This is a genomic window from Streptomyces hesseae (assembly GCF_031845785.1).
GTDB lineage: Bacteria > Actinomycetota > Actinomycetes > Streptomycetales > Streptomycetaceae > Streptomyces > Streptomyces hesseae.
This window is the reverse complement of sequence record NZ_JAVRFI010000028.1, coordinates 1-55,597: the sequence shown is the minus strand read 5'-3', so window position 1 is coordinate 55,597 and position 55,597 is coordinate 1. Positions and strand designations below refer to the sequence as shown.

General features: G+C 70.4%; 54 protein-coding genes (1 of these 54 cut by a window edge). 19 read left to right on the top strand and 35 right to left on the bottom strand.

The window, feature by feature from the left end; translation table 11 throughout:
* Both RM609_RS29785 and RM609_RS29780 read right to left on the bottom strand, forming a co-directional pair.
* Positions 1-391, bottom strand: the 5' portion of a protein-coding gene (locus RM609_RS29785) for a response regulator (protein WP_311614936.1). The gene continues 290 nt to the left of window position 1, outside the view; 391 of the gene's 681 nt are visible here — the first part of the coding sequence; its start codon is at positions 389-391; its stop codon lies off the left edge, out of view.
* A 61-nt stretch (positions 392-452) separates the two neighbouring features.
* Positions 453-1,649 (bottom strand): sensor histidine kinase, encoded by a 1,197-nt coding sequence (locus RM609_RS29780; RefSeq protein ID WP_311614934.1) that lies wholly within the window; start codon positions 1,647-1,649, stop codon positions 453-455.
* A 121-nt stretch (positions 1,650-1,770) separates the two neighbouring features.
* Between RM609_RS29780 and RM609_RS29775 the strand changes: the two genes are divergently transcribed.
* Both RM609_RS29775 and RM609_RS29770 read left to right on the top strand, forming a co-directional pair.
* Positions 1,771-2,802, top strand: a complete 1,032-nt coding sequence (locus RM609_RS29775; RefSeq protein WP_311614932.1) for an SAM-dependent methyltransferase — start codon at positions 1,771-1,773, stop codon at positions 2,800-2,802.
* Positions 2,803-2,830: 28 nt separating this feature from the next.
* A complete protein-coding gene (locus RM609_RS29770; protein ID WP_311614931.1) occupies positions 2,831-3,973 on the top strand; it encodes an NADH-quinone oxidoreductase subunit D in 1,143 nt (380 codons plus the stop codon).
* 80 nt (positions 3,974-4,053) lie between these two features.
* On the opposite strand, the gene RM609_RS29765 is transcribed toward RM609_RS29770, so the two are convergent.
* The 4 genes from RM609_RS29765 to RM609_RS29750 form a co-directional block, all read right to left on the bottom strand.
* The gene (locus RM609_RS29765; protein ID WP_311614930.1) at positions 4,054-5,130 is read right to left on the bottom strand and encodes a hypothetical protein; all 1,077 of its coding nucleotides are present in this window, start codon (positions 5,128-5,130) and stop codon (positions 4,054-4,056) included.
* A gap of 185 nt (positions 5,131-5,315) precedes the next feature.
* Positions 5,316-6,293, bottom strand: coding sequence for an ABC transporter substrate-binding protein (locus tag RM609_RS29760; RefSeq protein ID WP_311614928.1), 978 nt, complete (start codon positions 6,291-6,293; stop codon positions 5,316-5,318).
* Positions 6,294-6,340: 47 nt separating this feature from the next.
* The gene (locus RM609_RS29755) at positions 6,341-7,030 is read right to left on the bottom strand and encodes an ABC transporter permease (protein WP_311614926.1); all 690 of its coding nucleotides are present in this window, start codon (positions 7,028-7,030) and stop codon (positions 6,341-6,343) included.
* On the bottom strand, positions 7,030-7,743 hold the full coding sequence (locus tag RM609_RS29750) for an ABC transporter permease (RefSeq protein WP_311614924.1): 714 nt from the start codon (positions 7,741-7,743) through the stop codon (positions 7,030-7,032). Before RM609_RS29750 ends, RM609_RS29755 begins: the two co-directional genes overlap by 1 nt.
* Positions 7,744-7,873: 130 nt before the next feature.
* Between RM609_RS29750 and RM609_RS29745 the strand changes: the two genes are divergently transcribed.
* A complete protein-coding gene (locus RM609_RS29745; RefSeq protein ID WP_311614922.1) occupies positions 7,874-9,046 on the top strand; it encodes an ABC transporter ATP-binding protein in 1,173 nt (390 codons plus the stop codon).
* 91 nt (positions 9,047-9,137) lie between these two features.
* On the opposite strand, the gene RM609_RS29740 is transcribed toward RM609_RS29745, so the two are convergent.
* From RM609_RS29740 to RM609_RS29715, 6 genes are all read right to left on the bottom strand, one after another.
* Complete coding sequence (locus RM609_RS29740) at positions 9,138-9,608, bottom strand: DUF3180 domain-containing protein (RefSeq protein WP_311614997.1); 471 nt, start codon at positions 9,606-9,608, stop codon at positions 9,138-9,140.
* Between the two features lie 50 nt (positions 9,609-9,658).
* Entirely contained in the window at positions 9,659-10,252 is a 594-nt protein-coding gene (gene folK, locus RM609_RS29735; RefSeq protein ID WP_311614920.1) for a 2-amino-4-hydroxy-6-hydroxymethyldihydropteridine diphosphokinase, read from the bottom strand.
* Positions 10,249-10,608 (bottom strand): dihydroneopterin aldolase, encoded by a 360-nt coding sequence (folB, locus tag RM609_RS29730; protein ID WP_369016252.1) that lies wholly within the window; start codon positions 10,606-10,608, stop codon positions 10,249-10,251. Before folB ends, folK begins: the two co-directional genes overlap by 4 nt.
* Positions 10,609-10,841: 233 nt before the next feature.
* Positions 10,842-11,312 carry a nuclear transport factor 2 family protein gene (locus RM609_RS29725; RefSeq protein WP_311614916.1) on the bottom strand — a complete coding sequence of 157 codons (471 nt, stop codon included), beginning with the start codon at positions 11,310-11,312 and terminating at the stop codon, positions 10,842-10,844.
* Positions 11,309-12,193, bottom strand: coding sequence for a dihydropteroate synthase (gene folP / locus RM609_RS29720; protein WP_311614914.1), 885 nt, complete (start codon positions 12,191-12,193; stop codon positions 11,309-11,311). Before folP ends, RM609_RS29725 begins: the two co-directional genes overlap by 4 nt.
* Before the next feature lie 95 nt (positions 12,194-12,288).
* Positions 12,289-14,139 carry a phosphatidylglycerol lysyltransferase domain-containing protein gene (locus RM609_RS29715; RefSeq protein WP_311614912.1) on the bottom strand — a complete coding sequence of 617 codons (1,851 nt, stop codon included), beginning with the start codon at positions 14,137-14,139 and terminating at the stop codon, positions 12,289-12,291.
* 171 nt (positions 14,140-14,310) lie between these two features.
* Here RM609_RS29715 and RM609_RS29710 point away from each other — a divergent pair, with 171 nt between their 5' ends.
* On the top strand, positions 14,311-15,423 hold the full coding sequence (locus RM609_RS29710; RefSeq protein WP_311614910.1) for an alpha/beta hydrolase: 1,113 nt from the start codon (positions 14,311-14,313) through the stop codon (positions 15,421-15,423).
* Between the two features lie 139 nt (positions 15,424-15,562).
* Here the strand turns inward: RM609_RS29710 and folE are convergent, their stop codons facing one another.
* The 6 genes from folE to dacB form a co-directional block, all read right to left on the bottom strand.
* Positions 15,563-16,168, bottom strand: coding sequence for a GTP cyclohydrolase I FolE (folE, locus tag RM609_RS29705; protein ID WP_311614908.1), 606 nt, complete (start codon positions 16,166-16,168; stop codon positions 15,563-15,565).
* Positions 16,169-16,315: 147 nt separating this feature from the next.
* Positions 16,316-18,328: an ATP-dependent zinc metalloprotease FtsH gene (gene ftsH / locus RM609_RS29700; RefSeq protein ID WP_311614906.1), complete on the bottom strand. Its 2,013-nt coding sequence runs from the start codon at positions 18,326-18,328 to the stop codon at positions 16,316-16,318.
* A 265-nt stretch (positions 18,329-18,593) separates the two neighbouring features.
* Positions 18,594-19,133: a hypoxanthine phosphoribosyltransferase gene (hpt, locus tag RM609_RS29695; RefSeq protein ID WP_126918123.1), complete on the bottom strand. Its 540-nt coding sequence runs from the start codon at positions 19,131-19,133 to the stop codon at positions 18,594-18,596.
* Positions 19,134-19,212: 79 nt separating this feature from the next.
* Positions 19,213-20,232: a tRNA lysidine(34) synthetase TilS gene (gene tilS, locus RM609_RS29690; RefSeq protein WP_311614904.1), complete on the bottom strand. Its 1,020-nt coding sequence runs from the start codon at positions 20,230-20,232 to the stop codon at positions 19,213-19,215.
* Positions 20,233-20,443: 211 nt separating this feature from the next.
* The gene (locus RM609_RS29685) at positions 20,444-21,580 is read right to left on the bottom strand and encodes a zinc-dependent metalloprotease (protein ID WP_311614902.1); all 1,137 of its coding nucleotides are present in this window, start codon (positions 21,578-21,580) and stop codon (positions 20,444-20,446) included.
* 204 nt (positions 21,581-21,784) lie between these two features.
* Positions 21,785-23,224, bottom strand: coding sequence for a D-alanyl-D-alanine carboxypeptidase/D-alanyl-D-alanine endopeptidase (gene dacB / locus RM609_RS29680; RefSeq protein WP_311614901.1), 1,440 nt, complete (start codon positions 23,222-23,224; stop codon positions 21,785-21,787).
* Positions 23,225-23,306: 82 nt separating this feature from the next.
* Here dacB and RM609_RS29675 point away from each other — a divergent pair, with 82 nt between their 5' ends.
* Positions 23,307-23,804, top strand: coding sequence for an inorganic diphosphatase (locus RM609_RS29675; protein WP_126915332.1), 498 nt, complete (start codon positions 23,307-23,309; stop codon positions 23,802-23,804).
* A 221-nt stretch (positions 23,805-24,025) separates the two neighbouring features.
* Here the strand turns inward: RM609_RS29675 and RM609_RS29670 are convergent, their stop codons facing one another.
* A complete protein-coding gene (locus tag RM609_RS29670) occupies positions 24,026-25,651 on the bottom strand; it encodes a threonine/serine exporter family protein (RefSeq protein ID WP_438828568.1) in 1,626 nt (541 codons plus the stop codon).
* A gap of 174 nt (positions 25,652-25,825) precedes the next feature.
* Positions 25,826-27,115, bottom strand: a complete 1,290-nt coding sequence (locus tag RM609_RS29665; protein WP_311614898.1) for a DedA family protein — start codon at positions 27,113-27,115, stop codon at positions 25,826-25,828.
* A 259-nt stretch (positions 27,116-27,374) separates the two neighbouring features.
* Here RM609_RS29665 and RM609_RS29660 point away from each other — a divergent pair, with 259 nt between their 5' ends.
* Positions 27,375-27,740 carry a YbjQ family protein gene (locus RM609_RS29660; RefSeq protein ID WP_311614896.1) on the top strand — a complete coding sequence of 122 codons (366 nt, stop codon included), beginning with the start codon at positions 27,375-27,377 and terminating at the stop codon, positions 27,738-27,740.
* 76 nt (positions 27,741-27,816) lie between these two features.
* On the opposite strand, the gene RM609_RS29655 is transcribed toward RM609_RS29660, so the two are convergent.
* Positions 27,817-28,818 (bottom strand): DMT family transporter, encoded by a 1,002-nt coding sequence (locus RM609_RS29655; RefSeq protein ID WP_311614894.1) that lies wholly within the window; start codon positions 28,816-28,818, stop codon positions 27,817-27,819.
* Positions 28,819-28,898: 80 nt separating this feature from the next.
* Here RM609_RS29655 and RM609_RS29650 point away from each other — a divergent pair, with 80 nt between their 5' ends.
* The 4 genes from RM609_RS29650 to RM609_RS29635 all read left to right on the top strand — a co-directional run bounded on the left by RM609_RS29650 (position 28,899) and on the right by RM609_RS29635 (position 34,506).
* Positions 28,899-29,732, top strand: a complete 834-nt coding sequence (locus RM609_RS29650) for an AraC family transcriptional regulator (RefSeq protein WP_311614893.1) — start codon at positions 28,899-28,901, stop codon at positions 29,730-29,732.
* Between the two features lie 109 nt (positions 29,733-29,841).
* A complete protein-coding gene (locus RM609_RS29645) occupies positions 29,842-30,306 on the top strand; it encodes a thioesterase II family protein (RefSeq protein ID WP_311614892.1) in 465 nt (154 codons plus the stop codon).
* Between the two features lie 275 nt (positions 30,307-30,581).
* Positions 30,582-33,725, top strand: a complete 3,144-nt coding sequence (ileS, locus tag RM609_RS29640; protein WP_311614890.1) for an isoleucine--tRNA ligase — start codon at positions 30,582-30,584, stop codon at positions 33,723-33,725.
* A gap of 154 nt (positions 33,726-33,879) precedes the next feature.
* Positions 33,880-34,506, top strand: coding sequence for a Uma2 family endonuclease (locus RM609_RS29635; protein WP_311614888.1), 627 nt, complete (start codon positions 33,880-33,882; stop codon positions 34,504-34,506).
* Positions 34,507-34,517: 11 nt separating this feature from the next.
* Here the strand turns inward: RM609_RS29635 and RM609_RS29630 are convergent, their stop codons facing one another.
* Entirely contained in the window at positions 34,518-35,456 is a 939-nt protein-coding gene (locus RM609_RS29630) for a Rieske 2Fe-2S domain-containing protein (protein WP_311614887.1), read from the bottom strand.
* Positions 35,457-35,705: 249 nt separating this feature from the next.
* Between RM609_RS29630 and RM609_RS29625 the strand changes: the two genes are divergently transcribed.
* From RM609_RS29625 to RM609_RS29615, 3 genes are all read left to right on the top strand, one after another.
* The gene (locus RM609_RS29625; protein ID WP_311614885.1) at positions 35,706-36,512 is read left to right on the top strand and encodes a helix-turn-helix domain-containing protein; all 807 of its coding nucleotides are present in this window, start codon (positions 35,706-35,708) and stop codon (positions 36,510-36,512) included.
* Positions 36,509-36,718 carry a DUF397 domain-containing protein gene (locus RM609_RS29620; RefSeq protein ID WP_311614883.1) on the top strand — a complete coding sequence of 70 codons (210 nt, stop codon included), beginning with the start codon at positions 36,509-36,511 and terminating at the stop codon, positions 36,716-36,718. Before RM609_RS29625 ends, RM609_RS29620 begins: the two co-directional genes overlap by 4 nt.
* Before the next feature lie 229 nt (positions 36,719-36,947).
* A complete protein-coding gene (locus RM609_RS29615; RefSeq protein ID WP_311614881.1) occupies positions 36,948-37,763 on the top strand; it encodes a MarR family transcriptional regulator in 816 nt (271 codons plus the stop codon).
* Here RM609_RS29615 and RM609_RS29610 read toward each other — a convergent pair.
* From RM609_RS29610 to RM609_RS29590, 5 genes are all read right to left on the bottom strand, one after another.
* Complete coding sequence (locus tag RM609_RS29610; RefSeq protein ID WP_311614879.1) at positions 37,741-41,511, bottom strand: wHTH domain-containing protein; 3,771 nt, start codon at positions 41,509-41,511, stop codon at positions 37,741-37,743. The two genes, RM609_RS29615 and RM609_RS29610, sit on opposite strands and share 23 nt — an antisense overlap.
* Before the next feature lie 606 nt (positions 41,512-42,117).
* Complete coding sequence (locus RM609_RS29605; RefSeq protein ID WP_311614877.1) at positions 42,118-42,702, bottom strand: PadR family transcriptional regulator; 585 nt, start codon at positions 42,700-42,702, stop codon at positions 42,118-42,120.
* A 62-nt stretch (positions 42,703-42,764) separates the two neighbouring features.
* Positions 42,765-43,307 (bottom strand): DinB family protein, encoded by a 543-nt coding sequence (locus tag RM609_RS29600; protein ID WP_311614875.1) that lies wholly within the window; start codon positions 43,305-43,307, stop codon positions 42,765-42,767.
* Positions 43,308-43,411: 104 nt separating this feature from the next.
* A complete protein-coding gene (locus RM609_RS29595) occupies positions 43,412-44,923 on the bottom strand; it encodes an aldehyde dehydrogenase family protein (protein ID WP_311614874.1) in 1,512 nt (503 codons plus the stop codon).
* Between the two features lie 140 nt (positions 44,924-45,063).
* Positions 45,064-45,927 (bottom strand): Sco1979 family transcriptional regulator, encoded by an 864-nt coding sequence (locus tag RM609_RS29590; protein WP_311614872.1) that lies wholly within the window; start codon positions 45,925-45,927, stop codon positions 45,064-45,066.
* A gap of 312 nt (positions 45,928-46,239) precedes the next feature.
* Here RM609_RS29590 and RM609_RS29585 point away from each other — a divergent pair, with 312 nt between their 5' ends.
* Positions 46,240-46,776, top strand: a complete 537-nt coding sequence (locus RM609_RS29585; RefSeq protein ID WP_311614870.1) for an ATP-binding protein — start codon at positions 46,240-46,242, stop codon at positions 46,774-46,776.
* Between the two features lie 9 nt (positions 46,777-46,785).
* Here the strand turns inward: RM609_RS29585 and RM609_RS29580 are convergent, their stop codons facing one another.
* The 5 genes from RM609_RS29580 to rpmG form a co-directional block, all read right to left on the bottom strand.
* On the bottom strand, positions 46,786-47,061 hold the full coding sequence (locus RM609_RS29580; protein ID WP_438828567.1) for a DUF397 domain-containing protein: 276 nt from the start codon (positions 47,059-47,061) through the stop codon (positions 46,786-46,788).
* Positions 47,062-47,167: 106 nt separating this feature from the next.
* A complete protein-coding gene (gene rpsR / locus RM609_RS29575) occupies positions 47,168-47,467 on the bottom strand; it encodes a 30S ribosomal protein S18 (protein ID WP_311614867.1) in 300 nt (99 codons plus the stop codon).
* 38 nt (positions 47,468-47,505) lie between these two features.
* Positions 47,506-48,657 carry a CobW family GTP-binding protein gene (locus RM609_RS29570; RefSeq protein ID WP_311614866.1) on the bottom strand — a complete coding sequence of 384 codons (1,152 nt, stop codon included), beginning with the start codon at positions 48,655-48,657 and terminating at the stop codon, positions 47,506-47,508.
* A complete protein-coding gene (locus RM609_RS29565; RefSeq protein WP_311614864.1) occupies positions 48,657-48,929 on the bottom strand; it encodes a type B 50S ribosomal protein L31 in 273 nt (90 codons plus the stop codon). The genes RM609_RS29570 and RM609_RS29565 overlap by 1 nt, the downstream gene beginning before the upstream one ends.
* Before the next feature lie 6 nt (positions 48,930-48,935).
* A complete protein-coding gene (gene rpmG / locus RM609_RS29560) occupies positions 48,936-49,100 on the bottom strand; it encodes a 50S ribosomal protein L33 (protein WP_311614863.1) in 165 nt (54 codons plus the stop codon).
* 59 nt (positions 49,101-49,159) lie between these two features.
* Between rpmG and rpmB the strand changes: the two genes are divergently transcribed.
* The gene (gene rpmB, locus RM609_RS29555; RefSeq protein WP_311614862.1) at positions 49,160-49,396 is read left to right on the top strand and encodes a 50S ribosomal protein L28; all 237 of its coding nucleotides are present in this window, start codon (positions 49,160-49,162) and stop codon (positions 49,394-49,396) included.
* A complete protein-coding gene (gene rpsN, locus RM609_RS29550) occupies positions 49,396-49,701 on the top strand; it encodes a 30S ribosomal protein S14 (protein WP_311614859.1) in 306 nt (101 codons plus the stop codon). Before rpmB ends, rpsN begins: the two co-directional genes overlap by 1 nt.
* A gap of 79 nt (positions 49,702-49,780) precedes the next feature.
* On the opposite strand, the gene RM609_RS29545 is transcribed toward rpsN, so the two are convergent.
* On the bottom strand, positions 49,781-50,104 hold the full coding sequence (locus RM609_RS29545) for a UBP-type zinc finger domain-containing protein (protein ID WP_311614857.1): 324 nt from the start codon (positions 50,102-50,104) through the stop codon (positions 49,781-49,783).
* Between the two features lie 286 nt (positions 50,105-50,390).
* On the opposite strand from RM609_RS29545, the gene RM609_RS29540 reads away from it, so the two are divergent.
* From RM609_RS29540 to RM609_RS29530, 3 genes are all read left to right on the top strand, one after another.
* Positions 50,391-51,419, top strand: a complete 1,029-nt coding sequence (locus RM609_RS29540) for a rod shape-determining protein (protein ID WP_311614855.1) — start codon at positions 50,391-50,393, stop codon at positions 51,417-51,419.
* A gap of 85 nt (positions 51,420-51,504) precedes the next feature.
* On the top strand, positions 51,505-51,960 hold the full coding sequence (locus RM609_RS29535; RefSeq protein ID WP_311614854.1) for a tellurite resistance TerB family protein: 456 nt from the start codon (positions 51,505-51,507) through the stop codon (positions 51,958-51,960).
* 70 nt (positions 51,961-52,030) lie between these two features.
* Positions 52,031-53,545, top strand: coding sequence for a S8 family serine peptidase (locus RM609_RS29530; protein WP_311614851.1), 1,515 nt, complete (start codon positions 52,031-52,033; stop codon positions 53,543-53,545).
* 137 nt (positions 53,546-53,682) lie between these two features.
* Here RM609_RS29530 and RM609_RS29525 read toward each other — a convergent pair whose 3' ends face one another.
* Entirely contained in the window at positions 53,683-54,768 is a 1,086-nt protein-coding gene (locus tag RM609_RS29525; protein WP_311614849.1) for a type III polyketide synthase, read from the bottom strand.
* 276 nt (positions 54,769-55,044) lie between these two features.
* Positions 55,045-55,597, bottom strand: a 553-nt coding sequence (locus tag RM609_RS29520) for a biotin/lipoyl-containing protein (RefSeq protein WP_311614848.1), incomplete at its 5' end; no start/stop codon positions are given.

The window sequence follows — 55,597 nt, the reverse complement described above, 5'->3', positions numbered from 1 at the left end:
TGGTGCTGGGCGCGACCACCGCGTCACCGCTGTGCACCGCCCGGATCGCGCCCAGCAGCTCGGCGGGCGGCACGTCCTTGAGCATGAAGCCGCTCGCGCCGGCCTTCAGCGCGGAGAAGGCGTACTCGTCGAGGTCGAAGGTGGTGAGGATCAGCACCTTCGGCGGGTTCTCCCCCAGACAGATCCGGCGGGTGGCCTCCACGCCGTCCATGTGCGGCATACGGACGTCCATCAGGATGACGTCCACCTCGGTGCCCTCCAGCGCCTTCAGCGCCTCCACACCGTCCCCGGCCTCGGCGACGACCTCCATGTCCGGCTGGGCCGCCAGCACCATGCGGAAACCGGTACGGAGCAGTACCTGGTCGTCTACGAGGAGGACACGGATCGACATACGGGGTCCCTTTCTGAGGCGTACTACGAATCAAACCTGATGGCCTGACGGCCTGATGGTTTCAGCGGCCGGACCTGGCGGGGAGCAGCACACTGATCCGGAAGCCGCCGCCCTGCCGCGGCCCCGCGTCCAGGGTGCCGCCCACCATGCCGACACGCTCGCGCATACCGATCAGACCGTGTCCCATGCCGTCGGCGCCACCGTCCTCGTACAGCTCGTGCTGCGCGCCCCGGCCGTCGTCCTCGACCAGCAGCCCCAGGCCGTCGTCGAAATACGTCAGCCGGACGCTCGCGCCGACGTCCGGGCCGCCGTGCTTCCGGGTGTTGGTCAGCGCCTCCTGGACGATCCGGTAGGCCGTCAGCTCCACACCGCTCGGCAACGGCCGCGGCGCGCCCTCGACAGTGAACTCCACCGGCAGCCCCGCGCCCCGCACCTGCTCGACGAGCTCGCCGATCTGCTCCACGTCCGGCTGCGGCACATACGTCTCACCGCTCTCCCCGCCCTCCTCGGTGCGCAGCACGCCCAGCAGGCGGCGCATCTCGGTGAGGGCCTTGCGGCCGGTGCTGGAGATCGTTTCCAGGGCCTGTTTGGCCTGGTCCGGCGAGGCGTCCAGGACGTAGGCGGCGCCGTCGGCCTGCACCACCATCACCGACACGTTGTGCGCGACGACGTCGTGGAGTTCGCGGGCGATGCGCGCCCGTTCGGCGGTCACCGCCATCTTGGCCTGCTGCTCGCGCTCCTTCTCCAGGCGTGTGGCGCGCTCCTCCAGCTGCGCCCAGTACGCGCGGCGGGTGCGCATCGAATCGCCGAGGACCCAGGCGAGGATGAACGGGACGCTGACGAACACCGCCCCCAGGAGGGCGTTGCCCAGCCCGTTGTGCGGCGTGGGCCAGCGGGCGGCGGCGATCGGGGACGCCAGGACTCCGCCGACCAGCGCGAACCGCGACGCCCAGCGCGTATTGCCGGACGAGACCGTGTAGATGATCACCAGCATCGCGAAGTCCGAGACGTCCGGCTGGACGTCGAGGGCGACCTGGGCCACCCCCGTCGCGGCCGCCAGCAGCAGCATCTTCTCCGGCCAGCGGCGGCGCAGCGCGATCACTGTGCTGAGCGCCAGGGCCGCGGCGATCTTGAGGGCCGTCCCGCCCCGCGTACTCCCCTCGGCGCTGGACAGCACGCTGAGCCCCAGCAGCAGGACGGCCCAGAAGGTGTCCACACCGGTGGGGTGTCTGCGGAGGAAGTCGTAGAGGCGCTGCACGTCACCCAGCGTAGGCACGCCGAGTCGCCGCACGGGTCAGCCCGGCGATCGATCCGGTCGGTTTCCGTCTACTCCCCAAGGTGGAGGGCGAGTGTCCGGCAGGCCCGCTTAACGTGTGCGTATGGGAAGCGGAGCGAACGTGTCGAGCGGTGCGAGGACCTGGCGGGAGGCGACCGAGGCGGCCCTCTACGGCCCCGAGGGCTTCTACCGGAGCCCCGAGGGCCCCGCGGGTCACTTCCGTACGTCCGTCCACGCCTCCCCCCTGTACGCCGGGGCCGTCGTGGAGCTGCTGTGCCGCGTCGACGCGGCCCTGGGGCACCCGGTGGAGCTGGCGTTCGCCGACGTCGGGGCGGGGCGCGGCGAGCTGGTGGCCGGGGTGCTCGCCCGGTGCCCCGCGGAGCTCGCCGGCCGGCTGCGCCCGTACGCTGTGGAGCTCGCCGACCGCCCCGAGGAGCTCGATCCCCGGGTGAGCTGGCAAGACACCTTGCCCGAGGGGATCACGGGGCTGCTCTTCGCCAACGAGTGGCTCGACAACGTGCCGGTGGACGTCGCCGAGACGGACGGCGAGGGCACGCCCCGCCAGGTGCTCGTCCGAGACGACGGCGAGGAGCTGCTCGGCGACCCGGTCTCCGGCGAGGACGCCGACTGGCTGAAGCGCTGGTGGCCCCTGGAGGGCGCGCCGCCCGGCTCCCGCGCCGAGATCGGCCACCCGCGCGACGCCGCCTGGCGGCGGGCGGCCGGCACGCTGCGGTCCGGGCTGGCGGTGGCCGTCGACTACGCGCACGGGCGCGCCTCCCGCCCGCCCTACGGCACCCTGACCGGCTTCCGCGAGGGGCGCGAGGTGCGGCCGGTGCCGGACGGCTCCTGCGACATCACCGCGCACGTCGCGCTGGACGCGACCGCGCTGCCGGGCGGCTCGGTCGTCAGCCAGCGCGAGGCGCTACGGGCCCTGGGCGTCGACGGCGCCCGTCCGCCGCTCTCGCTCGCCTCGACCGACCCGGCCGCCTACGTACGGGCCCTAGGCGCGGCCGGCGAGGCGGCGGAGCTGACCGCCCCGGCAGGCCTGGGCGGCTTCGGCTGGCTGCTCCAGCCGGTGGGGCTCCGGCCGGAGACGCTGGGAATCGGCCCGTCGGGCGGCTCCTCCGGTGTTTGAGAAATCCGGTGTTTGAGAAACTAGCCCCATGACGGAGACGACAGTCGGAATCGGCGGCGCGGCGGAGAGCACCGACATGGTGCTCAACATCGGGCCCCAGCACCCGTCCACCCACGGTGTGCTGCGACTGCGCCTCGTCCTGGACGGCGAGCGGGTCCGGAGCGCCGAGCCGGTGATCGGCTATATGCACCGGGGCGCGGAGAAGCTGTTCGAGGCGCGCGACTACCGCCAGATCATCATGCTCGCCAACCGCCACGACTGGCTGTCGGCGTTCTCCAACGAGCTGGGCGTCGTCATCGCCGTCGAGCGGATGCTCGGCATGGAGGTCCCCGAGCGCGCGGTGTGGACGCGCACGCTGATGGCCGAGCTGAACCGGGTGCTCAACCATCTGATGTTCCTCGGCTCGTATCCGCTGGAGCTCGGCGGCATCACCCCGGTCTTCCACGCGTTCCGCGAGCGCGAGGAGCTCCAGACGGTCATGGAGGAGGTCTCCGGCGGCCGGATGCACTACATGTTCAACCGCGTCGGCGGCCTCAAGGAGGACCTGCCCGCGGGCTGGCTCGGCCGGGCCCGGCACGCGATCGCCGAGGTGCGCTCGCGGATGGACGTGTACGACCGGCTGGTCCTCGGCAACGAGATCTTCCGGGGCCGGACGCGCGGCGTCGGCGTCCTCTCGCCGGAGGCCGTCCACGCGTACGGGGTGAGCGGGCCGATCGCCCGCGCCTCCGGTGTCGACTTCGACCTGCGGCGCGACGAGCCGTACCTCGCGTACGGCGAGCTGGGCGACGTCCTGAAGGTCGTCACCCGCGAGGAGGGCGACTGCCTGGCGCGCTTCGAGTGCCTGCTGGAGCAGACCCACAACTCGCTGGACCTGGCCGACGCCTGCCTGGACCGGATGGCAGAACTGCCGCCCGGCCCGATCAACCAGCGGCTGCCCAAGGTCCTCAAGGCCCCGGAGGGCTCGACCTACGTCTGGACCGAGAATCCGCTGGGCCTCAACGGCTACTACCTCGTCTCCAAGGGCGACAAGACGCCCTGGCGACTGAAGCTCCGGTCGGCCTCGTTCAACAACATCCAGGCCCTGACCGAGCTCCTGCCGGGGACGCTGGTCGCGGACATGGTGGCGATCCTGGGGTCGCTGTTCTTCGTCGTCGGCGACATCGACAAGTAGCCGGCGCGGCGTACGTACGAGAAGGAGAGGGCCCGGGGCTTTGCCCCGGGCCCTCTCTGCTTGATGCTTGCGGCCGGCCGCTACGAGATCGCGCTGCGCAGCTCGACGACGTCGATCTGCTCGGTGTCGTCGTGCGCGGTGAGGTCGATGACCTTGCCGTCCGCGTCCTTCTCCACGCCCTTCTCCACGCCCTTCTCCGCTACGGCCGCGTCGGCGAGGGCCTCCTCGCCGATGACGTCCGCGAGGTCCTGCTCCTCGACGGCCTTGGCGGCGGGCGAGTCGGCCTTCTTCTTGCCGGCGGCGGTGCCGAAGAAGTCGAAGCCGCCCGGCTGACGGCGAGCCGCCGGCACGACCGTCCCGGCGGGCCGGGACGGTCGTGCCTTGGCCGGCGGGGTGGCCTTGGCGGCGGCAGGCCGCGCGGCGGCCTGGGGCGCGGGCGCCTGGCCGGCGGGCTTGGGGGCGTTGGCCGCTGCGGGCTGCTTGGCGGCCTGGGGTGCCTGCGGGGCCTGGGCCTGCCCTGTGGCCTTGGGGGCGTTGGTCGGCTGGGCAGCCGGTGAGGCCTGCGCCGCTGCGGGCGTCGGAGCCTTGGCCGGCTGCGCGGCCTTCGCCGCTACAGGTGCCTTCGCGGACTGGGGCGCCTTTTCGAGTGCGGGCCGGTGGTCCGGTTGTGCCCACCCGTCCCGCCCTGCGGGACGATTGCCCACAACCGGGCCGCGTGCCAGGGACTGGAGCGCGTTCGCCGCCTTGCGGTATGCCTCCGCGTTCAGCGGGGCCGGCTTGTCGGTCGCCGGGGTCTCGGCCGGCGTCGTGCCCTTCTCCAGCAGGCGGCGGCCCTCCATCGCGCTGGCCCGGCCGGTCTCGGCGGCGGCGTAGCGGCGCAGGAGGTCGGCGTGCTCGGTGCGGAGGCGGGCGAGTTCGGCGCGCTTGGCGCGGAGCTTGGACTCCAGGCCGGTGCGCAGCAGACGGGTCTCCTCGAGGTCCGTCTCCAGCTCGGCCACGCGTTCCTCGGTCTTCCACTCCTCCCGCGTACGGGCGGCGGTCAGCTGGGCGACACTCCTGCCCGCAGCGCGGTCCCAGCGGCGCATCATCACCGAGCCGACCACCGTGACCGCGGCGGCGGCGACGGCGAGGCCGCGAATGACAGCGGTTTCACTCACCACCAGCGCACCCGCGGCGCAGGCGACAGATGTCGCGGCGACCGTCAGCGGGGGAAGAAGCCGGTGGAGGGGGGCGGAATGGCGGTGGCGTCCTCGTGGCATGGCCTGAAACTTACCGTGCGTCGTGGCGAACGTGTGAGCCCACCGCCAAACTCTTCCCTTGATCTTACTTCTCCCCTACCCCGTCACTTCGTCAGAAGCTTCTTCTCCTTGAGGTACTGAGCGGCGACATCGGCGGGCTTGAGCCGCTCGGCGTCGACCTTCTTGTTGAGTTCGGTGAGATCGGCCGTGGTCAGCACCTTGTTCAACTTGCCGAGCGCATCCGCGATCTTCTGCGAACCCGCCTTCTTGGCATTCACGACGGGCAGGACGTTGTCCGCGTTCTGAAGCTTCTTGTCGTCCTCCAGGAGGACGAGTCCGAACTGGGCGAGAGTGGCGTCCGTGGTGGTGGTCAGCAGCAGTTGGTCCTTGCCGTCCTTGACCGCCTGCTTGGCCTGGGTGCTGCCGACCTCCAGCGGGTCGATACCGGCGACGTCTATGCCGTACGTCTTCTCCAGGCCCGGCCGGCAGAAGGGCCGCTGGGAGCATTCGTCGCCCGCCGCGATCCGTACCTTCTCCTTCGACTTCCCAAGCTCGGAAAGCGTCTTGAGCTGGTGTTTCTTCGCGAACTCACCGGTAACCGCGAAGGCGTTCTGGTCGACCGCCGACCCGGCGTCCAGCACCTTCAGACCGCGCGGCTCGGCGAGTTTACGGAGGGCCTTGACCGTGGCTTCCGAGTCGCCCGACGCGACCTGCGGCGCGTCCTTCCCGTTCTGCTTCTTGTTCAGGAATTCGGTGAGCGTCGCGGCATACTCCGGGACCACATCGATCTGGCCCTTCTCCAGCGCCGGCTCATACAGCTCCCGGGCGTCGACGGTCTGGATGGACGTCGAATATCCGGCGTCCTTGAGCAGCCCCGCGTATATCTCCGCGAGCACCTTCGACTCGGTGAAGGACGCCGAGCCGACGACCAGCGAATCCTTGCCCGATCCGGAGCTCCCGCCCTCCTTGGACTTCTCCAGGCTGTCGCCGCCGCACGCGGCAAGACCCGCCGTGAGGGCCGCGACGCCGGCCACCGCCAGCAGGGCGCGAGCGGTCCGCGCTCGACGCGGTGTCCTGGTCATACGAAACTCCATCCAGTCAGGCTTGAGCGTTCGTCATGCGGGGTTTGTCAGGCGGGGGCCTGTGCCGCGCGGACGCGGCCACGCAGGGGGTCCAGCCTTCGCTGGAGCAGGACGAAGACGCCCTCCACCAGCAGCGCCAGCGCCGCCACCAGGACCGCCCCGGCCACCACCTGCGCGGTGTCCGTGAGCCGGAAGCCGGCCGTGATGACCCGGCCGAGGCCGCCGCCCCCGGGGAGCGCGGCGAGCGTGGTGGTGGCCACGACCTGGACGGCGGCGGACCGCACCCCGGTCACGATCAGCGGAAAGGCCAGAGGCAGCTCGACCCGGGCCATCACCTGACCGCCCGTCATGCCCATGCCCCGGGCGGCCTCGACCATGTCCCGGTCCACACCGCGCATCCCCACATAGGCGTTGGTCAGCACCGGGGGTATCGCGAACAGGACGAGCGCGATGATGGTGGGCAAGGAGCCGTGCGTACCGAGCGGGCTCAGCAGCAACAGCACCAGCACCGCGAACGTCGGCACCGCGCGGCCCGCGTTGGAGAGGTTGACCGCGAGGGCGCCCCCCTTGCCCAGATGGCCGAGCAGCACCGCGACGGGCAGTGCGATGGCACACGCGATCAGCAGGCACGCGGTGGTAAGGAAGAGGTGCTCCCCCAGCCGGTGCCAGACGCCGTCCGTGCCGGACCAGTGCGCACCGGTCGTCAGCCAGTCCCATGTCCGTCCGATGACGTCCATCAGACCACCACCGCCTCCTCGGCCGCTCGGCGGTTCACCGCACGGCGGCCGGTCCGCGCCCAGGGCGTGAGCAGCCTCTGAGCGAACAACAGCAGGAGATCGGCGGCGACGGCCAGCGCGACGCACAGCACCGAGGCGGTGAGCACCTGCGCCTTGAAGTAGCTGCGCATCCCCTCGTAGATCAGATTGCCCAGCCCGCCGTAGCCGATGATCGCGCCCACCGTCGTGAGCGAGACGGTCGAGACCGTGGCGATCCGCAGGCCGGCCATCAGCGCGGGGACCGCCAGGGGCAGTTCCACCCCGAAGAGCAGTCGTATCGGCCCGTATCCCATGCCGCGCGCGGCCTCGCGGGCCTCCTCCGGCACGGCGGCGAGGCCGGTCAGGATGTTCCGCACGAGGATCGTCAGCGAATAGAGCACCAGGCCCGTGACCACGACGGCCGCCGACAGGCCGAACACCGGCACCAGCAGCGAGAACATGGCCAGCGAGGGCACGGTGTAGAGAATCGTGGTCGCGCCGAGCACCGGGCCCTGGAACGTCCGCCAGCGGCGCGCGAGCAGCGCCAGCGGGAAGGCGACGAGCAGCCCGATCGCCACGGACACCAGGGTGATGCCGACGTGCTGGAGCGTGGCGTCCGTCAGCTCCTGGCCGCGCGTCCGCACATACTCGCCGCAGAACCAGTCGTTGGCGATCAGGCAGTTCTGACCCGCCATCCGTGCCTCACCTCCCCCTCGGCTTTCACGGTCGGTCACTGGCGACCCTAACCCGGAGCACTGACATTCGCCTCCGACGGGGACCCGGCGGCAACATGTTCGAAGGACAGTACGGCGACAATGGGGAACCATGATCCGCTTCGAGCACGTCACCAAGCGCTACGCCGATGGCACGACCGCCGTGGACGACCTCTCCTTCGAGGTCGCGGAGGGCGAGCTGGTCACGCTCGTCGGACCGTCGGGCTGCGGCAAGACCACCACGATGAAGATGGTCAACCGGCTGATCGAGCCCACGAGCGGACGCATCCGGGTCGACGGCGAGGACATCGCCGGTGTGGACCCCGTCGAGCTGCGGCGCCGCATCGGCTATGTGATCCAGCAGGTCGGCCTCTTCCCCCACAAGACGGTCCTGGAGAACACCGCGACCGTCCCCCATCTGCTGGGCTGGCAGCGCAAGCGGGCCCGCGACCGGGCGGCCGAGCTCCTCGACCTCGTCGGGCTCGACCCGTCCGTCTACGGCGACCGCTACCCCGACCAGCTCTCCGGCGGCCAGCGCCAGCGCGTCGGGGTCGCCCGGGCGCTCGCCGCCGACCCGCCCGTCCTCCTGATGGACGAACCCTTCGGCGCGGTCGACCCGGTCGTGCGGGAACGGCTCCAGAGCGAGTTCCTACGACTCCAGTCGCAGGTGCGCAAGACGGTGCTCTTCGTGACGCACGACATCGAGGAGGCGGTCCGGCTCGGCGACCGCATCGCGGTCTACGGCCATGGAAAAATCGAACAGTTTGACGCCCCGGCGGTGGTGCTGGGCGCCCCCGCCACTCCCTACGTCGCCGACTTCGTGGGCGCGGACCGGGGTCTGAAGCGGCTGTCGGTGACGCCGATCGAGGCCGGCGACCTGGAGCAGCCGCCGGTCGTCCACCTCGACGACCGGCTGTCCGACGCACGGGCGCGGCTCACGGCGGACGACGCGCGCTGGGCCGTCGTCCTGGACGACGCGGACCGGCTGCACGGCTGGGTCTCCGCCGACGCGATCGCCTCCGGCACGGGGACGACACGGGTGCGGGAGCGGGCGCGGCGCATGGACGCGTGGCTGCCGTTGGGGGCGTCGCTGAAGCAGGCGTTCAGCACGATGCTGCAGCATGACGCGGGGTGGATCGCGGTGCTCGACGGGGATTCCGCGGATCACTTCTTGGGGGTGCTCACGCCTGCGCGGCTGCACGAGGCGCTGCGGCGCAGCATTGAGGCCGATGCGCGGGGCGCTACGCGTAGTGAGGCGCGTGTGGAGACTGTGCCCAGTGCGTGAACCGCGCCGGGTGCCCCGGTTAGGTGCGGGCCGGTGGGTCTGGTTGTGCCCACCCGTCCCGCCTTGCGGGACGATTGCCCACAACCCAGCTTCAGCTGCTCTCTTCCTCGTCCTCCGGGAGCTTGCAGACTCGTTCCATGAAGAACGCGGCCGCTATTACGCAGGCTCCTGCCAGGACGGACGCGCCCGCGTAGATCGCCTGGTCGCGGCGGGCGGGGACGTCGAGGCCGCCCATCAGGAGGAAGGCGCCCACTCCGCCGTACATGCCCCCGACCAGGGCCGCGACCAGGGCGCTGGCCTGGCCGAAGACCAGCGCTCGCGCGGCCAGCAGGGGGTCGACGCCCTTCGCGCCCGCCCGGCGCTCGCGCTGGGCACGCAGCCGGGCGCGCAGGGACAGGGCCGTGGCGAAGAGGACCACCGCGATGACGCCCAGCACGATGGGCGCCGCCACCGGCACGCTGGGCAGCGTGCCGAAGGAGTCCCACAGGCGGGCGGCGGCCCATGAGAGGACCCCGGCCACGACGAAGAGGCCCGCCAGCACCCCGATCCGAAGTTGCTTCACCGAGCTGTCGCCCCTCTTAGTCATGCGGAAAAACTACGTAGGCCCAACGGCTACTCGGGCAGCCGCAGTTCCAGGTCGGCGCGCGGCTCCACGCCCTCACGGCCGATACCGGCCAGCAGCTCGCTCACCGAACCATGGCCCGGGACCACGGCCTCGGGGTCCACGTCGTACCACGGGGCGAGCACGAAGGCACGCTCGTGGGCGCGCGGATGCGGCAGTGTCAGCACCGGGTCGTCGGAGATGACGTCCTGGTACGTGACGATGTCGACGTCGAGCGTACGGGGGCCCCAGCGCTCGTCCCGCACCCGCTCGAAGGCCTCCTCGATCGCGTGACCGCGCTCCAGCAGGGAGTCCGGCGGGAGCGTGGTCTTCACCAGCACCACCGCGTTGAAATACGTCGGCTGGGCGCCCGGCTCGACGCCCCAGGGCTCCGTCTCGTAGACCGGGGAGACGGCTTTGACGCGCAGACCGGGGGTGTCCTCCAGCGCGTCGATCGCGCCCTGGAGGGTCTCCAGGCGGTTGCCCAGATTGCTGCCGATGGAGATCACGGCGCGCTTGGGATTGCTCAGGGTCACATCGGCCGCGTCCACCCGCTCCACCACGGAGGCGGGCACCGGCTGCACGGTCGGGTCGCTGCTGCTCATACTCGGCTCCGGGTGATAGTGATCGTCACATCGTCGAAAGGAACGGTGATGGGGGCGTCCGGCTTGTGCACGACGACCTCGACCTCCCGCACCGCCTCGTGCTTGAGGCACTGCTGGGCGATCCGCTCGGCGAGGGTCTCGATGAGGTCGACGGGCTCGCCCTGGACGACGTCCACGACCTCCTCGGCCACGATGCCGTAGTGCACGGTCTTCGTGAGGTCGTCGTCGGCCGCGGCGGGCCGGGTGTCCAGGCTCAGCACCAGGTCCACGATGAAGGTCTGGCCTTCCTCGCGTTCCTTGGGGAACACCCCGTGGTGGCCGCGAGCCTTCAAGCCGCGCAGCGCGACACGATCCACACGAATCACTCCTGCTGGTTGTCGGTAAGGGCCCGCCTTCGACCAGGTAGCCCACCTTCGAATCTACCTGCGGACACCGACAGCGCCCGACCTCGGGTGCCGGGCGGTTCGCGCCGCGCTTACCCGAAGATCCGCGTGCTCAACCCCTACCCGGGTACCGGGCAGCTCGAACGAGTGGCCACTTTTCCTCACACTGACGTGTGGCGCCGTGACGGCCGTCACGCACCCGAGACTCAAGCACCCGATTCGGAGGAGTCGTCCTCCTCCTCGTCCTCCCGCCCCGCGAGCACGGGCGAGCCGTGGTGGGACCACACCTTCCACCCGTCGCCCACCCGCCGGAAGACATTGGTGGCCACGACGAGCTGGCCGACCAGCGGGCCCAGCTCTCCCTCGGTCTCCGAGGGGGCGCCGCTGAGAATGTTCTCCGTGCAGGTCACCAGGGCCGTGTCGCCGACGACCTCGATCTCCACATCGGTGAGGAAGAACTGGATGTAGTCCGTGCTCGCCATGATCAGGGCGTAGGAGCGCAGCACCTCGCTCCGGCCGCGCAGCACGGGCCAGCCGGGGTGGACGCAGGAGACCTCGGTACCGGAGTCGTCCAGCCAGAGCCGGTCCATGGCGGCCGTGTCGCCACGTTCCATCGCCTCGTAGAGGGCGGTGTTCGCCAGCTCGACGCGCTCGGCGTCCGTACGGGCGGTACTCACGCAAGCCCCTGAGCGGCGCCCGCGCGCTCCACCGCGCGGATCACCCGGACGGCGTCGGCGCTGGCCCGTACCTCGTGGACCCGGACCGCCCAGGCGCCCTCGCGCGCGGCGAGCGCCGAGACGGCGGCCGTGGCGGCGTCCCGCTCGCGGGCCGGCGGCGGATCGCCGTCGGGGCCGGCCAGCACCCGGCCCAGGAAGCGCTTGCGGGAGGCGGCCACCAGCATCGGCAGCTCCAGCTCCCGGCGGAACCGGTCGAGCCCGGCCACCAGGGCGAGATCGTGCTCGGCGTGCTTGGCGAAGCCCAGGCCGGGGTCCACGACGATCCGGTCCGGCTCGATGCCGCCGTCGACCACCGCGTCCAGCCGCTGCCGCAGCTCGTCGACGACGTCGCCGAGCACATCGGGCCCGTAGACCGCGCGATTGTTCATGTCGGCGCTGAAGCCCCGCCAGTGCATCACCACGAAGGGCACCCCGGCGGCGGCCACCACGGGCACCATCGAGGGGTCGGCGAGACCGCCGCTCACATCGTTGACCAGCACCGCGCCCGCCTCCACGGCGGCCTCGGCGACGGCGGCCCGCATGGTGTCCACCGAGACGACCACGCCCTCGCCCGCCAGCTCGCGGACCACCGGGACCACTCGGCGGAGCTCCTCCTCCTCGTCGATCCGCACCGCGCCCGGACGGGTCGACTCACCGCCCACGTCGACCAGGTCGGCGCCGGCGGCGGTGAGCTCCAGGCCCCGCTTGACCGCCAGCTCGGTGTCGAACCAGTGACCGCCGTCGGAGAACGAGTCGGGGGTGACGTTCACCACGCCCATCACCGCACAGCGGTCCCATTCGGGCAGTCCGACCGGCCCGATACGGCCACGCAACGTACTCATGGAACCAGCCTAGGGCGTGCGACAAGGCCGGTGAACGACGCGACCCCTCCCCGGCGGGCAGCCGGGAAGGGGTCGCGGGGCGCTGTCAGCGCATGTCACGCGGCGCGCGTGACCTCGCTCTGCTCGGGAGCCTCCTGGTCCGACAGGAACTCCTCGGCCGGGGCCGGGCGGCGGCGCAGCAGGCGCGGCAGCTCCAGGAAGCCCTCCGCCTGCATCATGGCGAAGCCGATGCGGGGCAGGTCACGGCTGTTCGGGAAGACGATGAAGCGGGGCTCCCAGCGGGGCCGGAACTTCTCGTTGAACTTGTACAGCGACTCGATCTGGAACCAGCGCGAGAGGAAGATCAGCACCGCGCGCTGGATCCGGACCACCGGGCCGGCGCCCAGCTTGCCGCCGCGCTCCAGGGCGGAGCGGAAGAACGCGAAGTTCAGCGACAGACGCTTGATCTTGAGCTCGGGCGCGGCCTGGAGGAAGGCCACGATCAGCAGCTCGTTCATGCCCGGGTCGGCGCTGCGGTCGCGGCGCATCAGCTCCAGCGAGCTGCCGTCCTTGCCCCACGGCACGTAGTGCTGCATGGCGCGGAGGTCGCCGAAGGGGAGGTCCTCGCCCTCCTCCGGGTCCTTGTGGGCGGTCGCGATGATCGCGTCCAGGTCCTTGGGGTCGCCGATGCGGCCCAGGGCCATGGAGAAGCCGCGCTCGTCCTCGGTGTCGCGCCAGGCGTTGGCGGCCTTCTGGACGGCCTCCAGCTCCTCGGGGGACAGGTCGCCGACGCGGCGGGTCTTGGTGCTGTAGCCGTTGCGCTCGATGCGCTTGACCATCTGGCGGACGTTGCGCATGGAACGGCCGGTCAGGCTGAAGTCGGCCACGTCGACGATGGCCTCGTCGCCCATCTCCAGGGCGTCCAGACCGGTCTCGCGGGTCCAGACCTCGCCACCGGTCTCGCTGCAGCCGGCGACGGCGGGGGTCCAGGAGTGGCGCTTGGCCAGCTCCATGAACTTCTCGATGGCGCCCGGCCAGGCCTCGACGTCACCGATGGGGTCGCCGCTGGCGAGCATCACGCCGGAGACGACGCGGTACGAGACGGCGGCCTTGCCCGACGGGGAGAAGACGACGCTCTTGTCGCGACGCAGGGCGAAGTGGCCGAGCGAGTCGCGCTCACCGTGCTTGGCGAGCAGCTCGCGCAGCTTGTCCTCGTCCTCCTCGGTGAGGAGGGGGGCCGGGTAGGCGGGGCGGAAGGCCAGGAAGGCCGTGGTGAGGACGGTCAGCAGACCGAGGGCGCCCAGCGAGTAGCCGACGGTGTAGTCGACGTGGTCGGTGTAGCGGATCGAGCCCTCGAAGCCGAAGAGGCCCCAGAGGACGTGCTCGATCTGCTCCAGCACCGGCGGGTCGCCGATCATCTTGTTGGCGTGGGAGCCGACGATCACCCAGCCGAGGCCGAAGCTGACGCCGCCCATGAGGATCAGGTTGGCCAGCGCCTTCCAGCGGCTGCGGGAGTCCGGCAGCGCGGCGAAGGACTTCTTGTGCCGGAGCAGGTAGACGAAGAGCAGCAGGGAGAGGACCGTACCCGGGATCGAGTGGCGGTAGATCAGCTGCGCGGCGGCACCGATGGGCAGCAGGACCACGGCGGCCAGCCAGGCCTGCTGTTTGGCGCGCTTCAGGCCGTGGGCGATCATCAGCAGCAGGATGCCTACGATGATCGAACCGGCGGCCGCCAGCTGGGTCACGGAGCCGGGCAGCACCTCGGAGAGGGCGTGCACCCTGCTCCACCGGAACCGGGGGATGACCCCGGCCGCGATGTCAGCGAGACCGATGAGGGCCCCGATGGTGCCCACGACGGCAGGCACGTTCTCGGGCTTGGGCCCTTTCACGAAACGCGCAAGCCCCGCGAGCCTCTTCGACCCCGAAGGAACCTCGTCGGACTTTTTGCCATCTACCCTGACAGACATCTCTTCCCGTCGTCCTGTCGAGTGGGCCTGCGCCATTCAGCCGCAGCACCCGGACAATGTGCGCCCTGTAGGACGACGGTTTCGGGGTTGAGGTTCCGTGGGGGGCCGAGCCCGGGAAGAAGTAACCATTCCGCGACCCCGCGCGCCGGGGCGCTCGGCAGAAAGCACCTCATGGGTCTCACCAGCATGGCAGTACTGATCATTGCCATCGTGGCTGCGGTCGTGCTGTTCGCATTGACCATTTGGCTCTGGCCCCGTCTGGGCAAGAAGGGCATCGGGTCCGTTCTGGCCCGAGTGGGCATGATGATCGCCACACAGCTGTCGCTGTTCGCGGCGATCGGCCTCTGGGCCAACCAGTCCTTCGGCTTCTACGGCTCCTGGGCCGACCTCTTCGGTCAGGTCAAGAACGAGGGCGTGGTCGTCGACCACAGCGCCGGGGCCAAGCGGGTGCAGGTGGTCAGCGCCCAGCAGGTCAAGGTGCCGCGCGGCAATGTGCCCCGGGTCGGCGGCAAGATCGAGAAGATCAATATCGTGGGCCCCGAGTCCAAGATCAGCAGCCCGGCGTATGTCTATCTGCCCCCGGAGTACTTCCAGCCGCAGTACGCCAACAAGACCTTTCCCGCCTCCGTCGCGCTGACCGGCTACCCGGGCACCGCCGAGGCGCTGATCCAGGGTCTGGACTACCCGGTGCGGGCGCACAAGCTGGCCAAGGACAAGAAGATGCAGCCCACCATCCTGGTGATGATGCGTCCCACCGTCGCCCCGCCGCGTGACACCGAATGCATGGACATACCCGGCGGCCCGCAGACCGAGACGTTCTTCGCCAAGGACCTGCGCAAGGCCATATCGGAGCACTACCGCGTCGGCGACAAGGCCAAGAACTGGGGCATGATCGGCGACTCCACCGGCGGCTACTGCGCGCTGAAGATCGCGATGCGCCACCCCGACGCGTACAGCGCGGCCGCCTCGCTCTCCGGCTACTACAAGGCCCCGCAGGACCCGACGACCGGCTCCCTCTTCGGCGGCAACAAGCAGCTGGAGCAGGAGAACGACCTGCTGTGGCGCCTGAAGCACAAGGACCTGCCGCCCGTCTCGCTGCTGGTGACCACCAGCAAGAAGGGCGAGCACAACTACAAGGACACGATGAAGTTCATCGAGATGGCGGCGAAGTCGCCCACTCGGGTTTCGTCGATCGTCCTCGACAGCGGTGGCCACAACTTCAACACGTGGCGGCGTGAGCTGAACCCGACGCTCAAGTGGATGGGCAGCCGGCTCAGCGCCTAGCGGCTTTTCCGGGCGCGGCACGGGGGGGCGTCGGTCGACTGCGGGTCGCCCGTGGCCGTTCGCGCAGTTCCCCGCGCCCCTGCGGGGCGCCCCACGAAAGGGGCCCGTCACATGACGGGCCCCTTTCGCGTATCCGGGGTCAGCGCGCCATGATCAGGCTCATCGCCTCGGCGCGCGTCGCGGGGTCGCGGAGCTGGCCGCGGACCGCCGAGGTCAGCGTCTTGGCGCCGGGCTTGCGGATGCCCCGCATGGACATGCACATGTGCTCGCACTCGATGACCACGACGACGCCGCGCGGCTCCAGGATCTCCATCAGGGAGTCCGCGATCTGCGTGGTCAGGCGCTCCTGCACCTGCGGGCGGCGGGCGTAGACGTCCACCAGCCGGGCCAGCTTCGACAGGCCCGTGATCTTGCCGCTGGTCGAGGGGATGTAGCCGACGTGCGCCACACCGTGGAAGGGAACGAGGTGGTGCTCGCAGGTGCTGTACACCTCGATGTCCCGGACCAGCACCATCTCGTCGTGCCCGAGATCGAAGGTGGTGGTCAGCACGTCCTGCGGCTCCTGCCACAGGCCGGCGAATATCTCCTTGTAGGCCCGGGCCACCCGCGCCGGGGTCTCCCGCAGGCCTTCCCGGTCGGGGTCCTCACCGACCGCGATCAGCAGCTCGCGGACGGCGTTCTCGGCCCGCTTCTCGTCGAATTCGCCGATGGAGCCCTCGGCGTCCAGCGTCACCGGGTCGGTCATGGGCTTGCCTCGTTCTCTCGTACGTCGCGCCGTGTGCGGCCCCTGCGGAGCACCTCGGACCGCGCGCATATGCGCGATGCCGCGCCCCCAAGGCTAAAACCTGGGTGACGCGGCATCCATTCCGGGCCCTTCGGGAGCCCGGGGGGCTCAGCTCTCCGGGGTGGCGGGGCTGTCCTTGTGGAGCTCCACCGTGTCGACGGGGGCGGCCCCGTTGTTGGCGGGAGCGAGCTCCTTGGGGGTGAGCACCGGCGGGCGGGTGGAGGGCGTACGGCGCGAGGAGCCGGTCCACGCCGGGCGGGCCGGGCGCTTCACGACGTGCCGGAAGATCTCGGCGATCTCCTCCTTGTTCAGCGTCTCCTTCTCCAGGAGGGCCAGAACCAGGTTGTCGAGGATGTCGCGGTTCTCGACGAGAATCTCCCACGCCTCGTTGTGCGCGGTCTCGATGAGCTTCTTGACCTCCTCGTCGACCAGCCCGGCGACCTCTTCGGAGTAGTCCCGCTGGTGCGCCATCTCACGGCCCAGGAAGGGCTCGGAGTTGTCGGAGCCGAACTTGATCGCGCCGAGGCGCTCGGTCATGCCGTACTGGGTGACCATCGCGCGGGCCGTGGCGGTGGCCTTCTCGATGTCGTTGGCCGCGCCCGTGGTCGGGTCGTGGAAGACGAGCTCCTCGGCCGCGCGGCCGCCCAGCATGTAGGCCAGCTGGTCGAGCATCTCGTTGCGCGTGGTGGAGTACTTGTCCTCGTCGGGCAGGACCATGGTGTAGCCGAGCGCGCGGCCCCGGGACAGGATCGTGATCTTGTGGACCGGGTCGGAGTTCGGCGAAGCCGCCGCGACCAGGGCGTGACCGCCCTCGTGATACGCGGTGATCTTCTTCTCCCGGTCGCTCATGATCCGGGTCCGCTTCTGCGGGCCGGCCACGACGCGGTCGATCGCCTCGTCCAGGCTGTGGTTGTCGATCAGCTTGCGGTCGCTGCGGGCCGTCAGCAGGGCGGCCTCGTTCAGCACGTTCGACAGATCGGCACCGGTGAAGCCGGGGGTGCGGCGGGCGACGGCGGCCAGGTCGACGTCGGGCGCGACCGGCTTGCCCTTCTGGTGGACCTTGAGGATCTCCAGACGGCCCTGCATGTCCGGACGGTCGACGGCGATCTGCCGGTCGAAACGGCCCGGGCGCAGCAGCGCCGGGTCGAGGATGTCCGGGCGGTTGGTGGCGGCGATCAGGATGACGCCGCCCTTGACGTCGAAGCCGTCCATCTCGACGAGCAGCTGGTTGAGCGTCTGCTCGCGCTCGTCGTGACCACCGCCGAGACCGGCGCCGCGGTGGCGGCCCACCGCGTCGATCTCGTCGACGAAGACGATGGCCGGGGCGTTGGCCTTGGCCTGCTCGAAGAGGTCGCGGACGCGGGAGGCGCCCACACCGACGAACATCTCGACGAAGTCGGAGCCCGAGATCGAGTAGAACGGGACACCCGCCTCGCCGGCGACGGCGCGCGCGAGCAGGGTCTTACCCGTACCGGGCGGGCCGTAGAGCAGCACACCCTTGGGGATCTTGGCGCCGACGGCCTGGAACTTCGCGGGCTCCTGGAGGAACTCCTTGATCTCCTGGAGCTCCTCGACGGCCTCGTCGGAGCCGGCCACATCGGCGAAGGTGGTCTTGGGGGTGTCCTTGGTGATCAGCTTGGCCTTGGACTTCCCGAAGTTCATCACCCGGGAGCCGCCGCCCTGCATCTGATTCATCAGGAACAGGAAGACCACGACGATCAGGACGAAGGGCAGCAGCGAGAGCAGCACCCCGACGAAGGGGTTCTGCTTCGACGTCGAGACGTTGTAGCCCTCGGGCAGCGTCTTCGGGTCGTCGTCATCGGCCTTGGCCTGGAGGTCCTTGGAGATCTCCACGCCCTGGTCGCCGATGTAATTGGCCTGGACCTTGCTGGAGCCCTTGATCTTCTGGCCGTTGATCAGCTCGATCTTGATCTTGTTCTCGTCGCCGGTCGTCAGCTCGGCCGATTTCACCAGGTTCTTGTCGATCGCATGTACGACCTGGCTGGTGTCCACCGACTTGTAGCCGCCGGACGAGCCGACGACCTGCATCAACACGACCACGGCGAGGACGGCCAGCACGATCCACATGACCGGCCCACGGAAGTAGCGCTTCACGTCCATCCATACGGGGCGCTCGGCGCCCCGTCCCTCCTGCCACAGTGAGGCACGGCCACCCCTGAATGGGGTGCCTGTGCATGCGGTGTCCTGCTCGACCTTTGAAAGGCTTGATTTGAAAGCCTGAAAAGACTGACCTTCGGACGGTACCCCAGCATTGTCACCCGACGCCGCCGCGGACGGTCAACAAACCCGCCCTCGCATGCTCCAACGGCGGAAAACCGGGATGGGTTCCCGGCCGCCGGGGTACCGGCTCCATGACGGAGCGTGCTCAGCCGCCGTAGACGTGCGGCGCGAGCGTGCCCACGAAGGGCAGGTTGCGGTACTTCTCGGCGTAGTCGAGACCGTAACCGACGACGAACTCGTTGGGGATGTCGAAGCCGACCCACTTCACGTCGATGGCCACCTTCGCCGCCTCCGGCTTGCGCAGCAGCGTCACGACATTGAGCGACTCCGGCTCGCGCGAGCCCAGGTTCGACAGCAGCCAGGACAGCGTCAGGCCGGAGTCGATGATGTCCTCGACGATCAGGACGTGCTTGCCCTTGATGTCGGTGTCCAGGTCCTTGAGGATCCGGACCACACCGGAGGACTGGGTGCCCGCGCCGTAGGAGGACACGGCCATCCAGTCCATGGTGAGGGGGGTGGACAGGGCGCGAGCCAGGTCCGCCATCACCATCACGGCGCCCTTGAGGACACCGACGATGAGCAGGTCCTTGCCCGCGTATTCCGCGTCGATCTTCGCGGCCAGCTCGGCCAGCTTCGCGTCGATCTCTTCCTTGGTGATGAGCACCGACTTCAGATCGGTGCCCATGTCCTTCTCGTCCACCCGCGCCACTCTCGCTCGTTCACGACCTTGTCGGGCCCGCGAGACGCGCTCCGCCCCGCTCGCATCAGCCCTGCCGGATCACCAGTCTGCCACCCTGCCTGCGAACCGCGACGCGCCCGGGGAGGTTGATGGCCCCCTGACCGCGCCAGCCGGTGATGAGCCGGTCCACTTCCTCCAGGTGCCGGGCGAAGAGCGAACCGGGCGGGGAGCCCGCCGCGATGACCGCCCGGCGCAGCACCCGGCGGCGCACGGCGGGGGGCAGGGCGTAGAGCTTGGCGACCTCGAGATCGCCGGAGTCGTCGCGCACGGACGACTCCGCGGCGGCCGCCCAGGAGTCGAGGGCGTCGGCGTCGTCACGGGAGAGCTGGGCCGTGCGGGCGAGGGCCTCCACCACGCCCTTGCCGAGCGCCTTTTCCAGGACCGGCAGCGCCTCATGGCGGACCCGGGAGCGGGTGTAGGCCGGGTCGACGTTGTGCGGGTCGTCCCAGACGGGCAGGGACTGGACCATGCAGGCCTTCCGGGCGGTCTGCCGGTCCAGGCCCAGGAAGGGCCGGCGGTAGCGGCCGCCGACGCCGGAGGCGGTGGCCATGCCGGAGAGCGAGCGGATGCCGGAGCCCCGGGCGAGCCCGAGCAGCACCGTCTCGGCCTGGTCGTCGCGGGTGTGCCCGAGCAGGATCGCGGCGGCGCCGTGGCGCTCGGCGACGGCGTCCAGCGCGGCGTAGCGGGCGTCACGGGCGGCGGCCTCGGGGCCGCCTTCCCGGCCGACGTCGACCCGCACGGCCTCGACGGGGTCGAGATCGAGGGCGGTGAGACGGCTGACGACCTCGGCGGCGCGGAGGTCGGAGCCCTGCTGGAGGCCGTGGTCGACGGTCACGCCACCGGCCCGGACCCCGAGGCGGGGGGCCTCGAAGGCGAGGGCGGACGCGAGCGCCATGGAGTCGGCGCCACCCGAGCAGGCCACCAGCACGAGCGGGGGCTCGCCGGCGCCCTGGGGCGAGGAGGAGGTGGGGGCCAGAGTGAGGACGTCGTGGAGAACGCGGCGGACCGCCAGGCGTATCGCCGCGACCGCGGGGTGTGGACCCATGTCCGTGTGTCCAATCGTTCCATGGGAGGGGGTGCCGGAGCCGGCGCCGGGGCCTTGCCGACTCCGAGTATCCGTCACGCTGTGTGCGTCGATGGTGACAGAGACGAGCCTTTACCCGAGCATCGCACGCCCACCCTTGGCACACGGTCCCTCGGAAGGGTGATTACGGGAGCGTTCGTCCGGTAGCAGGGCGTGACGGGGGTGGATGGAATCACCCGTCGGTCCGGCCGTGCACCCGTGCGACCCAGTCCGCCGGTTTGGCGATCTCGGACTTGGTCGGCAGCGTGTTCGGGGACGTCCAGACCCGGTTGAAACCATCCATACCGACCTCGTCCACCACGGCGCGTACGAACCGCTCGCCATCACGGTACTGCCGCAGCTTGGCGTCCAGGCCCAGCAGCTTGCGCAGCGCCGCGTCCAGGCGCCCGGCACCGGTGGCCCGCCGCTTCTGGAACTTCTCCCGGATCTCGGCCACGGTCGGTACGACCTGTGGCCCCACGCCGTCCATCACATAGTCCGCGTGGCCCTCCAGCAACGACATCACGGCCGTCAGCCGCGCCAGGATCTCCCGCTGGGCGGGCGTCTGGACCAGCTCCACGATGCTGCGGCCGCCGCCCTCGTCCCCGTCCACCGGGGGCCGGCCGCCCGCCAGCGTCTGGGCCGCCTCCCGGATCCGCTCCAGCAGCGTGGCCGGGTCGACCTCCGTCTCCCCCAGGAAGCCCTGGATCTCCCCCTCGATGTGGTCCCGCAGCCACGGCACCGCCGTGAACTGCGTCCGGTGGGTCTCCTCGTGGAGGCACACCCACAGCCGGAAGTCGTGCGGGGCCACGTCGAGCTCGCGCTCGACCTGGACGATGTTCGGCGCCACGAGCAGCAGCCGGCCGCCGCCGGCCGGGGAGCCCGGCAGGTCGCGCGTCGCCGGCGCGAACGTCTCGTACTGGCCCAGCACCCGGGACGCCAGGAACGACAGCAGCATCCCCAGCTCCACGCCGGTCACCTTGCCGCCGACCGCGCCCAGCATCGCCCCCGCGGGGGCGTTCGCGCGCTTGTCCTGCATCTTCGCCAGCAGCGGGCCGATCAGGGCCCGGAAACCGGCGACGTTCGCCTTGACCCACCCCGCGCGGTCCACGACGAGGACGGGCGGCTGTGGACCGCCGCCCCCCTCGGGGTGGGTCATCCGGGTGAACGCCCGGACGTGTTCCTCCGACGCGATCGCGTGCCGGCGCAGCTCCGCGACCACGTCGCGCGCCTCGTCCCGGCTGACTTCGGGCCCCGGCCGTACGAGCCGGGTCGCGGTCGCCACCGCGAGCTTCCAGTCGACCATCTCCGTACCACCGACGCTCGTCATGCCTTCACCGTACGTGCTGTGCTGGTGCCGGGTGGAGGCCTTTGGGCGCCTCGCGGGGCCGGAGGCCGGGGCGAGTTCGGCACCGCCGGACCGGCGAGCGGGGGTTACTCGCCGTCGCGGCGGGAGGAGGCCCCGGTCCCGCCCTTTCACCGTTTCCGGGGGCAAGCCCCCGACCCCCGGCGGGGTCCGGCGCGCGGCCCACGCCTACGAACCCGGCGGTGCCGAACCCGCCAGTGCCGACGCCGCCCGGTCCAGCGCCTTCTGCGCCGCGTCCGCGTCCGTCGTCCCCGACGCCAGGAACGCGAAGGCCAGCAGCCGTCCGCCCGGCGTGACGACCGTGCCGGCCAAGGTGTTCACCCCGGTCAGCGTGCCCGTCTTGGCGCGTACGAGCGCCCGGCCCGCCGCGTCGCGCGGGTAGCGGTCGCGCAGGGTGCCGCTGAAGCCCGCCACGGGCAGGCCCGTGAGGACCGGCCGCAGGGCCGGGCGGCCGGGCTCCGCCGCCCGGGCCAGGACCAGGGCGAGGAACTCCGCCGACGCGCGGTCCGCGCGGTCCAGACCGCTGCCGTCGGCGATATGGACGGCGGACATCGGCAGGCCCAGCGCTCCGAGCCGCTCCGTGACGGCCTGCGCCGCGCCCTCGAAGCTCGCCGGCTTGCCCGAGGCGAGCGCGGTCTGCCGCGCCAGCGCCTCCGCGATGTCGTTGTCGCTGTTGGTGAGCATCCGCTCCACCAGCGCGGACACCGGCGGGGACGCCACCGAGGCCAGCCGGGCCGCCTTGCCCTCCGCGCGCCCCTCCCCCGGCTCGCCGTCGACGTCCACGCCCTTGTCCCGCAGCAGCTCCGCGAACTTCCGGGCCGCGTCCGCCGCCGGTTCGGCCGTACGGTCGGCCGGCCCCCGGTCGGAGTCGTCGAGGCGCCCCTCGTTGACCATCAGGGGGCTGACGGGGGCGATGTTGTCGTTGAGCCCCATCGTGTGGAGCACGGGGCCGGAGTAGCGCGAGACGTCGTACGCGAGCTTCACCTTGCCCGTGGTGCCGCGCGCCTTGAGCGCGCGGGCCGTGGCGTCGGCCAGGTCGCCGAGGCCGGCCGGGGTGAGCGTGGGGTCGCCGCCGCCCACCAGGACGACGCCGTCGCCGCCCGCGGCCACCACGGTCGTCTCGATGCGCCGCTCCGGCCCCACCGCCGACAGCGTGGCGGCCGCCGTGGCCAGCTTGATCGTGGAGGCCGGGGTGTACGCGTCCGACTGCCCCACCCCGTACAGCCGCTCCCCGGTCGTGGCGTCGACGACCGCGGCCGCGTGGTCGGAACCCAGCGCGGAGTCCTTCAGCAGGGGCTCCAGCGCCTCCGCGAGGCCGTCGGCGGAACGCTTCCCTCCGCTGTGGACGGGCGCCAGTACGGGCGGCGCCGCGCCCGGCGCGCGTTCGCCGTCGGCGTGACGGGCGCCTCCGGGCCGTGCCGGGGCAGCGGCGAGGTCCCGTTCGGCCTTACGCTGACCCCCGTCCCAGGGCCCGGCGGCCGTTACCGCGCCGGTCGCCAGAGCCAGGCCGGCCACGGCGGACACCGCGGCGAACCGTACGGTCCGCCGTTGTTCGCGAGAGGCGTCCCGCCACCATCCGACCTGCCGGCGTCCGGCCTGCGGCACCACGGACCAGCCCCTTTCGCCACCACACTCCTGCGTGGGGGACACTTAATCACCAGACGTATGTGTTGATCAGAAGGAGCCACCCGTGGAGTTCGACGTCACCATCGAGATCCCGAAGGGTTCGCGGAACAAGTACGAGGTGGACCACGAGACCGGTCGCATCCGTCTGGACCGCCGACTCTTCACCTCGACCAGCTACCCGGCCGACTACGGCTTCGTCGAGAACACCCTCGGCGAGGACGGCGACCCGCTGGACGCGCTGGTCCTTCTCGACGAGCCGACCTTCCCCGGCTGCCTCATCAAGTGCCGCGCCATCGGCATGTTCCGCATGACGGACGAGGCCGGCGGCGACGACAAGCTGCTGTGCGTCCCGGCGAACGACCCGCGCGTCGAGCACCTCCGTGACATCCACCACGTCTCGGAGTTCGACCGCCTGGAGATCCAGCACTTCTTCGAGGTCTACAAGGACCTGGAGCCGGGCAAGTCCGTCGAGGGCGCCGACTGGGTCGGCCGCGCGGAGGCCGAGGCGGAGATCGAGGCGTCCTACAAGCGCCTTGAGGCGTCCGGTGGGGCCCACCACTGAGCACTGACGTGCACCGGGTGACTGCCGGGGCTGGCTGAGGCCGGTCCCGGCACCGCCGAACACCGCCGTGGTGGCCGAGCGCCGCTGCGGCGGTTTTGGCGTACCCGGGGGCAAGCCCCCGACCCCCGCTGGTGAGGCGAGGGGCTTCGCCCCCGCCCACCAGGCCGCACGCGCCCGGGGTCCCGGGGCGCTTCCCCGGCCCCTCGCGCGGCTTCCGCGAGTCAGAAGCCGCGCGTCCGCTTCGCCGCGCGGCGCGTCGCGCCCTCGCCCGGGATCTTCAGGAACATCCGGGACATCTCGCTCCCCAGATTCACCCCGATCGCGATGGCCAGCGCCAGCGCCGCCGCCTTGGTGATCGCGGAGATCCCCGTGTTCAGCTCGTTCTTCGCGAAGTTCAGCAGCGCGAAGTACGTGGCGCTACCCGGCAGCAGCGGGCCGATCGCCGCCGTCACGTACGGCAGCGCGGAGGTGTAGCGGTAGCGCGACAGCAGCTGGCCGAAGAGGCCGACGAGCCCGGCCGCGATCGCCGTGGCGGGCACCGGGTCCAACCCGGCCGTGTCCGCGAGCGCCCCGTAGACGACCCACGCGACCCCGCCGTTCAGCGTCACCAGCAGCACGGTGTGACGTTCCTGCTGGAGCAGCAGCGCGAACGCGAACACCAGCAGCATCGCCGCCACGATCTGGATGACGGGCCGCTCCCGGTGGACGAGCGCCGCCTCCGGGTTCAGCGTCCTCCCGCCGACGTGCACGCCTCCGTAGAGCACGACCAGCACACCGCAGACGATGCCCGCGATGAGGTAGCCGACCTCCAGCAGCCGCGCCGCCGCAGTGATGTAGAAGCCCGTGAGCCCGTCCTGGACACCCGCTACCAGCGCACGTCCCGGGATCAGGGCGAACAGCCCACCCGTGATCACCGCCGACGCCTGGACGGGCGTACCGGTGGCGCTCAGCGCCACACCCATCGCCGCGGGCGGCATCGCCGCCGCCACGAACTGGTAGAACTCCGGCAGCCCCCGCCCCGACGCCAGCCACGCCAGCCGGTCGCCCAGCATCGCCCCGGCCGCCGCCGCCATGAACACCACGAGCCCGCCGCCCACGAGCAGGCTGGCCGCGCCCGCCAGCAGCCCGGAGGCGAGGGTGAGCGCCCAGCTGGGGTACGGGTGACGGTTGCGGCGTATCTCGGCGAGGCGCCCGTATGCCTCCTCCAGGGTCAGCCCCTGCGTGGTGATGTCGTGGACGAGGCGGAAGACCGCCGCCAGCCGGTTGTAGTCCGTGCCGCGCCGGCGCACCGTCCGGTTGGCGGTGACCGGGTCGTCGATGAGCGAGGGCTGGTAGCTGACGGTCAGCAGGGTGAACGTGACGGTCGGCTCGCAGCGCGCCAGCCCGTACGCGTGCGCGACGCCGAACATCGCCGCCTCCACGTCCTCGGCGCCCTCACCGCCCGCGAGCAGCAGCTCGCCGATGCGCAGCGTCAGGTCCAGGATGCGCGGCACGGGCGGGCCGGGCTCCTCCGCGTGCTTCTCCGGCCGCTCGGGCACCGGCCGCTCCAGGACCGGCATCCGCAGCATCGTGCGCATCCGGTCCTGCCAGGGCGCCTCCTTGGTGAGGCTGACCTTGGGTATGCCGTACGGAGGGGTGTAGGCGGGGTGCGGCGCGACGACGCCCTTGGGGAGGGCGAACTCCGACGTGGGGTGGTCGTCCTCGGGCGGCGGGGCCGGCAGGGGCACGCCCAGGGGCGGGGTGAAGGCGCTGTGCGCTTCGTCGGACTGCGGTTTACGGTCCTCGGCGCCCCGGCCGGGGTCACCGTCCGGGTTCGCCGTACTGCTGCCCCGCTGGCGTTCCACCACCACGTACTCCTCGGTGCGTACCTCCTGTTACGCCAGGATGCATGCAGGGCGTTGGGCCCGCGCACCGGGGGCGGGAAAAACGGAGCGACCAACTCCCTGACGGATCCCTAATGTGCCGTTAACGACGAGAAGGTGCCACCCGGCCGGGTGGCACCTTCCGCTCAGCGCGACGATTCAGCGCTGCGCGCGGTAGTTCTGCTCCTGGCCGTCGTCGTAGTCGCCGTTGCCGTAGCCGTAGCCGCCCTGGGGGTGGGGGTAAGGGTTGGGCTGAGGCTGGGCCTGGCCCTGGGGGTAGGACTGGGGGTAAGCCTGGCCCTGGGGGTAGGCCTGGGCCTGCGGGTACGGCTGGGGCTGAGCCTGCGGGTACGGCTGGGGCTGCTGGTACGGCTGGGGCTGGGGCTGGCCGTAGCCGCCCTGGTTCCCGTAGCCGCCGCCGTAGCCACCCTGGCCGCCGGGCTGGGCTCCGTAGCCGGGCTGGGCACCCTGCGCCCCGTAGCCGCCCTGCTGGCCGTAGCCGCCCTGGTCGGCGTGCGTGCCCTGGTTCCCGTAACCGCCCTGGCCCCCGTAGCCACCGGCCTCGGCGTAGCCGCCCTGCCCGCCCTGCCCGCCGTAGCCACCCTGGTTGCCATAGCCGCCCTGGTGCCCGTGGTTCCCCTGATTCCCTCCGTAGCCGCCGCCGGGACCACCCTGACCCTGGCCGCCGTGTCCGTGCCCGTGCCCGTGCCTGGGGCCGTCCTCGCCCAGGCCGAACCCACCCCAGTCGTACCCGTCATCCGACGGCGTGGCCGGAGCGGGCGGAACGGACGAGGCCTCCTCCGCTGCGACAGCGGCCGCCTTCTTCGCCTTGGACCGCGCCCGCAGGAACTCGATGGCGATCGGCACCACCGAGATCAGCACGATCGCGACCAGCATCAGCTCGATGTTCTTGTGAACGAACTCGATCTTGCCGAGCGCCGCGCCCAGCAGCGTCACCCCGCCGCCCCACAGGGCGCCGCCGATGACGTTGAAGATGAGGAACGAGCGGTAGTTCATCCGGCTCACACCGGCGATGATCGGCGTGAACGTCCGGATCACCGGCACGAAGCGGGCCAGGACCAGCGACTTCGGACCGTGCTTCTCGAAGAATTCATGGGCCTTCTCGACGTTCTCCTGTTTGAAGAGCTTCGAGTCCGGCCGCTTGAAGAGCGTGGGACCGACCTTGCGGCCGAAGAGGTAGCCGGCCTGGTCGCCGAGGATCGCCGCGAGGATCACCAGGGCGCACACCACCCACAGCGGATACTTCAGCGCGTTCGTCGTGACCAGCAGACCGGTCGTGAACAGCAGCGAGTCTCCCGGCAGGAAGAAGCCGATGAGGAGGCCCGACTCGGCGAAGACGATGGCCAGGACGCCCCACAGGCCGAATTGGCCGATCAGGTAGTCCGAGTCCAGCCACTGGGGGCCGAGCGCGAGAGTGGTGGGGGTCACTGTTGATGGGCTCCTGGGTGGAGGGCGCAGGCTCGTTGCGAGGCCCGGGCACAGGCGGGGGAGGCGGCGTGCCGCCCGAGGTTACCAACGCGCCCGCGGCGGCCCCGGTTCCAGACGGCCCCCCGGCGCCCGCCCCGGGGCGCACGCACCCGCTCACGTGCCGTTACGTTCCGAGTGCACCTGAACGGCGCAACCCGGCCACCCCGGCGTGCGTCCCGAACGACGAACGGCAAAACTGCACACACACGGAGGTGGATGCATGGGCATCGACGAGTACGGCGGCGGTCAGCAGTCCCAGGACGTGCTGGTGGTCACCACCAACGACGTGCCCGGCTACCGGGTCGACCGCGTCATCGGCGAGGTCTTCGGCCTCACCGTGCGCTCCCGTCACATCGGCAGCCAGATCGGCGCGGGCCTGAAGTCCCTCGTCGGCGGCGAGCTCAAGGGTCTGACCAAGACCCTGGTCGAGACCCGCAACCAGGCCATGGAGCGGCTGATCGAGCAGGCCCGCTCGCGCGGCGCCAACGCCGTGCTCATGTTCCGCTTCGATGTGACCGAGGCCGCGGACGTCGGCACCGAGGTCTGCGCCTACGGCACGGCCGTGGTGATCTCCCCGCACGCGTAACCACACGCGTGACTGCACGCGTAACGACACGCGCGACCGGGAGATCACCACGACACGGTCCGGCAGGGCTCCCCGCTCAGGAGCCCTCCGCCGGAGCCGGGCTCAGGGTGCTGCCCGAGCCGGCCTTGGCCTCCTCCTCGGCACGCGCCCGCGCGTCCGGCCCCGCCGCGCGCCTGGGCAGCTTGCCCCGCGTCACAGCGATCACCGCGCCCAGGACCAGCACCAGCGCCCCGGTCCCCTGGATCCAGCCGAACGACTCCCCGAGCAGCACCGTGGCGCACAGGGTGTTGACGATGGGCACGTTGAACATCATGAGGGACGCCTTCGCGGGTCCCACCGCGCCGACCCCCCGGTAGTAGAGGAGGTTGGCCACGGCGGCGGCCCCGATGGCCAGGAAGGCGGAGTTCAGCCAGACACTGGCGGGAAGCTCGCTCCACTCGACCTTCGGCAGGTCGGGGGCCGCGAGGACGGCCAGCAGCACGGCGCCCGCGCAGGTCGCGTACGTGGTGGCCTTCAGCGGCTCGATGCCCGCCAGGACGCGGGGCCCGGCCAGGGTGTAGGACGCCCAGCACACGGCGCTCAGCAGGAAGAGCGCGTCTCCCAGGAGGCGCGACGACCCGCCTCCCCCGCTGCCGCCGGCTCCGAGGAAGAAGATCACCGCGCCGGTGAGTCCCAGGGCGAGGCCCGTCACCCGGGCCCAGTCGGGCTTCTCCTTACCGGTCAGGAGGAGGAACGAGCTCGTCAGCACCGGGCTCATGACGGGGATCAGGATGCCCGCGTCCAGGGACGGGGCGAGCGAAAGCCCCCAGAAGAAGAACCCGTTGTAGGCGAAGACCCCCAGCACTCCCGCGGCCGCCGCGAGCCAGCCCGCGCGCGCCGGCACCCGCTGCTCGCGGTTGCCGAACAGCGCCACGGCCAACAGCAGCGCCAGGGCCCCTCCACCGAAGCGCAGGAGCGCGCCCACGGAGTGGGGGACGTGTTCCACGACCGCTTTGGAGCTCGAGAAGGAACTGCCCCAGAGCAGCATGGTCATCAACAACAGAGCGTACGGATTACTGAATCTACTCTTCGCAGCCATGGCATCGACTGTGGAGGACGTGCCGATCCTCTGACTTGAACGCTGGTGCGCAGGTCACATGCGCAGGTCACAATGGATGAATGGCGAAGGGGAACGGCTGGGTTCGGTACTGGCGGGACGGCGCCCGCCCGCTGGAGGCCATGCACGCCCACTTCTTCGACCACGTCTACTCCCCGCACAGTCACGACGCCTACTCCTTCGGCATCACCGACGTGGGCGCGCAGAGCTTCCACTGCCGCGGGGCGAGCCACACCAGCGGGGCCGGCATGGTGATGGCCTTCAACCCCGACGAGGTCCACGACGGCCGGGCCGCCGCCGAGTTGGGCTATCAGTACCGCATCGTCCACATAGGTCCTTCGGTGGTGTCCGACACCCTCGCCGACGCCGCCGACGGAAGCTCGGGGGCGATGCCCTTGTTCGTACGTCCCGTGCTGACGGACCCCGTTCTCACCGGCGCGCTGGCCCGCCTGCACGAGGCGCTGGCCCGGCAGGCCGACGCCCTGGTACGCGAAGAAATGCTGACGACGGCCGTCCTGGCGCTCGCGGAACGCGGTGCGACGCAGGCGCCGCGCAAACGGACCCTGGCGGGCGAAGCGCAGCGCCGGGCGGCCCGGCAGGCCCAAAGCCTGCTCAACGAGGCTTTCCTGGAACCCATATCGGCGCAGGAACTGGCCGAGGCGGCCGGATGCAGCCGGTTCGCGCTGTACCGGGCCTTTCGTGCGGAGTTCGGGATGCCGCCGAGTGACTATCAGCGTCTCCTGAGACTCCGGCGGGCCCGGAACCTGCTCACGGACGGCCGGGCGCCGGCGGAGGCCGCGGCATCCGCCGGTTTCTCCGACCAGGCGCACTTCAACCGCTGGTTCAAGCGCACCTACGGCATCACACCGGCGGTGTACCAGCGCGCGGGGCAGTGAACGCGCGCCTGTCCAACGGTCAAGTGGTGGCGGTCCCCGCGGGCTCGGACGGGCGTACTTCCGGATCGGCGGCCGGTGGGGCCGGTTCGCGGAGACAACGGGAGGCATCATGACGCCCTATCCACTCATCCTGCTCCATCACGCGGGCGGATCCGCCGTCTTCTTCGCGCCCCTGGCGAAGGCGTTGCCGCCGGAGATCCAGCCGATGGCCCTGGACCTTCCCGGCCGGGGTCGCCGCTGGCGCGAGGCAGCCGTCACCTCCATCGACGGCCCCTTCGCCGTCCTCGGCCACAGCCTCCCGTTCGAGGGATCTCCGCTGGGGGTGTCCGATGAGGAGATCTTCGAGATCACCAACCAGTCCGGTGGCGGCGTCGCCCAGGAAGTACTGGACCACCCGCAGTTGCGGCGAAGGACGGCCGACCTCCTCCGCGCGGACTTCGCGGTCTCGCGGTCCTTCCTGTCCAAGCAGCGCCGGACCGTCACCGAGGCCGACATCGCGGCTGAACTCGACCCAGCCGACCGAGTCCCACGGCTTCCCCGGAGACCACTTCTACCTGGAGCAGAACGTTCCTGAGCTGGTGGATCTCATCACGCGCCGGCTCCGCGTCCCCGCCGAACAGCGGGGCTGAAACAGGGACTGAGACAGGGACTGAGACAGGGTCTGAACTCCGCCGCTCGCCGAGATCTTGACCGTATAGTGTGACGATCGCCAGGCGTTGACCCGCCGACCGGAGCCGGACGAGGCTCGGCCGGGCCGTGAGGGTCCGGGCCGTGAGGGTGGTGTCGCGGGAGCCGTGCGCTCGGCCTTTGTTGGAACGCATCACGCAAACGGACCGGAGTTAGCCGCCGATGACATCCCCGCAGTACCGCCAGGTACCCGCACAGGTCGACCTGCCCGCCCTCGAGCACGCGGTGCTCGACTTCTGGCGCGAGCACAAGACCTTCACCCGCACCCTCGACCAGTCCGAGGGCCGCCCCGAGTGGGTCTTCTACGAGGGCCCGCCGACCGCCAACGGCATGCCCGGCGCCCACCACATCGAGGCCCGCGTCTTCAAGGACGTCTTCCCACGCTTCCGCACCATGCAGGGCTACCACGTCGGCCGGAAGGCCGGCTGGGACTGCCACGGCCTGCCCGTGGAGCTCGCCGTCGAGAAGGAGCTCGGCTTCTCCGGCAAGCAGGACATCGAGGCGTACGGCATCGCCGAGTTCAACGCCAAGTGCCGCGAGTCCGTGACCCGCCACACCGACGCGTTCGCCGAGCTCACCACCCGCATGGGCTACTGGGTCGACCTCGACGACGCCTACCGGACCATGGACCCCGACTATGTCCAGTCCGTGTGGTGGTCACTGAAGGAGATCTTCAACAAGGACCTGCTGGTCCAGGACCACCGCGTCGCCCCCTGGTGCCCCCGCTGCGGCACCGGACTCTCCGACCACGAGCTGGCCCAGGGCTACGAGACCGTCGTCGACCCCTCCGTCTTCGTCCGCTTCCCGCTGACCTCCGGCCCGCTGGCCGGCGAGGCCGCGCTGCTGGTGTGGACGACCACCCCGTGGACGCTGGTCTCCAACACCGCGGCCGCCGCGCACCCCGACGTCACCTATGTCGTGGCCACCGACGGCAACGAGAAGCTGGTCGTCGCCGAGCCGCTACTGGAGAAGGCCCTGGGCGAGAGCTGGACGGCCACCGGCCAGTCCTTCACCGGCCGCGAGATGGAGCGCTGGGCCTACCGTCGCCCGTTCGACCTGGTCGAGTTCCCCGAGGCCGCCCACTTCGTCGTCAACGCCGAGTACGTCACCACCGAGGACGGCACCGGTCTGGTCCACCAGGCCCCGGCCTTCGGTGAGGACGACCTCCTGACCTGCCGCGCCTACGGCCTCCCGGTCGTCAACCCGGTCCGCCCGGACGGCACCTTCGAGGAGAGCCTCGGCCTTGTCGGCGGTCTGTTCTTCAAGAAGGCCGACGAGAAACTCGTCGCCGACCTCACCGAGCGCAGCCTCCTCTTCCGCCACGTCGCCTACGAGCACAGCTACCCGCACTGCTGGCGCTGCCACACCGCGCTCCTCTACTACGCACAGCCGTCCTGGTACATCCGCACCACCGCGATCAAGGACCGGCTACTCCAGGAGAACGAGAAGACCAACTGGTTCCCCGACTCCGTCAAGCACGGCCGCTTCGGCGACTGGCTCAACAACAACATCGACTGGGCCCTGTCCCGCAACCGCTACTGGGGCACCCCGCTGCCCATCTGGCGCTGCGAGGAGAACCACCTCACCTGCGTCGGATCGCTGGCCGAGCTCTCCGAGCTGACCGGCACCGACCAGAGCGACCTGGACCCCCACCGCCCGTACATCGACGACGTCACCTTCACCTGTACCGCCGAGGGCTGCTCCCACACGGCCGTCCGGGTGCCGGAGGTCATCGACGCCTGGTACGACTCGGGCTCCATGCCGTTCGCCCAGTGGGGCTACCCGTACAAGAACAAGGAGCTCTTCGAGTCCCGTTACCCCGCGCAGTTCATCTCCGAGGCCATCGACCAGACGCGTGGCTGGTTCTACACGCTGATGGCGGTCGGCACGCTCGTCTTCGACAAGTCCTCGTACGAGAACGTCGTCTGCCTCGGCCACATCCTCGCCGAGGACGGCCGGAAGATGTCCAAGCACCTCGGCAACATCCTCCAGCCCATCCCCCTCATGGACCAGCACGGCGCCGACGCCGTCCGCTGGTTCATGGCCGCCGGCGGCTCCCCCTGGGCCGCACGCCGCGTGGGCCACGGCACCATCCAGGAGGTCGTCCGCAAGACCCTCCTCACGTACTGGAACACGGTCGCCTTCCAGGCCCTGTACGCCCGTACGTCCGACTGGGCGCCCTCGGCGTCCGACCCGGCGCCGGCCGACCGCCCGCTGATCGACCGCTGGCTGCTCGGCGAGCTCAACACGCTCGTCGACCAGGTCACCCAGGCCCTGGAGGCCTACGACACCCAGCGCGCCGGAAAACTGCTCTCGTCCTTCGTCGACGACCTCTCCAACTGGTACGTCCGCCGCTCACGCCGCCGCTTCTGGCAGGGCGACGCCGCCGCACTGCGCACGCTCCACGACGTGGTCGAGACCGTCACGCGACTGATGGCTCCCCTCACCCCGTTCATCACCGAGCGGGTCTGGCAGGACCTCGTCGTCCCGGTCGACCCGCAGGCCCCCGAGTCGGTGCACCTCTCCTCCTGGCCGGTCGCGGACACCTCCCTGATCGACCCGACGCTCTCGCAGCAAATGCTGCTGGTCCGCCGCCTGGTCGAACTGGGCCGCGCCACCCGCGCCGAATCCGGCGTCAAGACACGCCAGCCCCTGTCCCGCGCCCTGGTCGCGGCGGCCGGCTTCGAACAGCTCTCCCCCGAACTGCACACGCAGATCACGGACGAGCTGAACGTGTCGTCCCTGGCCTCCCTCTCCGAGGTGGGCGGTTCGCTGGTCGACACGACAGCAAAGGCGAACTTCCGCGCGCTGGGCAAGCGCTTCGGCAAGGGCGTCCAGGCGGTGGCCAAGGCAGTCGCGGCGGCGGATGCCGCTTCGCTGTCGCTGGCGCTGCGGGAGGGCACGGCCTCGGTGGAGGTCGACGGCGAGACGGTCGCCCTCACCCCGGACGAGGTCATCATCACCGAGACCCCCCGCGAGGGCTGGTCCGTGGCCTCCGACTCCGGCGCCACGGTCGCCCTCGACCTGGAGATCACCCCGGAACTGCGGCGCGCGGGCCTGGCCCGCGACGCGATCCGGCTGATCCAGGAGGCCCGCAAGAACAGCGGCCTCGACGTGGCCGACCGCATCGCGGTCCGCTGGACCACCACGTCCCCCGAGACGACGGAGGCCCTCGCGGCCCACGCCGAGCTGATCGCGGACGAGGTCCTCGCCACGGACTTCGCCTCCGGCGAGGCGGACGGCTCTTACGGCGAGCCGTTCGTGGACGAGGGCCTGGCCCTCACCTTCCGCCTCCGCAAGGCGTAACCCGCCGCGCTGTTCCGCCCCACCGGATTCATCCGGTGGGGCGGAGGCAAGTCGCGGGGCCGCGAGTCGGAGAAACGGTCCGTCCTCACCCTGATGGATGGCGCTAACGTCGTATCCGGGACATGTGTCCACGACCTCGCCCACGATCCGGTTCATGGGAGCAGTGATGGCCGCAGAAGCCAGGTATGAGCAGTGGGAGCGAGCCACCCCGGAGAACTGGATGCGCCCGCCGGAAGACGGCTGGACGTACGACCAGGTGCGGGAGCTGGTCCTGCCATTCGACTGGGAACTACTGGGCGGGAAGATCGTGGTACGAGGAGCGGCCAAGTGGTGGCACAACCGCGTCAGGAACCAGCTGTACTTCCGGCTGGAGACGGTCCGACGAGAGCCGTTCGCAGTGGATGCCGAACAGTCGGTCTTCTTCGATGACAGCAATGTGCCGAGGCCCGATGTCGTGGTCTTCGACAAGACAGGTTTGGACATCAGCACCGTGGACTGCATCCCGGTCGAGAAGGTCGTCCTCGCCATCGAGGTTGTCTCTCAAGGCTCACGCTCGGAAGACCGCTTCTTCAAGCCCGCTCTGTACGCCGGCGCAAAGATCGATCACTACTGGCGGATCGAGCGCGGCGAGGACGACCTGCCCGTTGTGCATGAGTTCTGGCTACATCGGGAGGTGGACTGCTACATCCCCAGCCCCGAGCACGCCACGCATACCCGCAAGCTCAAGACCGACGTCCCCTTCCCCATCGAGATCGACCTCCGCAGCCTGATCGAGGTCTGACCGGCCGACGGTCACTTCTCCGCCGTCGCGTAGAACTGGCGGGCCCAGTGTCGGAGCTCCTCGACGGGGCCGTCGCCTTGTTGGAGCGGGGGCTTGGGGAGATAGCGCTTGTTGTGCCAGATGGTGATGTCGCGACGGACGTCGTGTGTGAGCCAGGTGAGGCCGACGCGGGCCAGGATGTGCGAGGCGACGGCGAGGGGCGGGTCGCGGAAGCGGTCCGGAAGCGCCCAGGGCACCGTAATCGCACAGCCGACGAAGACGCGGAACTGGGTCCGCCAAGGCCCCGTCGGCGTCGGATTCACCCACATCCGCATCGACACCCCGAGGGCCGGGATCTCCGCCTCGGCCAGCACCAGCCCCAGCCCGAACTGCCGTACCGCGTAGTCCACCGGCACTATCCCGATCAGCGGGAGGCTGCGCCGGGCTCGTACCTTTGCCGTACGGACAGGGCCGTCCGTTCTCGCGGTGACGAACTCCTTCGTGTCCACGAACCCGTGGATCGGGCCCAAGTGCCCGTGGTCGGAGATGTTTTCCGCCACTTCCTGCGGGTGGGTGTCGGCATGCAGGGTGCGTTGCACGGGCACGCTGAAGCCCGGCTTCGGCAGCTCCGGTAGTTGCCAGTCCGGCGGCGCGCCCGTCTCGTCGTACCAGACGCAGATCATGCCGTTGACCTCGCACACCGGCAGCAACGTCAGTGACAGATCCGGCGGATGCGGCCCGTACGGCGAGCGGCGGCAGGTGCCGTCCGGGCCGTAGGCGAAGCGGTGAAAGGGACAGACGAGGTATTCACCGTCCACCGTGCCGCCATGGCCCAGGTGGGCGCCGAGATGCGGACAGTGCGGACGGGTCGCCCGTACCCGACCGCCACGGGTGCGGTACAGGACGACGTCCTCCCCCGCCAGCCGACGCGTGGACACCGTGCCGGCCTTCAGCTCACGAGTCGAGCTCAAACAGAACCAGCCCCGTGGATAGGGCAGCGGGGCGGGCGCATTCAGGTTCCCCTCCACATCACCATGCTGCCGCCCGTCAAGGTGGCTCAAACAGGACTTTTGCGTATTTCAGTGGGATGTCGAGGCCTACGACCGTTACCGGGGCCCGGGAGGGACATGGTGCGTAAGTTTTCTGATCGCGAGGCCGAAACCACTCTGGCTTGGGATCGTCGTATGCGGTAGCGACGGGAGTACGGGAGGACGCATCCAATGACGTACACGCGCCCACGGCCCATGGCGTGGCAGTACTGCGGCGAGCAGATCAAGCTCTGGCGAAACCTGGCCGGAGTCAGCCGCGAGACACTGGCCCAGGAGGCGGGATACGGCTGCGACACGATCGCATCGGTGGAGCAGGGGCGACGGAGGCCCGCGATCCATCTGCTGCGGATCGCCGATCAACTGTGCGGGGCGAAGGGGCTGCTGCGCGCGGCGGAGAAGTACCTGGAGCCGGAGCCGCTTCCGGAGTGCCACCACGACTACATGCAGTACGAGACGGAGGCCATCGTCATCAGCTCGTACCAGCCCCTGATCATCCCCGGGCTGCTTCAGACGGAGGAGTACGCGCAAGCACAGATCGGCGGCTACTGGCCACCGCTCGACGAACAGACCGTGGAGGAGCGAGTCGCGAATCGAATGAATCGCCAGGCTCTCCTGGACGACCAAACGCGAGTGTTCAACTATGTAATCGGAGAACCCGCCCTGCGGTTCCCGATCGCAAGCCAAGAGCAGCACCGGCGGCAGTTGCACCACCTGCTGGAGATGAGCGAACGCCGTAACGTGACGATCCAGGCGCTTCGATTCGGCGGCATCCCCGGAGGAAACGAAGGGTCACTCATCCTGCTCGAAACCCTGGAACACAAGCATCTCGCCTACCAAGAAGGGCATCTGGGCGCCGCTCTGACCACCGACCCGGGCAAGGTCAGCAAGGCGACACAGCGGCTCGCCCGGCTCACCCAGCAGGCCATGAACTCGGTCGAATCGACCTGCTTCATCAAGGAGTTGGCAGACACGCAATGAAATGGTTCAAGTCGAGTTTCAGCGGTGGCCTGGGCGGCGAATGCGTGGAGGTCGCCGCCTCCCCGCACGCCGTCCACGTCCGTGACTCGAAGCTCGGGTCGCTCGGGTCCGACGACAGTCCCCGAATATCCGTCCCCAGGGCGTCCTGGGGAACGTTCCTGCACCACCCGAGCTTCGGGGTTCGGGATTCGAGCGCCATCTCTTAGGAATGGGAGGTGGGGTTCAACCCACCCACCCTCCCTGCCTCTTGCACACCGGGATGACTTTCCGCAACCGAGTCGCGACGTTGCGCGCTCGCCGTGTAGCGTGCGCAGCAACAAGCGACCCCCGCCGGTGCTACCAACACCGAACGGGGGCCTGACCATCAAGATCGGTAAGGACGATCTCATGGCTGCCGCCAAGGTTAGCGCCGACGCGCGCCCCTACGCTCCCCCAATGGCCTCCCCCGGCTACGGAAAACGCTCCGCCCCCGGCCAGGCCCGTCGCGCCACGGACACCTTCACCCATCTCCCCGCCCGCGAGGCGTACATCGCCTCCCACATCGACCGCCTCCCCGACGGCGCGGCGATGGACGTGAAGACGCTGGCCAAGGAGCTGCCCTACGGGCAGCAGGCCCTCCGCACCGCCCTCAACAACCTCTCCGAGGCGGGCCACCTGCGCCGCGTCCGCGAGCCGGCCGACGAGGACAGCACCCAGTGGGTGTTCCGCACGTACTTTTCACGAACGGCGCGCAGTGACGCGTGGTGGGAGCGCTGGCTGAACGAGGGCGACGAGCCACAGCCCGACCCGAAGCCGCAGCGGTCACCCGCCTACACGGCCCTCGCCACCCTCGGCCGCACCGACTTCCGCCTCGCCCTCTCCGCGAAGGAGTGCGCCGACCTCGAACCCCTCGCGGCGGAATGGCTGGCACGCGGCATCCCACCCGCCCAACTCATCGCCGCCCTCACCACCGCCCTCCCGTCCCCCGTCCACCACCCCGCCGCCTTCACCCGATCGCGTCTCACGGAGAAGATGCCGCCGGAGCCACCCCCGACCCGGACGCCGGCCACCACCGCCCCAGCCCGCCGCATCATGGAGTGCACCTCCTGCCGCACCCCGGGCCGCCCGGAGGCCCTCTCCGGCGGGCTCTGCCGCCCTTGCCAGGGCCCGGACGTGCCCGCCGCCGGGCCGAGCCCGGAGGAGCACGAGGCGTCCGTACGGGCCCACATGGCCCGCGTAAGGGCCGGGCTCAGGCGCGCGGGACGCGGCTGAGCGTCTCCCGGACGGCGTCCGCCACAGAGCCGCTCCACAGCCCCAACTCCCGCAGCCACGTGGCCACCTGGCTCAATGGCTGACCTACACGGAGCGAGACACTCAGGAGCTGGACAAAGGAGAAGTTCCGCAGCACGGTCACGAACCGCAGGTCCGCGCCAAGGTTGCCCCGTTTGACGAGTCTCAGCGCATCGGTGAAGGTCAGCCCCTCCGGCAGGTCGTCCCGCGCCAGGGAGACGCCATAGCCACGGAGGTACCACGCCACCTCGCTCGGCTCTGTCCGCAGCATCTCGGCAAGCCGTACGACATGGGCGAACGGAACGAGCTCCGACGTGTGGAGTCCCCACCACAGTGTTCCGTCCGTCAGCAGTTCCTTGTCCAGCCGCGTCGGCGCGGAAGGAAACTTCAGCGGAATGTCGATGCCATAGGCCCGCAAGCGGTCGATGACCTCCTGGGGCGAACGGCCGGCGTCTTGGAGAAGATGGCGGTACAGGACCCCCTTGCCCGGTCGCAGATAGCCGCTGGTGTCACAGAGCAGCCGGGCGTCGTCGGGGTGTGCGTCAGCCGGGAACACCGAGGGAGTGGTGAAGCCCAGGTAGGCGAGCTCCGCCAGCAATTGCCCCGGAGGGATCCCCAGGTCGTGGGAATTCTCGAGCACCTGGCCCGGTGGGATCGGCTGCTCGTGCCCGCGCCATGGCGCCTTCCCGTTGGCGCGTTCACTCAGCAGAGCCATGGTCCTGTCATCCGGCCGGTCCGGCAAACCGGTCGCGTCATAGCGCAGGCCGTACGCGGCGAGCCTGGCGCACACGTCGGGGACCGGAACGTCCAGCACCCGGCTCGCCTTGGCGACATGGCCGGGAGGAACGATCTCATCGGGGTCCAGCCACCCACTTCTGTCGCCTTCGGCACCCAGGTCCTGGCGGACCACGGGGTCGTGCGCGCCTGCCGTCGCAAGGGTCACCACCGCCTCCCGCACCGGGACGCCCAGGTCTCTCCAGCGCACGGCCGCTTCCTCGGATCCCACTCCCATGATTCGTGCCGCGCTCCGCAGCTCCGCCACGGTCACGGGCCGGTCCACGGTCCGGATGCCCAGTTCGGCGGCGCGCCGGGCGGCGGACCGCCAGGAGATGCCGAGCGTGTCCGCCATATCGACGGATCGTTCGAGGAGCTTGGAATATCCCATGGCCCGGATGTTCCAGAGCCGGTAGTGGGCGTCCCCCCTCCTGGAAAGCAGCAGGTCGTCGGAGGGGAGGGCCGGGCGTACCCGTACGTCCTGGATCTCCGGGCAGACCTCCTCCAGAGCCGTCAGCGCGGCGTTGGGTCCATGGGCGATGATCCGCCAGAGCAGGATGTGGTCGGGCGGGTCTCCGATGGTGTTCGTCCAGGGCAGGTCCCTCAAGGTGTCGCGCCGGTCGTGCGTTCCGAAGGTCCCCACGGGGAGAACCTTCATGTCGGCGGGAAGGCATCCGGCCGTGGCCATGTCGATCCGGTGGCCTTCGTATTCCAGGACGCGTCCCGCCTCGACCGCCGCTTTTGTGACCAGGTCGGCCAGGCACGCGCTGGAGTCGGCGAGGCGGCAGATCCACTCATAGCGGGGAAGCGGCTCATCGCTCGTGAGCAGACTCTTCAGGGCCGCAGCCAGGAGGTCGGCCACTTGCCCCGAGACGTCGTCCAGAATCCGCGACCGGTCGACCGAGAGCCGCCCGGGGGCGTGGGCGCCGGAGAGGTTCACGACCACCCCCGCCAGCCCCGAGTGGGTGCGCGCCGTGAGCACGCCCCGACGGGTCTCGGGCTGGACGACCAGCCCGTCCACGAACAGCCCGCCCCCGCGCTCGCACCAGAACACCTGTACGCCGTCCGGCGCCTCCGCCCACTCCACCAGCGTGCCGTGGACGTTCAGCCCGAAACGCTCCTGGTCCGGTGCCCTTCTCGCCGTGAGCCGGTCGGCGTCCCACGTACTGCACCGGTCGCCGTGCCGGGCCTCGGTCGGGAACTCGGCGATTCCCAGGACCCTTTCGAGGGCCGTGAGGCATGACCACCTCTCGTCCACACCTCTCAGATAAAGCCGGATCTGGGTGCCGGCCTCCTCCCCGCACTCCGCCAGCCGCTCGATACGGAAAAGGTGCCCGGGACCGAAGATGGACACCCGGAGCAGCGGTCCGAGCCGCCCCTTCGCGTCCATGCGGCACGTCGTCACCCGAATCTCATCCGCGAGCATGAAATAGCTCAGCACGCCGATGCCGAAACGGCTGTTGGGGAACAGCTCCACCGGGGGGACGGTCTCCGCCCACCCGGCCCGTTCCAGCTTGAAGTCGAGCTGATCGACGAAGCGCGAACCCGCCTGGGAGAAGACCCCGCGAAGCTCCGACTCGCCCATGCCGACGCCGTTGTCCCGGCACTCGACGTACTCGCGGCCGTCGCCGTCCTCGCCCTGCTCGAAGGCGATCCGGCCGTCGTACGTGTACGTGGCGTCGCGCGTGCGGTCCAGGTACTGCGTACGGGCGCGGCGATACCGGCAGGCGTCCAGCGCGTTCTGGTAGAGCTCGCGGACGGCGAGGTCGCGGTCGCGGTAGAGCTGGACGCCCATGAGGAGGTCGCGGACGCGGCGCTCGTCGAGGCGGAAGCTGGCCCAGCCGGTGAAGGCGCCTTCCGCCGGGGTCACCCCGTCCGCCGACAGCCGGGCCGGGAGGGCGGGCAGGGAGTGGGTGACGCGCTCGCGGGCCGTTCGGCGTACGGCCGCCAGGAGGCCGTCCGTGCGGTCCGTGTAGGCGCGGAGGCCCTCGATGACGGCTTCGTGGTGGCATTCGGCGTGCAGGACGGGGAGGTCGTGGGAGCCGCCCCAACGGGATCTCTCCAGCGTGCGGCGGAGCTGGTCGAGGTCTACGGGGTGGGGGATGCCCAGGTGCTCCACGACGATCTGCGGGAGGGCCGTGATCTCGCGGCTCGCGCCGTGGGCGAGGGTGAGGAGCAGGGCGAGTCGCTGGTCACGGATGCGCTGGGGGCCGCCGCCTCGTACGCCGGCGGCGTCATCGGCGGGGAGTTCGTCGAGGTATTCGCGGTTGCAGACGTCGGGGCCGCGGCGGAGGCCGTGGAGAAGGCGGCAGATCCGGCGGGGTTCGAGGGTCTCCCCGAGTGCGGCGGCCGGGTCACCGACCGTCTCCCACAGGGTGCGGACCGTTGCGGCGTCCGAGAACTCTTCCCGCAGCGCCAGCCACCGGTGGAACAGCCACCAGCCGATGGGTTCCGCTGCCTCGGGGTGCTGGAGGGCGCGTTTGACGAGCAGGTCGTGCCCCTCGGCGAACACTTCGAACGACGCGCGCTCGTGGCCCGGCCCGGGCTGCCGGTCCAGACGTGTCGGGTCGACCAGTGCTCGTAAGGCCGCTGTCAGGCGCAAGGACTGCACGCGGTGGACGAACGGCATCAGGACGAGGAGGGCGGCCTCCGCCGGGTAGAGGTCGAGCCGGCGCTCGGGCCCCGGCTCCCCCAGCAGCCACTCCACGCTCTCCGCGAAGCGCGGGACGACGCCGTCGTCCCGCCAGGGGTCGTCGGCGGCCGACTCGCGCTCCGCCTCGTCCCGGAGGCGGGCCAGGGCCGCGACGGTCTCGGCGACGCGCTCCCGGAAGAAGGCCACGTCGCGGTCGGCCGGTATGTGCCGCCACACCGTGGAACGGACGGCGAGGTCCACCCAGCCGTCCACGGCGGAGGTCGAGGGGCAGGCTGATCCTCCGATGTGGATGTTCTGCCCCATGAAGACGACTTCGGCTTTTGAGTTACTGAACTCATTGTTCGTCCCGCCCTGTTGCACGCGTTCCGCCCTCCCCACAACAGTGGGGATCCAGCGTAGAAGCGGGGGCGCCTTCGGCTGCGATACGCACAGACTCGACCAGGAATCTACACATCGGTGGGCGGTAACGACCCTACGGCGTTAGGTACTTGACAATACCGGGCATACGGGCTCGACAGACCCGTCCGTCTGTAAAGTCTCTCTTGGCGCGCCGAGCGCGCCCCCCCTACAACGAGGAATCGTCTGCACGTTGGGCCGGTGAGGGCCCAATAACGGGTTCCTCCGGCGGCGGTCACCGGATTTGGCCGCGTCGTATGAAGGGGGGCGCCAGTGGGGCGTCACCGGAGGATTCGTCCGTCGATCTGGAAGCGCATCGCGCGGAAGGTGAGGGGGTGGATGCCCGGTCGATGACCGAAGGCCGGACGGTGATCGGCAATCCTCAGATCGAGTGAGGATTCCCGATCAACGAACCGTCTGCTTCGGTTGGCCCTCGTCATGGAGTATCCGGCTCCTGGCGGGGGCCACTTCGCGTCCCACCGTACCGGCCCGAAGCCCCCCGCGTACACCATCTCAGTGCACGATCCCCTTCCAGGGCTCGCCCTCCCCCGCCATCACATACGCCCCCGCCTCCAAGCGGGCGATCAAGCCGCGCGCCCAGCGCTCCCGCGCCTCGGCGATGCCCCGCCACAGCATGCCGATCTCGGCGATGTGGCCCCAGTCCTCGCCCTCGCCCGGGGTCCAGCGGCGGTCGATGTCGGCGCGCCATTCCTCCAGTGCGGCCACACGCTGCCGGAGCAGCGCGATGGCCTCGGCGCGCGGCAGGTCGACCAGGAAACCGATGCCCGCCGTCAGGACGTCCGTCTTCTGGTCGTGGGCGATCAGGGCCGCCCGCAGGAGAGTGAAGTACTCCGCCTCGCCCGCCGGCGTCAGTTCGTACTCCGTGCGCGGGGGGCCGCCCGCCTCGCTGGGGGCGGTGTCGTGGGCGACGAGGAGGCCCTGCTTGGCCATGGCCTTGAGCGCGTGGTAGATCGAGCCCGGCTGGGCGCTCGACCATTCCTGGGCGCCCCACATCTCCAGGTCGCCGCGGACCTGGTAACCGTGGGCGCGGCCGTGTTGCCGGACCGCGCCCAGGACCAGCAGCCGGATGGCCGACATCTTCGCCTCGGTCTTCTCTTCGATCGCTCTGAGGCGATCCAGCCTAGGCGTCCGCGCCCGGCCTAGGCGGCCTCGCCCCGCTCCTGGGCCACCAGCTCGAAGGCGGTCTTGCCGTCGATCGTCTCGCGGATGATGTCGGCGTGGCCGGCGTGGCGGGCCGTCTCCTCGATCAGGTGGAGCACCAGCCAGCGCATGGACACCTTGGCCTTCGGGAACCAAGGGGCCTCCGGCAGGTCGAAGGTGTCCTCCAGGCTCGGCACCCCGCGGACGAAGCTCTCGGTCTCCGCGGCGACCACCTCCCACCGCGCGAGCCGGTCCTTCACCGTCTCGTCCTCGATCAGGCGGAAGCTGTCGGGCCAGTTCGACTCGTCCCGCTTGATCAGCGGCTCCAGGCCCTGGGCCCGGCGGACCCACCCCTGTTCGACCTCCACGGCGTGCTTGAGCAGCCCGCCCAGGGACAGCTCGCTCGCGCTCGGCTTCGCCTTCGCCTGCTCGTCCGTCAGGCCGAGCAGCGCGCGTCGCAGGCCGCCGCGCTGGGCCTCCAGGAAGGCCAGCAGTGTGGCGCGCTCGTCGGAGAAGTCCTTCTCGATCACGTGCGTGGGCATGGGGTCCCGCCTTCCGTCCGTCCTCCGTTCGCCCCCGGTGGGGTGCGATGGGTCAACGGTAGGGTCCATCTAGGACAGGCTCCGTCCTAGATGGATCACGGGTCTCAGAACGGGAAAACGCTCCGCCCGTGCTGGATCGAGATCCACTTCGTCGTCGTGAACGCCTCCACCATCGAGTCGCCGTTCAGCCGTCCCACGCCCGAGTGCTTCTCGCCGCCGAACGGCACGATCGCCTCGTCGTGCACGGTCGCGTCGTTGACGTGGATCATTCCGGTCTCGATCCGCCGGGCCACCCGGACGCCGCGTTCGATGTCGCCGGTGTGGACGGCGCCGCTCAGCCCGTACGGCGTCGCGTTGGCGAGCCGCACCGCCTCCTCCTCACCGTCGAAGGGGATGATCAGGGCGACGGGGCCGAAGATCTCCTGGCCCAGGATCGGGGAGTCCGCCGGCAGCCCCGTGAGGACGGAGGGGCCGACCAGGGTGCCGTCCGTCCGGCCGCGCAGGAGGGCGGTGGCGCCGTCCGCGACGGTCTGGTCCACCAGGCTGGTGATGGCCTCCGCCTGGCCGGAGTTGATGAGGGGGCCGATATGCGTAGCCGGGTCGCCGGGGTCGCCTACCTTGAGGGTCCGCACCTTGGCTACGAACTTCTCGGTGAATTCACGCTCGACGGACCGGTCCACCAGCACACGGTTGGCGGCCATGCAGACCTGCCCCTGGTGGATGAAACGACTGAAAACAGCGGCGTCCACGGCGTAGTCGACGTCCGCGTCGTCGAGGACGATCAGGGCGCTGTTGCCGCCGAGTTCGAGGATGGTCCGCTTGAAGTGCGAGGCGGCGACGGTGGCGACATGGCGGCCGACCTTGTCGGAGCCGGTGAAGGAGATCACCTTGGGCACGGGGTGCTCGATGAGCGCGTCGCCGATCTCCGCTATGTCGGTGACGACGACGTTGAGGACGCCACCGGGCAGGCCGGCGTCCTCGAAGAGCTTGGCGACCAGGCCGCCGCCGCATATCGGCGTGTTCTGGTGGGGCTTGAGCACCACGGCGTTGCCCAGGGCCAGGGCCGGGGCGACGGACTTGATCGAGAGGAGGAAGGGGAAGTTGAAGGGGCTGATCACCCCGACGACCCCGACCGGGACGCGGTAGAGGCGGTTCTCGCGGGTGTCGTCCGGGGCGGGCAGGATGCGTCCCTCGGCGCGCAGCGCGAGCTGGATGGCCTCCCGTAAGAACTCTCTGGCCAGGTGGAGCTCGAAGGCGGCCTTCACGGCCGTGCCGCCGCACTCGGCGGTGATGGCGGCGGTCAGCTCGGGCTCGTTGTCGTCGATGATGCGCAGGGCCCGCTCGAAGACCAGGCGGCGGCGGTACGGATTGACGGCCGCCCAGGCGGGCTGGGCGCGCTCGGCCGCACGATAGGCCTGGTCGATCTCGTCGACACCGGCGACCGTGATCGAGGCGAGCTTCTCACCGTCGTAGGGGTTGAAGTCGACAATGTCCCAGGAACCGGTGCCGGCCCGCCACTCGCCGTCGATGTACTGGGCGCCCAGTGTGTCGAAACAGGAGCCATAGCCGGTGGACGATCCGTGCGTGCCGTGCGATCCGTGCGTGCCGTCGGACATGCGCCATCCCGTCTGCGAAATGCGGGGCGCCCGGGGCGCCCGTCATGAGGTGCGTCGAGTGGGTCGAATGCGTCGCGTTGGCGCATCGCTCTTCCGTGCCGCTCCATGTCGCGCTACTGAGACGTCATCGTACTGATGTGTCACAGGAGTTGAAGACGTCGCGCAATCAGATCGCGGGTCTTCTCCGGGGAGAGGCTGTCCTCGTGGAGCCGGTCCATGACCCGTCCGTACTGGGCCACTTCCTCGGCCTTGTCGAGGTAGAGCGCGCTGGTCAGCTGCTCCAGGTAGACGACGTCGGAGAGGTCCGACTCGGGGAAGCGCAGCATCGTGAAGGCGCCGCTCTCGGCGGCGTGTCCGCCGTGCGCGAACGGCATCACCTGGAGGGTCACATTGGGCTGCTCGGAGATGTCGGCGAGGTGCTGGAGCTGATTGCGCATGACCGTTTCGCCGCCGTACGGGCGGTGCAGGGCCGCCTCGTCGAGGACGGCGTGGAAGCGGGGCGCGCGCTCGGAGAACAGCAGCTTCTGCCGCTCCATGCGCAGCGAGACCCTGCGCTCGATCTCCGCCTCGTCGGCATTGGGCTGGCCGCGGACGACGACGGCGTGGGCATAGCCCTCGGTCTGGAGCAGGCCGTGTACGAACTGCACCTCGTAGATCGAGATGTCGGAGGCGGCGCCCTCCAGCCCCACATACGTCTGGAACCACCCGGGGAGCACATCGCCGTAGCTGTGCCACCACCCGGCGACATTGGCCTCGCGGGCGAGGCCCAGCAGGGCCTCGCGCTCGGAACCGTCCGTGACCCCGTAGAGGGTGAGCAGATCCTCCACATCCCGCGCCTTGAAGCTCACCCGGCCCAACTCCATACGGCTGATCTTCGACTCGGACGCTCGGATCGAGTAGCCGGCCGCCTCGCGCGTGATGCCGCGCGACTCTCGCAGCCGCCTGAGCTGTGAGCCCAGGAGTATGCGTCGCACCACGGAACCGCTCGACTCGCTCGTGGCCATCTCTGGGACCCTTCCTCTTCCGGTCCTGTTCCGGTCTGTCGTTTCCGCGCCTCTCTGAGGGCGACCCCCGCTACCCCCGGCGCCGAAGTCTGCCATCTTCAGGCTTCGTTGAGTGCATGCGCGGTTACGGAGACCAGCCACGGGCAGGAGCCCTACCGCAGGGGGCGTAGGGAGAATTGCGCCCCAACCCCCCTGTGCGCCCCCAAATCCACCGCGTGCACGTGCATCTGCCCTTGCATCCGCCGGGCGCATTGGCAACCATGGAGCTCGCACACGTGCACGTCACGTACTCGACTGCCAGGAGTGCCTCGGATGGGTACCGAAGGATCGACTGTGCTCTCCCCCTTATGGAGAGGGCTGTCCGCGATCGACTCATCCACAGCCTCCACCTCGGTCTCCTGTTCGCTACCACCTCGCTTCGAAGCGGTCGGAAGTGCTCGGAAATTCACCCGATCCACGCTCGATCGATGGGATCTGATCGGTCTCTTCGACGAGGTGGCGCTCGTCGTCAGCGAGCTGGTGACCAACTCGATGCGGTACGCGATACCGGCGGCAGCGCCGGTATCCGCATCGATGGCCGCACCGATGGCCGCCGACCGGGCCCTCGGCGAGTACGAGACGCCCGTACGCCTGCATCTGATGCGCTGGACCTCGCGGCTCGTGTGCGCGGTACGCGATCCGAGCGAGTCGGGGCCGGTCGTGGGCGAGGCCGCCGCCGGGGACGAGTGCGGGCGCGGGCTGTACCTGGTCGAGTCGTTCAGCGACGCGTGGGGCTGGCACCCACTCGCGGGCGCGCTGCACGGCAAAGTCGTCTGGGCTCTGTTCCGGCTGCCACGCGACCGCGACTAGATCACGGGGTTAGTCGCGCAGCAGGTAGTCGAATTCGCCGTCCTTGATGCCCAGCACCATGGCTTCGATCTCGGCGGGTGTGTACACGAGCGCCGGACCGTCCGGGTGGCGGGAGTTGCGCACGGCAACTCCGCCACCCGGAAGCTTCGCGAACTCCACGCAGGAGCCCTGGGAGTTGGAGTACCGGCTCTTTCGCCATTCGACATCTTCGATGTCCGAGGCGGCCATGCCGTTGTGCGCCTGGGGCACTGGACTCTCCCGGATCATTGCAGGGGGCATCCTCATCCACTGAACACGGATTCGAGGATGGCAACTGCTCCGGATCATAGCCGCGTTCATGTGCCTCTGCATGAGCCGATGCACGTGCACTCAGGGTGTTCCCGCCACTACTTCACGACTTCTTCCCGGAAGATGAACGTCCGTCCGGGGAGGCTCCGGAATACGGGAGCAGGGCCATCTCCCGGGCATTCTTGATCGCCCTGCCGAGCTGCCGCTGCTGGCGCGCGGTGACCCGGGTCACCCGGCGGCTGCGGATCTTCCCCCGGTCCGAAATGAACTTCCGGAGGAGATCGGTGTCCTTGTAGTCGATGTACGTGATCCCGGCGGCGTCGAGGGGATTCCGGCGGGGGGTCCGGGCCGGCTTGTCGCGGCGTTTGTCGCGGTACTTGGGGGCGTCGGGACGGTTGGCCATGGGGAGCCTTTCGGGGAATCGGAGGGGTGGGCACCCAGTTAAGAGACCGGGTCCAGGAGCTCGTCGAAAGCCGGGGGCAGCCGGCGCCACGCGTCCGGGCCGCCCGCGTACTCGGCGTCCGTGAGCAGGCACGACTCCAGCAGTGAGCGGAGCCCCTCGCCGTCGAGGCCGGGCGAGGTGAAGGTGAGGTACTGGGAGCGGTCGCCGTGCTCCGGGTGCCAGTCCAGGGCCGCCGCGACGCGGCGTTCGGCGGGCACCATCTCCCAGGCGGCGTCCGGCAGCGCGGCCAGCCAGGGCCCGGCGTTCTCGACGCACAGGGCGCCGCCCGCCGCGTCCCACGACAGCAGCGTGTCGGGCCGGTCCGCCAGCCAGAATCTGCCCCTGCTGCGGGCCGCGGCGCAGGTCAGGTCCTCCAGAGCGGCGTAGAGCCGGCCGGGGTGGAACGGCCGGTCGCGGTGCCATACGAGCGTGGCCACGCCGTGCGCGTCGGCCGCCTGCGGCAGCAGCGCGCAGGCCGGGTGCTGGCGCGCGGCGGCCGCGTCCACGTCGAACCCGGCGACGGCCGCGGCGGCCAGCTCCACGGATTCGGCCGGAATGCAGCGGGCGGTGGGGACGAGTTGGTGCAGCAGGGCGTGGTCGCTCTCGTCCGCCGCCTCGGCGCCGTGCGCCAGGGCCAGTACGGGGACGTACTCCAGCTGCCGGGCGAACGTGTCGCCCACGGTGCGTTGGTCGGTCGGGGCCGCGGCGATCCCGGCCTCGGCGAGGTCGTCGCCGTTGGCGAGCGTCGGCAGCACCAGGGCGGGGTCGACGGCCGTGAACACCCCGGAGAGCCGGGTGTCCGGGCCGCCGTACGCGGCGACGACCTCCGCCATGGCCTTGGGCTCGACGGAGTCCCACAGCTCGACGACGGCCAGGCGGTGGGCGCCGAGCCCGGCGAGGCGCTCCAGCTCGGGGATCAGGTCCTCGCGAAGGGCGCAGCAGGCGCAGTCGTTGACGAGCGGCGTCGCGCCGTCGTCGAGCGTGCCGGAGCGGTCGCGCACGGTCCGGCGGACGGTGCCGGTGGTGGCCGCCGTCGACAGATCGTGGTGGAGCGCGACGGAGCCCGGGACGGTGCGGAGGAGGCTGTCGACGACGGCGCGGCGGGCGTCGGCGTGCATGCCGGCGACGAGGAGGACGGGCAACTTCCGCATTACCGGCTGCCCTTGCGCCCGCCGTAGCGGCGCTCGAACCGTTCCACGCGGCCTGCGGTGTCCAGGACGCGGGCGGTGCCCGTGTAGAAGGGGTGGCTCGCCGAGGAGATCTCGACGTCGATGACGGGGTAGGTGTTGCCGTCCTCCCACTCGATCGTCCTGCCGCCGGTGGCGGCCGCGGCGGCTGCGGTGGAACGGGTGAGGAAGGCGAATCCCGCGGCGCGGTCGCGGAAGACAACAGGGCCGTAGGGCGGGTGGATTCCGGGCTTCATGGCGGGTCAGCGCTCCTCTCGGAAGGTCACGTGGCGGCCGGCGACGGGGTCGAACTTGCGGAGTTCGAGGCGGTCGGGGTCGTTACGGCGGTTCTTGCGGGTGACGTAGGTGTAGCCCGTGCCGGCGGTGGAGCGGAGCTTGACGACGGGGCGTAGATCGTTGCGGGGCATGGGGGCTACTATACAGAAATGGTTTCCATTTTCATTAGGCCGATCGGGAGGTCCCGGACATGTCCGCGCACTGCCAGCTGACCGGGCGGAAGCCCGGCTTCGGCAACTCCGTCTCCCACTCCCACCGCCGCACGTCCCGCCGTTTCGACCCCAACGTCCAGCGCAAGCGGTACTGGCTCGCGAGCGAGGGGCGTTCCGTGCGGCTCACGCTCAGCGCGAAGGGGATCAAGACCGTGGACGCGATCGGCGTCGAGGCGGCCGTCGCCCGCATCCGGGCCCGGGGAGGGAAGGTCTGATGGCCAAGCAGAGCAAGATCGCGAAGAACGAGGCCCGGAAGATCGTCGTCGCGCGCTACGCGGCACGACGGGCGCTGCTGAAGGCGGTCATCCGCGATCCGCGCACGACGGCGGAGGCGCGGCAGGACGCGCAACGCGAGTTGCAGCGCCAGCCGCGTGACGCGAGCGCGACGCGGGTGCGGAACCGGGACGCGGTGGACGGGCGGCCCCGGGGGTACTTCCGGGCGTTCGGACTGTCACGGGTTTCACTGCGGGAGCAGGCGCATGCGGGGTATTTGCCGGGGGTGCGGAAGGGGAGTTGGTAGCCCGGCTACCACCGGGCGGGGCGCTTTCGGGTGCCCCGCCCGGTGGTGCCCGCTTGGGTGCGGGCCGCTTGCCCACAACCTACGGCAGCAGCAGGACTTCGTCCGCGTAGCACCAAGCCCACGTCTCGCCCGGTTCGAAGGACCGGGCGATGTCGTGGCCGGCGTTTTCCCCCGCGTGGGTGCTCGCGTGGTGGTGGGGCGAGCTGTCGCAGCAGCCGATGTGGCCGCAGGTGAGGCATTCGCGGAGGTGGACCCACGTCGCGCCGATGCGCAGGCAGTCCTCGCAGCCTTCCGTCGTGCTCGGGGTCACCGTGGGCGCGACCTGCGTCAGATGGGCGCAGGACCGGTCCGTCGGGCGGCCTTCGAGGTCCGCGGCGACCCGCCAGGAGAGCGGCTCGGTCATACCTTCGAGCGTAGACCCCTCCGCGCCGGGGTGAAAGCCGAGGTCACGGGGATTGTCAGTGGGTGCTGGCAGACTCCTTTCCGTGAGCCGGGTGCGGACACGGGCTACGGGGGTGCCCGTATCCGCCCCTGCTCACCATCCGCCCTCCATCACTCGCCACCCGCTCTTTCGGGCGTCCGTATGCCGCCGTGCAGCCCATTTCAGCGGGCAGCGCGGCGCGGCGCCTTGCACGATGGCCGTGTTCCTCACATGCCTCACCCGTCGCGCACCCCAGGGCAGGACCGTGATGACCCTCAGCCTCGAGCAGCTGTCCCGTTGCACCATCGCCGTCGACCTCGGAGCCTCCAGAACCCGCGTCTACCTCAAGGACAGCGGCCTGATCGTGGACGAACCGAGCCTCGCCGCCGTCAATTCCCGGACGGGGTCGCTGATCGCGGTGGGCTCGCTGGCCGGGGGGATGGCCGGGCGGACGCCGGGGCACATCAAGGTCGTACGGCCCATCTCCGGTGGCACGGTGGTCGACATCGACATGGCCCAGCGGATGCTGCGCTTCCTGGTCAACGACAAGATCCGCCGGGCCTGGCGGCGCAAGCCGATGCTGCGGGCCGCCGTCTGCCTGCCGCACGACGCCGAGCCGATCGCCCAGCGGGCGGCCGTCGAGGTGCTGAGCGCCCTGGGCTCCCGCCGCGTCGAGCTCGTCGACACGCTCATCGCCGCCGCCGTCGGCTGCGGGCTGCCCGTCGAGCGGCCGGAGGCCACGATGATCGTGGTGTGCGGCGCCGCCTCCACCCAGGTCGCCGTGCTCTCGCTCGGCTCCATCGTCGCCGCCGAGAAGGTGTCGACCGGCGGCGACGCCATCGACTACGCCGTCATCCAGCACCTGCGCAGCGTCCACGAGCTGATGCTGCCCTCCCAGGGCCTCCACCCGCTGCACCTCGCGCTCTACGACCCGGCGCGCATGGGCTGCGAGGCGGAGGTGCGCGGGCGCGACGTGGCCACGGGGCTGTCGCGCACGGTGCTCGTGAACACCGCCCATGTCCGCGAGGCCATCCACACCCCGCTCACCGCCGTGCTCGACGCGATCGGCCGGGTGCTGCGCGAGTGCCCGCCCGATCTGGTCGCCGACCTCGCCGAGCGCGGCATCATGCTCGCGGGCGGCAGCGCCCGTCTCCCCGGGCTGGACACGATGATCGAGCAGGCCACGGGCATGGTGGTCCGTATCGCCGACAATCCCGATGTGTGTTCCGTCCTCGGGCTGGGCGCGATGATCGAGGGAAAGATCAAGCCACTTCACCTCGACGCGGCGCATGACTGACCCTCACCGGTCCCCTTGGGAACTTCTTTACCCGTCTCAACAGTTCTGCCAGTGCATCCCCGTATTCACAAGGAGATTTACGCACATGGCGCTCTGGGACCGGCTCAAGGATTCCGCCACCACAATGCAGGGCCAGCTGCTGGCGAAGAAGAACGAGCTCAAGAGCGGCGCATTCCGTGACGCGAGCATGGCAATGTGCGCCCTGGTGGCGGCCGCTGACGGTTCGATCGACGCTTCCGAGCGACAGCGCGTCGCTTCTCTGATCGCCACGAACGACGTTCTGCGGAACTTCCCCGTCGACGATCTCCAGGCCCGTTTCAACGACTACTGCCAGAAGCTGTCGGCCGATTTCGAGTTCGGCAAGGTCAGCGTTCTCCAGACCATCGGCAAGGTCCAGAAGAAGCCCACCGAGGCGCGTGCCGTCATTCAGATCGGCATTGTCATCGGCGGCGCCGACGGCGACTTCGACAAGACGGAGCAGGCCGTCGTCCGCGAGGTCTGCTTCGCGCTCGGGATCAACCCCGCGGAGTTCGACCTCTGAGGACAGGACAGTCGTTCTCGGTGGTGGGCACGGCTGCGGGCACGGCCTCTGACGGGATTCCGTCGGAGTCGTGCCCGTCGTCTTGCCCCCCTCCGTCCGCCCCCGCCACGGTGTACGGGTGGTGGTCGAGGGCTTCACCTACCTCCCTGTCGGCCGCGAGCTGATCGCGGTCACCTGTCCCGAGGCCGCGCTGCGCGTCGGCCCCACGGGCGTACGGTCCCTCACCGGGGCCGACCTGTCCGCGCTCGACTCCTTCCTCGCCGACGAACGGCTCACCCTGGAGCCGCTCGCCCCCGCCCGTACGACCGTCCCCGAGCTCGCCCTCCTCCACCGGGTGCGCGGCACCGAACGCCACCTCGACGAGCTCGCCGTCCGGCTCGGCACCCTGCCCGGCATCGACACGGCGTACGTCAAACCGGGGGTGCTGCCCGCCGGCCGGGGGTTTGCACCGGGGACCCCTGACCTCAGTCCCCGCCAGGGCTACCTCGGGCCCGCCCCCGGCGGCGTGGACGCCCGCTGGGCCTGGAGTCGCCCGGGCGGCACCGGCGAGGGCGTGGGCGTCGTCGTGGTGGACGCCGCCTGGCACCTCGGCCACGAGGGGCTCGGCCGCAAGCTCACCGGCATCGTCGCCGGTACGCCCCTGGACGACCCGGCCTGGCGCAACCACGGCACCCACACCCTGGGCGTCATCGGCGGCGACCGCACCGGCTCCGGCATCACCGGCATCGCGCCCGGCGCCCTCACCGCCGCCGCGGCCTTCCCCGGCATCGGCACCGCCCGCGCCGTCCTGGCCGCGGCGGACCGGCTCCCGCCGGGCGGGATCGTCCTGCTCCCACTGCACCGGCCCGGCCCCCGCCACGGCTGGGCCGCCCGCGACGACCAGCGCGGCTGCCTCCCCCTGGAGTGGTGGCCCGACGACCACGCGGCCGTCCGCCACGCGACGGCCAAGGGCGTGCTCGTCGTGGCCGCCGCCGGGAACGGCGGGGAGGGGCTGGACGACGCGCTGTACGAGGTACGGCCGGACGGGTTTCCGGCCTGGTGGCGGAATCCGTTGCGGCATCCGTCGCGGCATCCGTCGCCTCGGGCGGATTCCGGGGCCGTGCTGGTGGGCGCCGGCGCCCCGCCGCCCGGCACCCACGGCCGGGACCACGGCCCCGACCGCTCCCGGCTCGCCTTCTCCAACCACGGCGGACGGGTGGACGCCCAGGGGTGGGGTCACGAAGTCACCACCACGGGCGGCCGGTGGGACGGCGGCCCCGGAGAGCTGCGGGGCGGCCCGGACGAGGCGCGCTGGTACACGGACGTCTTCTGCGGCACGTCGGCCGCGGCGGCGGTGGTGGCGGGGGCGCTGGCGTGCGTGCAGGGGTTGTTGCGGGGGGCGGGGAGGGAGTCCCTCACTCCCGGTGAGGCTCGCGTTTTGCTGCGGGGGACTGGGGCGGAGCCTCCGAAGGAGGGCGGGCGGATCGGGAATCGGCCCGATTTGCGGGCGGTGGCGGTGGCGTTGGGTCTGGGGGTGGGGGTGGGGGTGGGGGTGGGACCTGTGGCGGTGTCGGGGGCGCCGGTGGGGCGGTGCGGGATGCGGTGACTTTGCCCCGGCCCCGCCCTTTCACCGTTTCTTTGGGGGGCTCCGCCCCCGGGCCCCCGGTCCTCAAACGCCGGACGGGCTGGATTTGGCCCCCGAGGCCTCAAGCACCCGGACGGGCTGGATTTGGCCCCGGCCGGCTACGCCGAAAGCGGCATCGCCACCGGTACTCGCTCCCGGTCCGACGTCCACGTACCCAGGGCGATCTCGGCCGTGATGCCCGGGCCGAAGCCCGCGATGATGCCCCGGGCGGCATCGTCCGCGCCGCCGTCCTGGAACATGCGCTCAAGCGCGTCGAAGATGACCGCGCTGGCGATATTGCCCCGCTCCGTGAGCGTTTCCCGGCTATAGCGAAACGTTTCTGGAGCCAGGCCGAGGTAGTGGCTGAGGTCGTCCAGGATGCGGGGGCCGCCGGCGTGGACGATGTAGAAGTCGAGCTCGGAGACGTCCCACTGGTGCGGCTCGGCCATGTCGCGCATGGCCGGGGCCAGCATGGCCATCGTGCCCGGGACCCGCTTGTCCAGGATGAAGTGGAATCCCGTGTCGCGCACCCCGTAGGAGATCCACTCCTCCGTGTCGGGCACCAGGTGCGAGCCGTTCCGCTCGATCCGTACGCCCGTACCGCCCTCGCCGCGCACCACCGCGCAGGCGATGGCGTCGCCGAAGAGGCCGTTGGAGAGCAGATTGCCGACGCCGAGGTCCGTGGGCTGGTAGAGCAGCGAGCAGAACTCGCAGGCCACGATCAGGACGTTCGCCTCCGGGTAGGCCTGGCAGAAGTCGTGCGCGCGGTTGATGGCGGCGCCGCCCGCCGCGCAGCCGAGCTGGGCGATGGGGAGCTGCCGGGTCTCGTTGCGGAAGCGCATGGTGTTGATGAGCCACGCCGTCATCGACGGCATCATGAAGCCCGTACAGGACACATACACGATCAGGTCGATGTCACGTGTCGTCAGCTCGGCGTGGTCGAGCGCGCGCCGTACGACGGCGGGGACACGGGCCTTGGCCTCGCGCTCGTAGCGGGCGTTCCGCACGGTGAAGCCGGGGTGCTTGAGCGTGTCCTCGATCGGCTGCACGAGGTGCCTGGTCTGCACACCCGTATTGCCGATCAGCCGGAGCGCCAGCTCCAGCTGGGGGTGATCCGCGTGCAGCGTGCGCGCGAGATCGAGGGTCTGCTCCCTTGTGATCACGTGCTCGGGGACAGCGATGGCCGGTCTGCACAATGTCGCCATGTCGGCCTCCCAGTCGCGGCGCTCTCTCGATGCCCAGGGCCGCCGAAATGGCGCGCCAGCCTATGTCCATTGCATGCCGCATCGGGAAACGCGCCACACATATGCTCTGAAAGTTCACCCGAAGAGCGGACTTATCTCCATAAACGGAACTTACGTTCATCGAACATACAGGGAGTCCACAGGACCCGCACGGGCTGCCCACAGAACACACGCCGCGCCGGGTGGTCCGGTCCGGTACCTCCCGGACCGGACCACCCGGCGCGTTCGACCTGCCCGTCAGTCCTTGATCTCGCAGATGACCGCGCCCGACGACAGCGACGCGCCGACCTCCGCCGCCAAGTCCTTCACCATGCCGGAGCGGTGGGCGTTGATCGGCTGCTCCATCTTCATGGCCTCCAGGACCACGACGAGGTCGCCCTCATTGACCAGCTGACCGTCCTCGACCGCCACCTTGACGATCGTGCCCTGCATCGGCGAGGTCAGCGAGTCGCCCGAGGCCGCCGCGCCCGCCTTCTTCGCCGCACGGCGCTTGGGCCGCCCGCCGCCACCGGCGGCCGGGGCGCTGCCGAAGCTCGCGCCCAACGAGGACGGGAGCGTGACCTCCAGCCGCTTGCCGCCCACCTCGACGACGACCGTCTCACGGCCCTCGGGCTCGTCCTCGTCCGCACCGGCCGGAGAGACGAACGGCTCTATCGCGTTGGCGAATTCGGTTTCGATCCAGCGGGTGTGGATGTGGAACGGGTCGCTGGTGAAGGCCGGGTCGGTGACGACCGCGCGGTGGAAGGGGATGGCGGTGGCCATGCCCTCGACCTGGAATTCGGCCAGGGCG

Excerpts from the sequence above, each read along its gene's own strand:
- RM609_RS29775 (WP_311614932.1), top strand. The coding sequence starts at position 1,771 with ATGGGAAGCGGAGCGAACGTGTCGAGCGGTGCGAGGACCTGGCGGGAG.
- RM609_RS29770 (WP_311614931.1), top strand. The coding sequence starts at position 2,831 with ATGACGGAGACGACAGTCGGAATCGGCGGCGCGGCGGAGAGCACCGAC.
- RM609_RS29760 (WP_311614928.1), bottom strand. The coding sequence starts at position 6,293 with ATGACCAGGACACCGCGTCGAGCGCGGACCGCTCGCGCCCTGCTGGCG.
- RM609_RS29755 (WP_311614926.1), bottom strand. The coding sequence starts at position 7,030 with ATGGACGTCATCGGACGGACATGGGACTGGCTGACGACCGGTGCGCAC.
- RM609_RS29750 (WP_311614924.1), bottom strand. The coding sequence starts at position 7,743 with ATGGCGGGTCAGAACTGCCTGATCGCCAACGACTGGTTCTGCGGCGAG.
- RM609_RS29745 (WP_311614922.1), top strand. The coding sequence starts at position 7,874 with ATGATCCGCTTCGAGCACGTCACCAAGCGCTACGCCGATGGCACGACC.
- folK (WP_311614920.1), bottom strand. The coding sequence starts at position 10,252 with ATGAGCAGCAGCGACCCGACCGTGCAGCCGGTGCCCGCCTCCGTGGTG.
- folP (WP_311614914.1), bottom strand. The coding sequence starts at position 12,193 with ATGAGTACGTTGCGTGGCCGTATCGGGCCGGTCGGACTGCCCGAATGG.
- RM609_RS29715 (WP_311614912.1), bottom strand. The coding sequence starts at position 14,139 with ATGTCTGTCAGGGTAGATGGCAAAAAGTCCGACGAGGTTCCTTCGGGG.
- RM609_RS29710 (WP_311614910.1), top strand. The coding sequence starts at position 14,311 with ATGGGTCTCACCAGCATGGCAGTACTGATCATTGCCATCGTGGCTGCG.
- folE (WP_311614908.1), bottom strand. The coding sequence starts at position 16,168 with ATGACCGACCCGGTGACGCTGGACGCCGAGGGCTCCATCGGCGAATTC.
- ftsH (WP_311614906.1), bottom strand. The coding sequence starts at position 18,328 with ATGGACGTGAAGCGCTACTTCCGTGGGCCGGTCATGTGGATCGTGCTG.
- hpt (WP_126918123.1), bottom strand. The coding sequence starts at position 19,133 with ATGGGCACCGATCTGAAGTCGGTGCTCATCACCAAGGAAGAGATCGAC.
- tilS (WP_311614904.1), bottom strand. The coding sequence starts at position 20,232 with ATGGGTCCACACCCCGCGGTCGCGGCGATACGCCTGGCGGTCCGCCGC.
- RM609_RS29685 (WP_311614902.1), bottom strand. The coding sequence starts at position 21,580 with ATGACGAGCGTCGGTGGTACGGAGATGGTCGACTGGAAGCTCGCGGTG.
- RM609_RS29660 (WP_311614896.1), top strand. The coding sequence starts at position 27,375 with ATGGGCATCGACGAGTACGGCGGCGGTCAGCAGTCCCAGGACGTGCTG.
- RM609_RS29655 (WP_311614894.1), bottom strand. The coding sequence starts at position 28,818 with ATGGCTGCGAAGAGTAGATTCAGTAATCCGTACGCTCTGTTGTTGATG.
- RM609_RS29650 (WP_311614893.1), top strand. The coding sequence starts at position 28,899 with ATGGCGAAGGGGAACGGCTGGGTTCGGTACTGGCGGGACGGCGCCCGC.
- RM609_RS29645 (WP_311614892.1), top strand. The coding sequence starts at position 29,842 with ATGACGCCCTATCCACTCATCCTGCTCCATCACGCGGGCGGATCCGCC.
- ileS (WP_311614890.1), top strand. The coding sequence starts at position 30,582 with ATGACATCCCCGCAGTACCGCCAGGTACCCGCACAGGTCGACCTGCCC.
- RM609_RS29635 (WP_311614888.1), top strand. The coding sequence starts at position 33,880 with ATGGGAGCAGTGATGGCCGCAGAAGCCAGGTATGAGCAGTGGGAGCGA.
- RM609_RS29625 (WP_311614885.1), top strand. The coding sequence starts at position 35,706 with ATGACGTACACGCGCCCACGGCCCATGGCGTGGCAGTACTGCGGCGAG.
- RM609_RS29620 (WP_311614883.1), top strand. The coding sequence starts at position 36,509 with ATGAAATGGTTCAAGTCGAGTTTCAGCGGTGGCCTGGGCGGCGAATGC.
- RM609_RS29615 (WP_311614881.1), top strand. The coding sequence starts at position 36,948 with ATGGCCTCCCCCGGCTACGGAAAACGCTCCGCCCCCGGCCAGGCCCGT.
- RM609_RS29610 (WP_311614879.1), bottom strand. The coding sequence starts at position 41,511 with ATGGGGCAGAACATCCACATCGGAGGATCAGCCTGCCCCTCGACCTCC.
- RM609_RS29605 (WP_311614877.1), bottom strand. The coding sequence starts at position 42,702 with ATGTCGGCCATCCGGCTGCTGGTCCTGGGCGCGGTCCGGCAACACGGC.
- RM609_RS29600 (WP_311614875.1), bottom strand. The coding sequence starts at position 43,307 with ATGCCCACGCACGTGATCGAGAAGGACTTCTCCGACGAGCGCGCCACA.
- RM609_RS29595 (WP_311614874.1), bottom strand. The coding sequence starts at position 44,923 with ATGTCCGACGGCACGCACGGATCGCACGGCACGCACGGATCGTCCACC.
- RM609_RS29590 (WP_311614872.1), bottom strand. The coding sequence starts at position 45,927 with ATGGCCACGAGCGAGTCGAGCGGTTCCGTGGTGCGACGCATACTCCTG.
- RM609_RS29585 (WP_311614870.1), top strand. The coding sequence starts at position 46,240 with ATGGGTACCGAAGGATCGACTGTGCTCTCCCCCTTATGGAGAGGGCTG.
- RM609_RS29580 (WP_438828567.1), bottom strand. The coding sequence starts at position 47,061 with ATGAGGATGCCCCCTGCAATGATCCGGGAGAGTCCAGTGCCCCAGGCG.
- rpsR (WP_311614867.1), bottom strand. The coding sequence starts at position 47,467 with ATGGCCAACCGTCCCGACGCCCCCAAGTACCGCGACAAACGCCGCGAC.
- RM609_RS29570 (WP_311614866.1), bottom strand. The coding sequence starts at position 48,657 with ATGCGGAAGTTGCCCGTCCTCCTCGTCGCCGGCATGCACGCCGACGCC.
- RM609_RS29565 (WP_311614864.1), bottom strand. The coding sequence starts at position 48,929 with ATGAAGCCCGGAATCCACCCGCCCTACGGCCCTGTTGTCTTCCGCGAC.
- rpmG (WP_311614863.1), bottom strand. The coding sequence starts at position 49,100 with ATGCCCCGCAACGATCTACGCCCCGTCGTCAAGCTCCGCTCCACCGCC.
- rpmB (WP_311614862.1), top strand. The coding sequence starts at position 49,160 with ATGTCCGCGCACTGCCAGCTGACCGGGCGGAAGCCCGGCTTCGGCAAC.
- rpsN (WP_311614859.1), top strand. The coding sequence starts at position 49,396 with ATGGCCAAGCAGAGCAAGATCGCGAAGAACGAGGCCCGGAAGATCGTC.
- RM609_RS29545 (WP_311614857.1), bottom strand. The coding sequence starts at position 50,104 with ATGACCGAGCCGCTCTCCTGGCGGGTCGCCGCGGACCTCGAAGGCCGC.
- RM609_RS29540 (WP_311614855.1), top strand. The coding sequence starts at position 50,391 with ATGACCCTCAGCCTCGAGCAGCTGTCCCGTTGCACCATCGCCGTCGAC.
- RM609_RS29535 (WP_311614854.1), top strand. The coding sequence starts at position 51,505 with ATGGCGCTCTGGGACCGGCTCAAGGATTCCGCCACCACAATGCAGGGC.
- RM609_RS29525 (WP_311614849.1), bottom strand. The coding sequence starts at position 54,768 with ATGGCGACATTGTGCAGACCGGCCATCGCTGTCCCCGAGCACGTGATC.